Origin of the sequence: Streptomyces amakusaensis (assembly GCF_039532665.1) — a bacterium.
Taxonomy (GTDB): domain Bacteria; phylum Actinomycetota; class Actinomycetes; order Streptomycetales; family Streptomycetaceae; genus Streptomyces; species Streptomyces amakusaensis.
Genome location: NZ_BAAASB010000003.1, coordinates 227,057 through 284,087, shown reverse-complemented (window position 1 = coordinate 284,087; position 57,031 = coordinate 227,057). Strand labels below are relative to the sequence as shown.

Here is a 57,031-nt window from a genome sequence, read left to right as displayed (position 1 = left end):
GTGACACGGGATGGACCGGTACGCCCGACTTGGCGAGAAAGCGGGCGAACATCATGGAGTGCCGGCACTCGTCGCCGATCTCGGTCAGTGCGTAGCGCACATGGCTGCTGGTGACCGGCTTGTCGTAGATATGCCGGAGCAATAGTTGCATGACAACGATCTCGAACCAGATGCCGATGGAAGCGAGTGAAGCGCTTTCGGTGCGGGCGATGAGGTGGCGCTGCTCCTCGGGCATCTTCCGCCAGAGGGGAGTGTCATAGAGCGAAATCAGCTCCGGTGGCCAGAACCATTTGCCCTCTTCGAAGGGTGCGTCCCAGTCGAGTTCCCGGTTCGGGTCGAAGGAATGCTTCTGGCTCGCCCTCAGAAGGCGCTCGGCGACCTCCTCGCGGTCCTGGAGGGTGGGCCGTCCGGTCACGGCGTCCGGTGTCTTCGGAGTCACGGCGGTTCCTTGAATAAGTCATACGATCAGACCTGATGGCGAACTGGTGGAGTACGTACTGCCATCCGGCAAAGATCTTTATATCGCCGAGGGAAGACCGTTTCACCCGCTCACGCCATCGGCCCGGAGTTCTCTCGATCTCAAAGCCGTATGATCACTCAAACGAGGGACAGTTGTAACGGTGACCAGGACAACCCATGATCGTTGAGAGGGCCGTGTTCACCCATGCCGACACCCCAGCCTATGCCCGTGCCGACATCTCGGCCGACGCCGCCGAGCCGGTGCCGCCAGCCTGCCGTGAACTGACCGCCGTACTTTTTGACGACGGACCCGCCGAAGCTCATTCTCGCTGGCGCAAAATCATCTCGACAGAGCCCTTTCGATTCCGCTCCGACCTGAGGAAGGAAGAGCGGTGGGAGCTGTCATATGCCCGACTGCGCGCTTTCAACGAGGAAATCCAAGACCCCGAAGAGCTGGCCCGCGATCCGCGCGGTCTCGCCGCGATGCACGAATGGGCCGCGGTCGTCGACGGAGCCCTCGCCACCGTGGCCGGAATTCACTACAACCTCTTTCTCGGCAGCCTGGTCGACGACAAAACGACGGAGCGCGATCTCGGCCCTTTCCTGCGCCTTGCGCGAACAGGAACGTTCCTCTGCACCGAACGCGCCCACGGAAATGACGCGGCGGCCCTGGAGACGACCGCCGTCTACGACCGCCGCGCCGACGGCTTCGTACTCCACACCCCCAACGAGGGCGCGCGGAAGTACATGCCCAACACCAGCCCGGCGGGCGGCCCCAAGTCCGCCGTCGTCGCGGCCCGGCTCCTCGTGGACGGACGGGATCTGGGGGTCTTCCTCTTCCTCACCCCGCTGACCGACGAGAACGGCCCGCTGCCCGGGATCACCGTCGAGAGCCTCCCCGAGCGCACCGGCAGCCCGGTCGACCACTGCGTCACCTCCTTCGACCGGGTAAGGCTGCCGCGTACCGCCCTGATCCAGGGGCCGCACGGCCGGCTGCTGACCGACGGCGCCCTCCGCAGCGCCGTCGGCAGCCCCCGCAAGCGATTCCTCCTGGCCATCGGCCGGGTCACCGCGGGCAAGCTGAGCATGAGCGCCAGCACCCTCGGAGGCTGTCGGGCCGCACTGGCCATCGCCGTCCGCTACTCCGGCACACGCCACATCTCCGGCCCCACCGCGGGCGTCCGGGTGCCGCTCTCCGCCCACCGCAGCCACCACTCACGGCTGCTCAAGTCCCTCGCCGGCGCCTACGCGATGACCTTTCTGCACCGGGCGGTCACCGAGGCCTGGGTCAGCCACGAGCCCGCCGAACGCGACCGGGTCGAAAGGCTGGTGGCCGTCGCCAAGGGCTGGATCACCTGGCGGGCCCGCGCCATCACCATCGAGGCCAGGGAGCGCTGCGGCGCGCGCGCCCTGTTCCCCGTCAACGGACTGGCCGAGTTCCCCGCCAACGCCGACGGGGCCATCACCGCCGAGGGCGACAACCTCGCCATCTGGTGCAAGGCCGGGGCGGAAATGATCTTCGGCTACACGCCCGACGAACCCTCAGCCGACCGCACCGAGGCCTCCAGGACGCCCAACGCCCTGCGGGACCCCTCCTTCCTGCGGGACCTGCTCGCCGAGGCCGAGCGCCGCTGGCACCACCGCGCCCGTCTCAACCTCAGATCGGGCCCCTCGGGCGACTCCCTCGGCCGCTGGAACAACGCCTCCGGAGCCGCCCTCGAACTGGTCGAGACCCATGCCACCCTCCAGGCCGCCGACGCCTTCATCACGGCGCTCGAATCCGTCCCCCACACCGCGACCCGTGCCCTGCTCCGGGACCTGTGCGCGCTCTTCCTGCTGGACTCCGTCGCCCCCCGCGCCGCCGAACTGCTGGCCGACGGCCATCTCACCGCCGCGCAGGTCCGCGCGCTGCCGGACATCACCGAGCTGCTGACCTCCCGTCTCGCCCCGCACATGGCGCTGCTCGCCGAGGCCTTCGCCGTACCGGAGGAGCACCTGGCGGACCTGCCGATGCTGACCACCACCTAGGCCTGCCGTTCCTCCGGGCCCCGCCGGGCTCGCCCGGCCGTCAGGCGGTGCCCGGGGTGATCAGGCCCAGTTCGTAGGCGACGATGACCGCCTGGGCGCGGTCCCGCAGGCCCAGCTTGGCGAAGAGCCGGTTGACATGGGTCTTGACCGTGTGGTCGGTGACCGTCAGCCCGCGCGCTATATCGGTGTTGGAGAGCCCCTGGGCGATCAGCAGCAGCACCTCCCGCTCCCGGGCGGTGAGAGCGGCCAGCGCGCCGGTCCCGTGCGCCGGCAGCCGCGAGGGCCGCCGCCGCGCGGTGAACTCCTCGATCAGCCGCTTGGTCACCTCCGGTGCCAGCATCGCCTTCCCGGCCGCCACCACCCGTACCGCGTGCAGGAGTTCGGGGAAGGTCGCGTCCTTGAGCAGAAAGCCGCCCGCGCCCGCCGCGAGCGCGTCGAAGACGTACTCGTCCAGATCGAACGTCGTCAGCATGAGGACCCGGGTGGCCCCCGCGCCGTCCGCCATGATCGAGCGCGCCGCCTCGATGCCGTCCGTGCCCGGCATCCGGATGTCGAGCAGCGCGATGTCGGGCCGGTGCCGTGCGACGAGCCGCACGGCCTCCGCGCCGTCCGCCGCCTCGCCCACCACCTCGATGTCCTCCTGGGTGGACAGCAGATTCACGAAACCGGTCCGCACCACCGCCTGGTCGTCGGCCACGACCGCCCGGATCACCCCCGGGGACCCCGCCCCGGCCCCTTTTTCACCCTCGTACCCGCTCATGCCGTACCCCGCCTCGGCAGCTCCGCCTCGATCAGAAAGCCCCCCGTGCCGCCGTCCCGGCCGTGCCGCAGCCGGCCGCCGAGCAGGGCCGCCCGCTCCCGCATGCCGATCAGCCCGTGCCCGGCGCGCTCCGCCCGCCGAGGGGGCCCGGGACCGTCGTCCGTGATCCGCAGCGCGACCCGCTCCTCGCCGTAGTCGACGTCCACCCGGACGGAGCAGCCCGGCGCGTGACGGCGCGCGTTGGTCAGCGCCTCCTGGACCGTGCGGTACACCGCGAGTTCCAGCGAGGACGAGAGCGCGGGCCGCACCCCGGCGGTGCGCAGCTCGACCCTCCCGCCGGCCGAGCGGTGCGTCTCCAGCAGCTCGCCGAGAGCGTCCAGACCGGGCTGCGGGGCCCGCCGCCCGGCGGTGGCCCCGCTCCGCCCGCTCTCCGCGCCCTCCGTCCGCTCGCCCTCCTCGCGGAGTACGAGCAGCAGTCCGCGCAGCTCGGTCATGGTCGACCGGGCCGTCTCGGCGATCTGCCGGAAGCCGTCGCGGGCCTCGGGGGAGAGGCCGGGGGTGGTGTAGGTGGCGCTCTCCGCCCGCACGGCGATCACGGAGACCGAGTGGGCCACGATGTCGTGCAGCTCACGGGCGATCGCGGCCCGCTCGGCCACCACCGCCCCGCGCCGCTCCAGCTCCGTGAACCGCAGCCGCGCCGCCTCCCGTTCGCGCCGCGCGTCCTCCCTGCCCCGGACCGCGTCGGCCGCGCTCACCGTCGCCACGATCACCGCCGACAGGACGACCGGCTCGGCGAAGGACGACAGCACCGCCCCGGCCCGGAGCGCCGAACCGCCCGGCCCCGTGTCGTACACGCCCGTCACCAGATGGCCCCCGTGGACCAGCAGCGCCCCGGCGACCGCGCCTCCCGCGACCACGACGGGGTGCGCGGCCCGCCGGCGGGCCAGCGCGTACAGACCGGCGATCCCCGCGAGGGACACGGTGAGGAGCAGCTCCGGGCGGAGCAGGAAGTTCAGCAGCGCCGCCGCCACCGCGAGACCGGCCGGTCCCGGGTGCGTACGCCGCCACGGCAGCGGGAGGACCGCCGCGCCGAGGGTGATCAGCACGGGTACGGAGGAGATCTCGCCGAGTGCGACCTCCAGGACGCCCAGACAGAGCAGCGGGAGCACGACGATCCCCTCGCGCACGGGCGGGAGGGCGGCGGCCGACGGCCGTGGCCGCTTCGGCGAAGTCGCGGGCGGGGGACTCGGACTCATGGCGTCCATTCTCGGCTCCCCGCCCCGGGCGCGCGTCACCGCGTGGTGTGACGCCAACGCCGCGCCTCATACCAGGGGTTGATCCCCGTGGTCACCTCCTCGTGTGACGACCCGGGCCCCGCCCCGCTCGCAGACTTCCTCCGCGACCACGAGGGAGGGAAACGGATGCGCGGACAGCGACCGCGGGACGTTCGGACACCGGCCGCCCGCCGCCGGGACAACTGCTCGCCGCCCATGTCCCGTACGGCTCCGCACCGGCCGTCGGCGCGCCGGTGCACGCCGCCGCCGTCGGGACCGGCCTGCTGCGCCGCCCGCCCCGGACCCTCCTCGCCGCCGCCGACCGGCTCGCCCCGGGGCCCTGCTCGTGCCGAGGCCCCGCGTCCTGAGCGCTCCGTCCGCCCTGTCCCCGCTTGTCCCGTCCCCGCTTCCGTACGACCTCTGGCAGGCTCACCGTGTCCCGCACCCTGATCGTCACCAATGACTTCCCGCCCCGCCAGGGCGGCATAGAGACCTTTGTCCACGAGATGGCCGTCCGCTTCCCCCGCGACGGGGTGGTCGTCTACACCTCCGCCACCCCGGGCGGCGAGGCCTTCGACGCACGGCTCCCCTTCCCCGTGGTCCGCGACCGCGCCCGGACGCTCCTCCCCACCGGCCGCCCCACCCGGCGGGCGGCGGAGCTGATCCGGCGCCACCGCTGCGACAGCGTGTGGTTCGGCGCGGCGGCCCCGCTCGGCCTGATGGCCCCGGCCCTGCGCCGGACCACCGACGCGGAGCGGTTCGTCGCCACGACCCACGGCCACGAGGTGTGGTGGGCCCGCACCCCGGGCGCGCGGTCGCTGCTGCGGCGCGTCGGCGCACAGGTGGACTGCCTGACCCATCTGGGCGGTTACACCCGGGAGCGGATCGCCCGCGCGGTCGGCACCGAGGCCGCCGCCCGAATGCGCCGGCTCACCCCCGGCGTGGACGCGGCCCTCTTCCACCGCCGGGGGCAGGGGGCCGAAGTGCGCTCCCGGTACGGCCTGGGGGAGCGGCCGGTGGTGCTCTGCGCCGCCCGGCTGGTGCCCCGCAAGGGACAGGACACCCTCGTCCGGGCGCTGCGCCGGGTGCACCGCGTACGCCCCGACACGGCACTCCTGCTCGTCGGCGGCGGCCCGTACGAACGCGAGCTGCGCGAACTCGCCGTCCGGGAAGGGGTGTCGGACTCCGTCGTCCTCGCGGGCGGCCACCCCCACGAGGCGATGCCGTCCTTCTACGCGGCGGCCGACGTCTTCGCCATGCCGTGCCGCACTCGCAGGGCCGGTCTGGAGGTGGAGGGGCTCGGGATCGTCTTCCTGGAGGCCGCCGCCGCGGGCCTGCCCGTCGTCGTCGGCGCGTCGGGCGGCGCGCCCGACGCCGTACGGGACGGCGAGACGGGCTTCGTGGTGGACGGCCGGAGCGTCCCCGAGCTCGCCGGGCGGCTGCTGGAACTGCTCGGCGATCGCGAACTGGCCCGGAGGATGGGGGCCGATGGCCGGTCCTGGGTCCGCTCGGAGTGGGGCTGGGAGCAGCGGTACCAGCAGCTGGCCGGTCTGCTGCGCGGCGAGGCCTGACGCCGCCCGCCCCGGGCCGCGTCAGGCCTCGCCGTCCTGCCGTCCTGCCGTCCTGCTGTCCCGCCGGCCTGCCGGGTCTCAGCGCGGCCGGGCCTCGATGATGTACAGCCCCGGCCCGTCCAGCGCCAGGGTGCTGGTGTGCTCGTACCCGGCCTGGTCGAGGAGGGCCGCGTACTCGGCCTCGGTGCGCTCCCGGCCGCCGAGGCCGAAGAGCATCACCATGTCCAGCGAGGCGGCGAGGCCGGGCTCCGGCTGCTCCGGAAGCACCGCCTCCACGAGCAGCAGCCGTCCGTCGGGGTCACTCTGCGCCCGACGGCACTCCCGCAGGATCGCCAGCGCCTGTTCGTCGTCCCAGTCGTGCAGGATCCACGAGAGGAGATGGGTGCCCGCCGAGGGCACGGCGGAGAAGAAGTCGCCCGACTTCACCGTCGCCCGCTCCTCCAGCCCGGCCGCGTCCAGCGCCTTCCGCGCGTCCTCGGCCAGCTGCGGCAGGTCGAAGACGGTGCCGGTCGCCCCGGGGTGCTGGGTCAGGATCTCCGCGAGCAGATGCCCCAGACCGCCGCCGATGTCCACGATCTCGCCCGCGTCGCTGAAGTCGTAGGCGGCGGCCACCGCCCGCGCGGTCCGCTGGGTGAAGCTGACCATCGCGCCGTTGAAGATCGCCCCGTCCTCGGGGTTCTCGGCGAAGTGGCCGAAGTAGGTGTTCCCGAACCGGCTCTCGAACGAAGGCCGCCCGGTCCGCAGCGTGACCATCGGATCGTCCAGCATCCGGTACGTGATCCGGTACATCAGCCGGTACCACGAGCGGAGCGACTCGGGGTGCCCCGATTCGAGCACGGCGCTTTTCTCCGTACGCGCGTACGCCCCCTCGTCCGTGAGCCCCAGCACACCGCCCGAGACCAGCGGGCGGAGCATCCTCTTCAGCGCGTCCGGCTGCGAGCCGGTCGCCTCGGCGAGCACGGCGAGCGGTACGGGCGCGTCGGCCACCAGGTCGGGTATGCCGAGTTCGACGGCGGTCTGAAGGGCCCGTTCGTTGAGGTATTCCCAGGACTGGGCGAAGAGTGTGTCGATCGTCGTGGACGACGAAGACGATGAAGTCGTCATGTGCCGAGCTCCTTGGAGAGAGCGGACCGGTCTGGTCGGGAAGCGTCCCCGGACCCCGCCGCCCGGGGACCGGCCGCATCGGCCGCTCCCCTCGGGCGCGGGGCATGCGCAGGAATATGCCCGAACGTGGTCAAAGATCGGTCAACGCCTCTGCCGACGAGGTGACTTGGGCGCTTGGAGCCCCCACGCGGCCCAACGGGGGCGGCCCGGGAGACAGAATCCGTTCCCGCCGCCGTACGGCATAATTCCCGACCGTGACCATTCGCTTGCTGATCGCCGACGACCAGGAGATGGTCCGCCGAGGATTGCGCCGCATCGTGGAGAGCCAGCCCGACATGGAAGTCGTCGGCGAGGCGGCGGACGGCGTGAACGCGGTGGAGATGGGACGCGCCCTCAGACCGGATGTGGCCCTGGTGGACATCAGAATGCCGCGGATGGACGGCCTGGAAGTCACGCGGCTGCTGGCCGGCCCCGCCGCGGCCGATCCGGTCCGGGTCGTCGTGGTGACGACCTTCGACCTCGACGAGTACGTCTATCCCGCCCTGCGTTTCGGCGCCTCGGGGTTCCTGCTGAAGCGCTCGGGGCCGACGCTGCTGGTCGAGGCGGTCCGGGCGGCGATGGCCGGCGACAGTCTGATCAGCCCGTCGATCACCGTACGGCTGCTGGAGCATGTCACCGGCCCCACGGCGGGCCGCCGCCCACGGCACCGTGATCCGGTGCTGACCGGGCGGGAGGTGGAGATCGCCGGGAAGGTCGCCGAGGGCAAGACCAATGCGGATATCGCCGGTGAGCTTTTCATCTCCGCCGGTACGGTCAAAACCCATGTCGCGAGCATTCAGCGGAAACTCCAGGTCCGCAATCGGGTCGGTATCGCGGTGCGCGCATGGGAGCTGGGGTATGCCACCGGGCGGACCCCCGGCTGAAATCGCGTTCGCCGTCCGCGCACCCCGGGGGAATGTGCGTAGCCTCGCCCTCATGGATGACGAGGCCCCTCCCCGGCGAAAGCGGCGCTGGTGGTGCGGTGTCGCCGCGGCGATGACGATCGCCCCCGCCGTCGTGGCACCGCCGAGCGCCTACCCGCTGGCGGTCATGGCCGCGCTGACGCTGACCGCGGCGATGCTCGCCCGTCCGTCCGGCCGGATCCCGCTGGACCGGGCGGCGGGCGCCGCCGCGGCGCTCTCCCTCGCCGTGGACATCGGCCACTTCGGGCCGCCCGGCCCGGTGCTGTTCTGGTACCCGTTCGAGACGGCCGCGCTGATCGTCCTCCTGGCGCGGGCGGTACGCCATGTGCCCGTCCCCCGGGTGGGCTTCGTCGGCCCGCTGACCGGTGCGGCCGTGATCCTGCTGCCGCTGCGCTTCACCCTGCACGCCCCCGGCGCCGGGCTGAAGGAATCGCTCTTCCTGTGCTCGCTCGCACTGATCCCGGCCGGCTGCGCGACGGGCGTCGGGCTCTATCTGCGGTCGCTGGACAACCGCCGCGCCCACGCCGTGGCGCTGGCCCGACGCGAGCAGCGACTCGAAGTCGCGCGCGATCTGCACGACTTCGTGGCCCACGAGGTGACCGGAATCGTCCTGGAGGCCCAGGCCGCGCAGCTCGGCGAGGACACCGGCGGCACTGGTGGCACTGGTGGCACCGGCGGCACCGCCGGCGAGGAACACCGCGCCCTGCTGCAACGGATAGAGAAGGCCGGACTGCGGGCGCTGGACTCCATGGACCGGACCGTGACGGCGCTGCGCGAGGCGGAGGGCCGCAGAGAGGACGAGCCGCCGCCCACCCGGCTCCACGGCCTGGCGGATCTGCCCGAACTCGTGGACCGCTTCTCGTCCATGGGCACCGCCGAGGTCACGCTCTCCCTGGAGACGGAGACGGCCGGCATCCTCTCCCGGGAGGCCGAGGACACCGCGTACCGCGTGGTGCTGGAGTCGCTGACCAACATCCGCCGGCACGCGCCGCGGGCCGACCGGGTCCAGGTGCTGGCCGGCCGTACCGCCGACCGGTCCGTGGAGATCTCGGTCACCGACCGCTCCGATCAGCGGGTCTCCACCGGGCCGGGGAGACGCGCACACGGCGGTACGGGCCTGGCGGGCCTCGCCGAACGGGTCGGCACCCTGGGCGGCACGCTGGAAGCGGGCCCGTCCGGGAACGGATGGCGGGTCAGTTGCCTGCTGCCCGCGCCCGCTGTCCGCTGACCGGATACCCGTGACCGGATATCTGCCGATCGGCAGATGTGCCGACCGCTCCGCCCCGCGATCCTCTGACGAGTGCACCACCCGGCGACTCTGGAGGAACCGATGCTGTTCTCAGACACCGTCCCGAAGGACGGCGAGAAGACCGAGAAGACCGAGAAGGCAGCGAAGACCGACCTGAGCGGGAAGAGCTGACCATGCTCGACCTCGTGAACCTCACCAAGGTCTACAAAGGCGGCAAACAGGCCGTCACCGATCTGACGTTGCGTCTGGAACCGGGCATGATCGGCCTGCTGGGCCCGAACGGAGCCGGCAAATCGTCCCTGATGCGCATCGCCTCCACGGTCACCCGGCCCACCGCCGGACAGCTCCTCTTCCACGGCGAGGACGCGGTCGCCAGGCCCGACGCGCTGCGCCGGTCCCTCGGCTATCTCCCGCAGGACTTCGGCGTCTATCCGAACCTGACCTCCCGCGAGTTCCTCCGCTACCTGGCGGCGGCCAAGGGCCTCTCGGCCAAGTCCGCCAAGGCCCGTATCGATGAACTCCTGGAACTCGTCAATCTCACCGAAGCGGTCAAACGCCCCCTGGGCAAGTACTCCGGCGGCATGCTGCGCCGGGTCGGCATCGCCCAGGTGCTGCTCGCCGACCCACAGGTGATCATCGTGGACGAGCCGACCGCGGGCCTCGACCCCGAGGAGCGGGTCAGATTCCGCAATCTGCTGAGCGATCTGGCGGCCGACAAGGTCGTGATGCTCTCCACCCACATCGTCTCCGACGTCGAATCGGTCGCCTCCGACATCGCGGTGATGTCCGGCGGCCGGCTGCGCCACCGGGGCACCCCGGAGGGCCTGCTGCGCTCGGTGACCGGCCAGGTGTGGGAGATCCTGGTCGACCCCGCCTCCGTACCGGCCGTGCAGGCGCGGTACACCGTCAGCCGTCTGGTCCGCACGACCGAGGGCGTCCGCGTCCGGCTGCTGTCGCGGCAGTCGCCGCGGCCGGACGCCGTACAGCTGACGCCGGACCTGGAGGACGCCTACCTGGCCATCGTCCGGGGGTCCGCGGAGGAACTCGCCGCTCCGGGTGCCGCTCCGGGCGCAGCTCCTGGCGTCCTTCCGGGCGCGGGCGGTGCGGGGCGATGACGCGCACACTCACCGCGCTCGCGGTCGCCGACTTCCGCGACCGGGCGCGCCGCCCCGCGTACGCCGTCATCCTGGCCTCGGCCGTCGCTCTCGGGTACGTGGCCGTGCCCGACTCGGACGCCCAATGGGTGATCATGCAGATCGGCGATCACCGGGGCAGCTACAACAGCGCCTACGTCGGCATGGTGACGGCCCTGGCCGGCGGCCTGTGGATCACCCTCGGCGGCTTCTACGTCGTCCGCAACTCCATCGAACGCGACCGAGGCACCCGCGTCGGCCAACTCCTCGCCGCGACCCCGCTGCGCACCTGGGCGTACCTGGCCGGCAAGTTCCTCAGCAACCTCATGCTGCTGTCCTCCATGCTCGCGGTGCTCGCGGCCACCGCCCTGATCATGCAACTCGCCCGCGGCGAGTCGCACCACATCGACCCGATCGCGCTCTGGCAGCCGTTCGTCCTCATCGCGCTCCCCCTCGTCGCGCTGACCGCCGCCTTCGCCCTCCTCTTCGAATCGCTGCCGCTGCTGCGCACCGGCCTCGGCAACATCGTGTGGTTCTGCGCCTGGACGGCCGTCGCCACGGGCGGCCAGGGCCCCGGGCTGCCGTTCGACGGCATCGGCGTCAACAGCGTCGTGCGGTCGATGTACGCGGACCTGACCGCCCAGGGCATCGACGTCGGCGGGGAGTTCAGCCTCGGTCTGACCTACCTCGACCAGCCCCTCGCGCTGTTCACCTGGAACGGCTTCACCCCGACCGCCGACTACGCCCTCGGCCGGGCGGCACTCCTGCTGATCGCCGTCCTCGTCGCCGTCCTCCCCGCGCTCTGGTTCCACCGCTTCGACCCGGCACGGGGCCACCTCTCCACGGCCCCCGCCCCCGAGCGGAACCAGACCGACGCCCTCGTCCGGCCCGCCCTCATCGACGAGACGGTCCCCTCCCGGCCCACCCTCGCGCCCCACCCGCTCACCCCGCCCCGGCCGGGCGCGGTGACCCTCCGCCTCTGGGCCGGCGAGGTCCGCGTCCTGCTGCAAGGCGTCCGCCGCCGGTGGTGGGCCGGCACCGCCTGCCTCACCCTCGGCGCGCTCGCCTCCCCGGACCTCCACGGCGTCGTCCGCGTCCTGCTGCCGCTCTCCTGGCTCTGGCCCATCCTGATCTGGTCCCGCCTGGGCACCCAGCGCCACGAACACCACCTCGACGCCCTCCTCGCCGCCTACCCCTCCCCCCGCCGCCGCATCCTCGCCGAATGGTCCGCCGGCCTCACCGTCACCGTCGCCGCCGGCCTCGGCCCCCTCGTCCGACTGCTCACCGCCGCCGACTGGCTCGGCCTCGCCGGCTGGGCGACCGGCGCCCTGTTCATCCCCTCCCTGGCCCTCGCCCTCGGCACCCTCAGCCGCACCCACCGCCTCTTCCAGGCCGTCTACCTGCCCCTCTGGTACAGCATCGCCAACGGCCTCCCCGTCTTCGACTTCATGGGAGCCCTGCGCGACAGCAACGCCCTGGCCGCCGCACAGCCACCGATGACCCTCGCCGTCTCCGCGGCCCTCCTGGCCGTCGTCCTCACGACCGGCGCACTCCGCCGCCTCGGCCGGGACTGAAACCCTCACCGGCCCGCCCGGCCAGCAAAAAGACCCTCCGCGAGGAAGGGTCTGGGAAGAGTGCCCCCGGCAGGACTCGAACCTGCGGCCAAGCGCTTAGAAGGCGCCTGCTCTATCCACTGAGCTACGGGGGCCGGTGGTGGCCGCGGCTACCGGAGTCCGCGGGTCTGTGACCTGCCGGGACAAGGATAGGGCTCCGATGGCCTTGACCTCGTTGCTTCACCTGCGTGACACGATGTGGAGGTTCGGTGAAGCGAACCGATAATCGCAGGCGAGTGCGATTTCTGCATCGCTTTTGGCGTCCCGCGTCGCGGGTGTTGTGCACTCGTTATGCCTGCGCCCCACTCATCACGTCTGCCCCTTGTGTCCGACCGGCGCGCAGACAAGCTCATACGCTTCAAAAAGCCGCCAAAGTTAGGCATTCTTCGCATGTGGTGACCTTGGATGCACGGCCTCAGCTCATCGACGCACTAACCGCCCTGCGCGACCGTGTCGCCGCCGTGCGTCTCCCACTGCCTCTCCCCGGCGCGCCCCGGGCCCGCCAGACGCGGGTCGAGCTGCTCGCGCAGCTCGACGACTACCTCGTACCCCGGCTCACGGACCCCGCGGCCCCGCTTCTCGCCGTCGTCGGCGGATCGACCGGGGCGGGGAAGTCCACGCTGGTGAATTCGCTGGTGGGGAGGCGGGTGAGCGAGGCGGGGGTGCTGCGGCCGACCACGCGTACCCCGGTGCTCGTCTGTCATCCCGACGATCACCACTGGTTCGCCGAGATGAGGGTGCTGCCGCATCTCACCCGGGTGTGGCTGCCGCGCCAGGACGATACGGAGGACGCGGACGAAGGCGAGGAAAACACCCCCGAAGGAGCGAACCGGCTACGGATCGAGAGGGCGTCATCCCTGCCCCGGGGGCTCGCGCTGCTCGACGCGCCCGACATCGACTCGCTCATCGTGGAGAACCGCCTGCTGGCCGCCGAGTTGATCTGCGCGGCGGATGTGTGGGTGATGGTGACGACGGCCTCGCGGTACGCCGACGCCGTGCCGTGGCATCTGCTGCGTACCGCCAAGCAGTACGACGCGACGCTGGTCACCGTCCTCGACCGGGTGCCCCACCAGGTGGTCTCCGATGTGTCGCGGCAGTACGCGGCCCTCCTCACCAAGGCCGGTCTCGGCGAGGTGCCCCGCTTCACCATTCCGGAGCTGCCCGAGTCCGCGGGCGGCGGCAGCGGGCTGCTCCCCACCACGGCGGTCGCTCCCCTCTTCGCCTGGCTCGCCCACCGGGTGCAGGACCCCGCCGCACGGCAGCAGGCGCTGGGGCGCACGGCCACCGGGGTGATCAATTCGCTCAATGCGCGGATGCCGGAGCTGGCCGCCGCCGTCGCCGGGCAGTACGCCGCCGCCGTACGGCTGATGGGGGTGGTGGAAGAGGCGTACGAGGACGAGCGGGAACGGGTGAACCGGCAGCTCGGGGCCGGTGCGGTGCTGGCCGGGGACGCGCGTACGCGCTGGCGCGGCTTTCCGCGCGACAGTTCGGCGGGTGAGTTGCTGGACTCGCTGGTCGGCAGCCTGTGCGCGCTGGTGCAGTGCGCCGTGGCCGCAGCCGACGAGCATGTCCACGACGCATGGCGGCGGGAGCCGGGGGCGGGCGCGATCGTGTTCCGGGGGCGGCTGGACCTGGAGGCCGCCGAACGGATCGGGATCGCGGTCCGCCGCTGGCGGCGTGAGCTGGAGGAACTGGCCGACGACGAGATCCGCGCGCTGGAGCTGCACGCCGCGCCCGACCCCGAGACCGTCGCGGCGCTGGTCGCCGCGGCCCTGCTCGGCGGCCGGCGGGCCCGGGGCGCGGGGGAGCAGCTCGCCGAGCGGATCGGGGCGCAGGGGGCGCTGAGGCTGCGCGACCGGGGCGGCGAGGTGCTGACCGCGTACATCGACGGCCTACTGAACAGCGAACGCGACCGCCGCCTCGCCCCCCTCGACGCGCTCGACGTCTCCCCGGAACCCCAGGCCGAGCTGATCGCCGCCCTGTCCGTACTGCAGAAGGTGAGGTGACGTCGGTGACCGCCATCACGGGCGACGAGAACCGGGCCGACGACCGGCCGGGGGACGAGACCGGACCCGCCGCCGGGACCGGACCTGCCGCCGGGACCGATACCGGCACGGAGGGAGGGGCGGTGGACGGGAACAGCCCGGAACCCCCCTGCGAGCAGGCCCCGGGCCGGCCCCGGGAGTCCGGCGAGGGCCGCTCCGGCGGCTGCTGGGACGACGGGCTCATCGCCCGCCGCTCGGGTGGCCGCCGACGCGAGGACGGCCTCGCGGAACCCGCCGGGGCCGAGGAGCACGTACCCATCGGCGGCGCTTACGGCGGACCGCTGCGCACCCGGCTCGACGCCCTGAGGGAACTCGTCGGCCTCTCCAGCACCCGGGTCGAGAGCGAGACCCTCGCCGAGGCCGGACGGGTGCTCGACGAGGCGTCCGCCCGGCAGCGGCTCTCCGCCCGGCACACCGTCGTCGCCATCGCGGGCGCGACCGGAAGCGGGAAGTCCACCCTCTTCAACGCCCTCGCGCAGGTCCCCCTCTCCGAGACGGGCCTGCGCCGGCCCACTACCTCGGCACCGATCGCGTGCAGCTGGTCGGAGGGGTCCGCCGGGCTGCTCGACCGGCTCGCCATCCCCCCTCGGCTGCGCCGCAGACCCCTCGCGGGCGGGGCCGACGAACTCTCCGGGCTGGTGCTCGTCGATCTGCCCGACCACGACTCCGCGATGGTCAGACACCGCGAACAGGTGGACCGGGTGCTCGCGCTGGTGGACGCGGTGATCTGGGTGGTCGATCCGGAGAAGTACGCGGACGCCGCCCTGCACGAGCGGTATCTGCGGCCCCTCGCGGGCCATGCCGAGATCACCTTCGTGGTGCTCAACCAGGTCGACCGGCTGCCGGGCGAGGCCGCCGACCAGGTACTGGACGATCTGCGCAGACTCCTGGACGAAGACGGCATGGCACTCGGCGAGCACGGCGAACCGGGCGCGACCGTGCTGGCGCTCTCCGCGCTCAGCGGGGACGGCGTCGACGAGCTGCGCGACGTACTCGGCACCTTCGTCCAGGAGCGGACCGCCCCGGCGCGCCGGCTCGCCGCCGATGTCGACGCGGCGGCGGCCGGGCTGCGCGCGGCGTACGTCGCCGAGGGCCTCACCGGCCTCGACGAGCGGGCGCGCGAGGACTTCGCCGACCGGCTCGCGGAGGCCGTCGGGGCGAAGGCGGCGGGCGAGGCGGCCGAGCGCGAGTGGCGCAGACACGCCATCCGGGCGTGCGGTACGCCCTGGCTGCGGCTGTGGCGCTGGTACGAGCGCAAGCGGCTGCCCGGGAACGGGAGCGGGGTGTCGCCGGCCACCGCGCCGGTGGAGGAGGAGCTGACCGCCCGGCAGCGGGTCGAGCAGGCGGTGCGCACGGTCGCGGACGCGGCGGCGGCCGGGCTGCCCGCGCCCTGGGCGCAGGCCGTGCGGGAGGCGGCGGTCAGGGGGGCCGACGGGCTGCCGGAGGCGCTGGACGACCTGGCCGCGCGCGAGGCGGCGGCGACGGGCAAACGGCCGCTGCGGCCCGCCTGGTGGCCCGCCGCCGTGCTCGCGCAGATGTCGATGACGCTGCTTCAGGTGTACGGGGGGCTCTGGCTGGTGGGACAGATCGCCGATCTGCTGGAACCGGGTTTGGTGGTGCCGGCGCTGCTGATGGCGGCGGGGATCGTGGGCGGTCCGCTGGTGGAGTGGGCGTGCACGGCGGCGGTACGCGGTCCGGCGCGGCGGTACGGGCAGGACGCCCGGCGGCGGCTCCGGGAGGCGGCGGCGGGGTGCGGAAGGGCGAGGGTGCTCGACCCGATCGCCGGGGAGCTGATGCGGTACCGGGAGGTGCGGGAGCAGTACGCGACGGTGGCGGGGCGGGGCGGGGCGCGGGCGGCGGGGAGGTGAGACGGCCGGGGAGGTCGGGGCGGGGCCGGGGGTGACGGGGTTTTCCACAGGGGGGTGGCCGTCCACAGGCCCGGGCGGGATCGCGCGGTCCGTTCCAGCATGGAGACCGGCCGGCAGGGCGCCGGCGGGAGCGGAGCGGACGGGAGATGGCCGCGATGAACGACACCCTGGTCACGGTGGTGGGCAATGTCGCCACACAGGTGGAGTACCGGGACACGGCGACCGGCGGTATGGCGCGATTCCGTATCGCGGTGACGCCGAGGCGCTGGGACCGGCAGCGGGAGGTCTGGGCGGACGGCCGGACCAGTTTCTACACGGTCCTCGCCTGGCGGACTCTCGCCGCGAATATGGCCGGATCCGTTTCGGTCGGGGATCCGCTCCTCGTTCACGGGCGGTTGAGAGTGCGGGAGGAAGAGCGTGACGCGTCCCGAGACTTCGCGGGTGATCCGTCCGCCGACGCACGCGAAGCAGCTGTTCGGCGAAGGACCTTTGTGGACATCGAGGCCGTGGCGGTGGGCCACGATCTGGCGCGGGGTACCTCGGCATTCCGGCGAGTGGTCAGGTCCGCACCGAATGTGACGGAGCGGCAGTCGCAAGAGCCGCCGGGGGCGGGAAATCCTTTGGCGGCGGGGGAGTGGCCGGGTAATCCCGTGATGGATGCCGAGGGCTCTCCCGTGCCCCCGGCGGTGGCCGAGCGGATGGCCGTCCCACCCTTCTGAGCAGGACGTCTTCGCTCGTCGCGCTGTGGAGATTTGTCGAATCAGGAATGGCGGAACGGGGTTGTCGGCACCGTCGGCGATAACGATTACGAGTCGGAATGGTTGTGCGGCGGTATGACGGGGGACTGGGCCGCGCCGCCTCTCTAGGATTTCCCCTATTCACGGGGCACTTGAGTCTGCTGGCGAGGCACTCCCCCCAATGCGTCACACGTGAACGCGCACCGCACATGAGCAGCACGGGCCGCATGGACCGCGCATGAGCATCCGCGTACATGAGCACGCGGCTCACGCGAATGAGCCTCGCCCGGAGGGGAATTCTGTGTTTTCCAAGTTCGCCGCGCCGACTGGACGCGGACGGGGGATCGCGCGCCGTATCGCGGCCGCGGCCCTCACATCGGGGCTCGTCGCGACGTGCACCGCGGCCGGCGCGGGTGCGGCCGCCGCCGACGACGGCACGCACCGCCAGACCGGCGCGGTCGCCACCCTCGACGGGCTCAAGACCTTCGACCGCGCGACGCTCCGTGCGAACGGCAAGAGCCACCCCATCCCCGCGGGGCTCTTCGAGATGACCGTCGACGGCGGCGGCCGGCTGAAGACCTACTGCGTGGACCTCCACAACCCGACCCAGGTCCAGGCGAAGTATCTGGAGGCCCCCGCCGCGCAGACCTCGCTCGCCGCCAACCGGGACGCGGGAAGGATCCGCTGGATCCTGCGGAACTCCTTCCCCCAGGTCGACGATCTCGCCGCGCTGGCCAAGGCGGCCGGCAGCGGGCCGCTCACCCAGCGGACGGCTGCCGCCGGCACCCAGGTCGCCATCTGGCGCTACTCGGACGGGGCGGACGTCGACGCGCTCGACCCCGCCGCCGAGAAGCTCGCGGACTGGCTCCACAGGAGGGCCCGCGACATCCCCGAGCCGAGGGCCTCGCTCAGCCTGGAGCCGAGCACGGTCTCCGGCCGGCCCGGCGGCCGGCTCGGCCCGGTGACCGTCCGGACGGACGCGGACCGCGTCTCCCTGGCCCCGCCGGCCGACGCGGCGGCCAGCGGCGTCAGGGTCACCGACGCCGCGGGCAAGTCCGTCACCTCGGCGGTGAACGGCACCAAGGTGTACCTCGACGTCCCGGCCGGCGCCCCGGACGGCTCGGCGACGCTCACCGCCCAGGCGATGACCCCCGTGCCGGTGGGCCGGGCGTTCATCTCCACCACCCGGAGCCAGGCCCAGATACTCGCGGGCTCCAGCGAGTCCACGGTCTCCGCGACCGCCGGGGTCACCTGGGCCGCCAAGGGGGCGATACCCGCCTTCTCCGCGAAGCGGAACTGCGCCGAGGGCGGTCTCGACGTCACGGCGGCCAACAGCGGCGACGCGCCGTTCACCTTCGAGCTGGGCGGCATCGAGCACACGATCCCCGCCGGCCGGTCGCGGACGGTGACCGTCCCGGTCGCCGAGGACCAGTCGTACGACGTCACCGTCTCCGCGCCGGGAGGCTTCAGCGCGAGCTTCAAGGGCGTCCTGGACTGCGCCACCACCGGCCTCGCGGCTCCCGTCGCCTCCTCCGCCTCGCCCGCCGCGGAGACCCCCGTCTCCCAGCTCGCCCCCGCCTCGGCGGGCGGCTCCTCCGCCGGGCCGGAGGGGGACCTCGCGGCGACCGGCAGCTCCGACGCCACACCGATGATCACGGGAATCGCGATCACCCTCGTCGTCATCGGCGGCGGCGCGATCTTCTTCCTGCGCAAGAAGCCCGCCCCCAAGGAGTGACCCGGCCGGGGCCCCCGCCCCACGACGCCACCCTGGAGTGATCTTGAGGACGGTCCACCGCCTCACGGCCGCGCCCCCGGACCCCCGGCACCGCCCCGAGCGGGTCTGGTACGCCGCCTACGGGTCCAACACGGACCTGAGCAGGCTCCGCCGCTACCTCGCCGGGGGCACGGCCCCGGGCGGGCGCGGGGTCCACCCCGGCTGCCGGGACCAGAGCGACCCGGTCCGCTCGGTCCCGGTCGAGCTGCCCGGGATCCTCTACTTCGCCACCGAGTCGCCCGTCTGGACCGGCGGCCGGGCCTTCTGCGACCCCGCCGCCGACGGCCGGGTAAGAGCCCGCGCCCACCTCGTCACCGCACAGCAGTTCTCCGACATCGCCGCCCAGGAGATGCACCGCCCCCCGGGGCACGACCTCGACCTGGCCAGGGCCGTCGCCGAAGGCAGGGACACCCTGGGGCCCGGCCACTACGAAACCCTCGTCCGCCCGGGCTTTCTGGACGGCCTGCCCGTCCTGACCTTCACCGCGCCCTGGCGGGCGGACCGGGTGGCGTGCACCGCCCCGTCCGGCCCGTATCTGCGGTGCATCGCCTCCGGCCTGCTCGCCGCCGGAGCCTGGGACGCCCCCACCGTCGCCCGCTACCTCTCCGAGGCCCCCGGCGCGTCCGGCGCCTGGACCCCGGAGGAGATCATCCGGCTCACCGAGCCCGCCCCGGAGCCCTGAGCGGCCTACTCGTTTCCGTCCAGGGGTGGCGGTACGGCAAGATGGGGTGTATCTGCCCACTCACTCATCTGCCGGACGGTTTCTCTTGGCTGAGTACATCTACACGATGCGCAAGACGCGCAAGGCGCACGGCGACAAGGTCATCCTCGATGACGTGACGCTGAGCTTCCTGCCCGGTGCGAAGATCGGTGTGGTCGGCCCCAACGGCGCCGGTAAGTCCACCGTGCTGAAGATCATGGCCGGACTGGAGCAGCCCTCCAACGGCGACGCGTTCCTGTCGCCCGGCTACACGGTCGGCATCCTGCTCCAGGAGCCGCCGCTGGACGAGGCCAAGACCGTTCTCCAGAACGTCGAGGACGGCGTCGCCGAGATCAAGGGCAAGCTCAACCGGTTCAACGAGATCGCCGAGCAGATGGCGACCGAGTACACCGACGAGCTGATGACGGAGATGGGCAAGCTCCAGGAAGACCTCGACCACGCCAACGCCTGGGACCTCGACGCCCAGCTGGAGCAGGCGATGGACGCGCTCGGCTGCCCCCCCGGGGACTGGCCGGTCACCAACCTCTCCGGTGGTGAGAAGCGCCGCGTCGCCCTGTGCAAGCTGCTGCTGGAGGCCCCCGACCTGCTCCTCCTCGACGAGCCCACCAACCACCTGGACGCCGAGTCCGTGCAGTGGCTGGAGGCGCACCTCGCCAAGTACGCCGGCACCGTCGTCGCCATCACCCACGACCGGTACTTCCTCGACAATGTCGCGGGCTGGATCCTGGAGCTCGACCGCGGCCGCGCCATCGGCTACGAGGGCAACTACTCCACCTACCTGGAGTCCAAGCAGGCCCGTCTCAAGGTCGAGGGCCAGAAGGACGTCAAGCGCGCCAAGCGGCTCAAGGAAGAGCTGGAGTGGGTCCGCTCCAACGCGAAGGGACGGCAGGCCAAGTCCAAGGCCCGTCTCGCGCGTTACGAGGAGATGGCCGCCGAGGCCGACAAGATGCGGAAGCTGGACTTCGAGGAGATCCAGATTCCCCCGGGCCCGCGCCTGGGCAGCATCGTGGTCGACGTGGAGAACCTCTCCAAGGGCTTCGGCGAGAAGCTTCTGATCGACAACCTCAGCTTCACCCTGCCGCGCAACGGCATCGTGGGCGTCATCGGCCCCAACGGCGCCGGCAAGACCACGCTGTTCAAGATGATCCAGGGCCTGGAGGAGCCGGACTCCGGCTCGATCAAGGTCGGCGAGACCGTCAAGATCTCCTACGTCGACCAGAGCCGCGCCAACATCGACCCCAAGAAGTCCCTGTGGGCCGTGGTCTCCGACGAGCTGGACTACATCAACGTCGGCCAGGTCGAGATGCCGTCCCGCGCCTATGTCTCGGCGTTCGGCTTCAAGGGCCCGGACCAGCAGAAGCCCGCGGGCGTGCTCTCCGGCGGCGAGCGCAACCGGCTGAACCTGGCGCTCACCCTCAAGCAGGGCGGAAACCTCCTCCTCCTCGACGAGCCCACCAACGACCTCGACGTCGAGACGCTCTCCTCCCTGGAGAACGCCCTGCTCGAGTTCCCCGGCGCGGCGGTGGTCGTCTCCCACGACCGCTGGTTCCTGGACCGGGTCGCCACCCACATCCTCGCCTACGAGGGCGACTCCAAGTGGTTCTGGTTCGAGGGCAACTTCGAGTCGTACGAGAAGAACAAGATCGAGCGCCTCGGAGCGGACGCGGCCCGTCCGCACCGCGCCACCTACAAGAAGCTCACCCGAGGCTGAGGGGCTGACGAGACCCATGGCCCGGCACATCTACCGCTGCCCCCTCCGCTGGTCCGACATGGACGCCTTCGGCCATGTCAACAACGTGGTCTTCCTGCGTTACCTGGAAGAGGCGCGGATCGACTTCATGTTCCGGCTCCAGCCGGGGGACGGCTCACCGTCGTTCTCCGGCGGGTCCGTCGTCGCCCGGCACGAGATCGACTACGTCCGCCCGCTGGTCCACCGGCACGAGCCGGTGACCGTCGAATCATGGGTGACCAGGATCGGCGCGGCCTCTCTGACCATCGCCTACGAGATCAAGGACGACACCGAGGACTCCGCGCAGATCTATGTGCGGGCCTCGACCGTCGTGGTCCCCTACGACCTGGAGGCGGGCCGCCCGCGCCGGATCAGCGCCGAGGAGAAGTCCTACCTCCAGCGCTATCTGCCCGCCCTGGAAGAGGACGCCCTCGTCGCATGAGCGTGCCCGTGCGCAGCCTGCACTTCGCCGACGCGAGGGAGGCGGAGGATCTCACCGCCTTCCTCGCCCGGCTGCTCCACTACGACCGCGCCGCCGCCGTACGCCTCCAGGCCGGCTCCCCGGACGGCGCGCAGGCGGGCCTCGCCGTCTTCGGCCGTCCGCCCTCCTTCGAGGTGCTCGCGATCCGCACGGCCCGACTCGGCGCGCCCGCCCGGCTCGACATCACCGTCTCCGCCGGAGAGCTGCTCGAAAACCTCGCCGGTGAGGAGTTCGTCCTGCCCGCCCCCGTCACCGGACCGCCCTGGACCGGTGTGCTGCCGCCCCGCGGCGGCTGGCGCGAGCTGCCCGGACTGCCGGGCGTCGCCGAGATGCGCGAGGCCGTCGCCGCCGCCGTCGCCGAGTTCCGCAACCGCGACGAACAGCTCCCCGCCGAACGCCGCACCCGCGCCGAGCGGGACGCCATCGGCCGCGAGATCTGGTCCCGCACCCTCGCCGCCACCCCCCTGCCGCTGCGCGCGGTGCACGCCGCCCACTCCCTCGGCTTCCTGCGCCCCGAAGTCCCCGTCGCGCTGCTCTCCACCGGCTCCTGGCTCAGACTGCGCACCCCCTTCGGCTCCACAGCCCTCCGGGGCAACGGACTGGGCGGGCTGAACGTCATCCCCACCCGGACCCGCTGACAGCACCCCCGAACTCCCCCGCCGCACCCCTCGATGAGAAGGTGGCCGCCAGCGGTCGGGACGCCGGCGCTCGGCACGGTGAAGGGAAACCCCATGGCACCCGCGTACGACGTGATCGTCCTCGGACTCGGCGGCATGGGCAGCGCCGCGGCGGCCCATCTCGCCGCCCGGGGCGTCAAGGTCCTCGGCCTGGAGAAGTTCGGCCCGGTGCACAACAGGGGCTCCAGCCACGGCGGCTCCCGCATCACCCGCCAGTCCTACTTCGAGGACCCCGCCTACGTCCCCCTCCTGCTCCGCGCCTACGAGCTGTACGAGGAGCTGGAGCGCGAGACCGGGCGCGACATCGCCACCCTCTGCGGCGGACTGATGATCGGCCGCCCCGACAGCCGTACCGTCGCCGGAGCACGGCGCTCCGCCGAACAGTGGGACCTGCCCCACGAGATGCTCGACGCGGAGCAGCTCCGCCGCCGCTTCCCGACGCTGACCCCCGCCGACGACGAAGTAGCCCTCTACGAGGCACGGGCCGGGCTGCTGCGCCCCGAGAACACCGTCGCCGCCCACCTCCAGCTCGCCACCCGCCACGGCGCGAGCCTCCACTATGAGGAGCCGGTCACCCGCTGGGAGCCGTACCGCGAAGGCGTCCGTGTCCACACCCACGAGGACGTCTACACCGCGAGCCGCCTGATCATCTGCCCGGGGGCCTGGGCCCCCGGGCTGCTCGCCGACGTGGGGGTGCCGATCACCGTCGAGCGGAAGATCATGTACTGGTTCCAGCCCCGGGGCGGCACCGGCCCGTACCGCCCCGAGCGGCACCCCGTCTATGTGTGGGAGGACCGTGAGGGAATCCAGGTCTACGGCTTTCCCGCGATCGACGGGCCGGACCGGGGCGCGAAGGTCGCCTTCTTCCGCGACGGCGGGGTCTGCACCCCGGAGACCATCGACCGGACCGTCCACGACCACGAGGTACGGGCGATCGCCGACTATCTCGGCCCCCGGCTGCCCACCCTGCCCGGGACCTTCATCAAGGGGGTGACCTGCATGTACTCCACCACCCCCGACGAACACTTCGTGATCGCCCGGCACCCGGGGCACCCCGACGCCGTCACCGTGGCCTGCGGATTCTCCGGACACGGCTTCAAATTCGTCCCCGTGGTCGGCGAGATCCTGGCCGATCTCGCGCTGGAGGGCGGCACCCCCCACCCCATCTCGCTCTTCGACCCGGCCCGCTTCGCCGGGAAGCTCAACGGCAGGTCCTAGCCAGGGAGTGTCTTCAAGACGTGAGCCTCGGCGTCGCGCAGCAGTCCCGGGGTCAGCCGCCGGTGGACGGCGGACAGCGGGGTCCATATCGTGCGGCCGAAGCCGCTGCGGTAGTGCAGAAAGGTGCTCAGCGACACCTGGCCCCGGGGTGACCGCACGATCAGCTCGCCGGCCAGCAGCGGGGAGACGGCCGCGAGCCGGATCCAGTCCTCGCCGCGCGCGGCGATGCGCCAGCCCGCGACGGTGTCCGGCGACCGGCCCCGGCTGAGCCGGAGACCCAGCAGACCGCGCCAGATGAACCGCTCGGCAGGGCTGGGGAGGTCGCCGAACATGGCCCGGGCCCATCGCTCCGGCGTGGCGGCGGTCTCCGTGTTCAGGGTGAAGTGATCGGCGTAGTGGAGTGCGGGCAGCGAGCTGAGGGCACGGAAGGCCTCAGGAATCCGGTGCGCGCCCACCACGGCCTCCACGCCGGTGCCCGCCCGCGAACCGTCGCGTCCGGGCACCCGGCGCGCGGTTTCCGGCTTCCGGTGGAAAAGAGGCATGGACATCCCCCCGGTCGTTCCTACGGTGAAGTGCAGAACGACATCAGCCTAGCCACCGCGGCCGACAGGCCTAGCCCGCCGTGTTCACCATGGACGCGGCGGCGTAGACCAGGTAGTCCCACAGCTGCCGCTCGTGCTCCGGGGCCAGCTCCAGCTCGTCCACGGCGTCCCGCATGTGCTTCAGCCAGGCGTCGTGCGCCGCCCGGTCGACCGCGAACGGCGCGTGCCGCATCCGCAGCCGGGGGTGGCCCCGGGCCTCGCTGTAGATGCGCGGGCCGCCCCAGTACTGCATCAGGAAGGTGGCGAATCGGTCCTCGGCGGGGCCGAGATCCTCCTCCGGGTACATCGGCCGCAGCAGCGGGTCCCCGGCGACGCCCTGGTAGAAGCGGTGAACCAGACGGCGGAAGGTCTCCTCGCCGCCGACCTGCTCGTAGAAGGTCTGCTCCTGGACGGTGCCGCGCGGAATCTCAGTCACTCCTCCATCGTCTCAGACGCCCCGGCGGAGGACCGATGGCCTAGGACCACCGGCCCCCGCCCCTCGCGGGCCCCTGCGGGGTGCCACAGTGGAGGCATGGGCACGTACCTGGAGCGGTACGCCGAGCCCGCGGCCGAGGCCCGCCGGGCGATGGTGCGCCTGATCGCGGCCGGGGGCGCGCTGACCGATCCGGCCTGGCGGGCGGCGTTCGAGGAGGTGCCCCGGCATCTGTTCGTCCCGTACTACTTCACCGGCGGGCCCGGCGGCCATGAGCGGCTCTGGTGCGAGGACCCCGATCCGGTGCGGCGGGAGCGCTGGCTGCGCGGGGCCTACTACGACGGGCCGCTGGCGACCAGGATCCGCGACGGGGAGCTGATCTCCTCCAGCAGCCAGCCCTCGCTGATGGCCCGGATGCTTCAGGCGCTCCAGGTGCGGTACGGGGACGCCGTGCTGGAGATCGGCGCGGGCACCGGGTACAACGCGGCGCTGCTCTGCCACCGGCTCGGCGAGGAGCGGATCACCACCGTCGACATGGAGCCGGAGATCACCGAGTCGGCGCGGGCGCATCTGGCCGCCGCCGGCTACCGGCCGGCCGTGGTCACCGGCGACGGGGCGCGCGGCTGCCCGGAGCGGGCCCCCTTCGACCGGATCATCGCGACCTGCACGCTGCCGTTCATCCCGTACGACTGGGCGGCGCAGTGCCGCCCGGACGCCCGGATCCTCGCTCCGCTGTCGACCGGGCTGATCGCGCTCCGGGTCCGGGACGACGGCCGCCACGGGCGGATCGCCGAGGGGCGCTTCCTGCGGACCTCGGCGTACTTCGTGCCGCTGCGGGGCAGTGGCCCCGCGCCGGAGCGCCGGCCGGGCGCGCTGCCTCGCCGAGTACTAGAGAACGATCTCTTCCGGTTCATGCTGTCGCTGACCGGGCGGAGCCTCGACCCGCGCGAGGCGCTCTCGCTCTGGGAGCGCGAGCGCCGTCCGCTCCGGGACCGCTTCGGGGTCACCGTCGTCGGCGGACGCCAGTGGGCCTGGCTGGACGATCCCGAGGGGCCGTACGTCTGGCCCCTCGGCGCGCGGGACGGGTGACCCCGCCCGCGCGGTCAGCCCCGGCGGACGGTGATGGTCGTCCAGGCTCCGACATGGACCCGGTCGCCGTCGCTCAGCGGCACCGGGACATAGGGCTGTATCGGCTCCTCCGCGCCGTTGAGCGTGGTGCCGTTGGTGGAGTTCTGGTCGACGACCGCCCAGGATCCGTCGGGCTGCCGCACCAGCACGGCGTGCTTGTGCGAGACGCCCGGGTCCTCCGGGGGCACGGACAGATCGATGTCGGGCGACTCGCCGGTCGACTGGCGGCGGCGGCCGATGGTGATCTGGGTGCCGTCGAGCTGGAGGTGCTGCTCGGGGGAGTACGCGGGCAGGTTGAGGCCGCTGGCGTCGGGGCCGCTGCGCTGCATCATCGCCAGGAAGTACTCGCGGTCGGGCGCGATGACGGCCGACCAGCCCTCGGGCGACTGGTAGGACGGCGGCGACTGGTGCTGTCCGGGCGCGGAGACGGATTGGTGCTGTCCGGGGCCCTGGGGGAAGGGGGAGTCCTGCCCGGCCTGCGGGAAGGAGGGCCGGTCCTGGGACGGCGGGGAGAGCATCCAGTCGTCCGCCGCGGCCGGCTGCTGCGGCTGGTGCTGGTGCTGCTGCTGCGGTGGCGGTGCGGGGTGCTGGTGGAAGCCCTGCGGGGGACCCGGCGGCCGGCCGGTGCCGGGACCGGGGCCGGGACCAGGACCGGGACCAGGACCGGGACCGGGGCCGGGACCGGGGCCGCCTGCCTGGCCGGGGCCCTGCGGGAACGGCGAGGGCGGTCCCTGCGGGAACGGCCGCCGCTGCCCCGGGCCGTCGCCGAGCGACTCGGCGGGCCGGTTCAGCTGCGAGGGCCGGGAGCCCTGGTAGTCGAACGGATCGTGGCCCTGCCGGCCGGGCCCGGGGTGTCCCGGGTGCCCGTGCGGGCCGGCCGGCGGCGGGGGCGGCTGGTTGGTGAAGCCCGAGGGCAGATTCAGCCCGGGGGACGGGGCCTGCGGCGCGGGGGCGATCGGGGTGTACGAGGTCGCCGTGTGCGTCAGGAAGTTGTACCGGCACTCCTCGCAGAACGGGGCCATGGCCTCGCGCGGGGTGCGGCACTGCGGGCAGAGCTCCGCGTGCGCGGTGGCGTGCGGATCGCCCGCCGGGCCCGGGTAGCCGTACGAGGGCGCGGGCGGCGGCGGGGCGGCTCCGGTGGGAGCGCCGGGACCGGCCATGCGGTGGCCACAGACCTCGCACCAGTCGTCGGAACCCGACTGGTGTCCGTTGGGGCAGGTCGGCATGTCGGCGCTTCCCCCTCTCCTCGTCCGGCCCGGGGGCCGTCACCTCTGTCGTACGTCTCTCGTACGACGATGCTCGAACGGCCTCGGTCGCGGCGGAGAACGACTACTTCTTCACCCGGACCGTTCTCACGGACCGGGTTTCGAGCGTCATCTCATCGGCCTCCGCGACCTTGGCCTTCAGTCGCACAGTACCTGTCGCCGCGTCGACCACGTCCACCACCTTCGAAAGCAGTTTCGCGGTGCCCTCGTTCCCGGAGACCTGCGCCAGCTGCACGGCGCGGCCCAGTTTCGCCGTCGCTCCATCGTAATCACCCATTTTGCGGGCATCCAGCCCCTGTTGGATGACTTGTGCGAGTTCTGCCTGGCCCGTGTAGTGCGCCACCTGCGGGTTGATCGAGGTGGAGGCGGCCATGTCATCCGTCCACACCGCCCGGATGAGCCCCTGGGAGAGCACCTCGGGGGCCCCGCCGCCGGGGGCCGGAATGATCAGCGAGGCGCGGGCCGCCAGCATCTCCTGGCCGATGTTCGCCAGGGGCACCCGCACGCACACGTGATAGTCGCGGGACTCGTCGCCCCAGGAGCCGGTCGGATAGTCCCCGGCCCGGGGGCCCGCCTCGGTCCGCCGCCCGGTCAGCTCGGCGACGGTGGGGGCCACCTGCTTGACGAACATGATCTCCACCCCGACGGGCGTCCACAGCCGCAGCGCGACATCGGCGACCTCCTTGCCCATCGCGTTCTCCATCATGGCCGTGAAGTCGGCGGCCAGATGCGCGGGATCGGCGACGATGTCGGCGGTCCCCAGCAGCGCGGCGGCGATCCCGGTGACCTCCTTCACCTCCCAGTCGGTGCCCACGCCCCGGGCGTCGCAGGTGAACCGGCCCGCCACGGCGGTCAGCGCGGAGCGCAGCGCCTCGGGGGACTCGTGCTCATTGCGCCCGTCGGTCAGCAGGATGCCGTGCCGGATGTCCCCGGCCGAGGAGGCGAGCAGCCGGTCCGCGAGCCCGAGCCAGGTGCCGATCGCGGTGCCGCCGCCCGCGGTGAGTTTCCGCAGGGCCTCCTTCGCCTGGGCGCGGGTGTGCCGGTCGGCGATCGCCAGCCGCTCGCCGCCGGGATAGATGTCGGAGGCCTTGTGCGTACCGGCGACCACGGCGAACTCCACGCCGTCGCGCAGGGTGTCGATCGCGGCGGCCGTGGCGTCCCGGGCGTTGCGCATCTTGGTCGGCGGGTAGTCCATGGAACCGGAGCAGTCCACCATGATCACCACGGCCGCGCCGGGGGAGGACGAGGGGATCCCGGCGGGAGACGCCGACACCCCCCGCAGCGGAGCGCCACCGGTGGTGCCGCCGCCCGTGGAGGTCACGGTCACGATCGCGTTCACCTCGCGACCGCCCTCGGGCAGATACTCGTTCTGGTACACGTCGACCGAGAACGCGGGCACCTGGGACTTGGAGAAATTGGCCATCTGCTGGACTCCTTGAGGGCTCCACCCGGGAGATCTCACGACCCGTCGCGGACGCCTCCCCCGTCACGGGCGCCCGGTCGCTTTCATCAGGCCCGGCGGTCGTGGCCCGATCCTGCCCCCGGCCGCGCCACCGCGAACGGCAGCACCGCCACGGTTACGTTGTCGTGGCCCCCGCCGTCGAGTGCGTGGCCGACCAGCACCTGGGCGCTGTGCAGGGGCCGTTCGGCGGCGTCCGCCGGGATCGCGCGGGCCATCTCGTCGGGGCCCTCCGCGTAGTTCCACAGACCGTCGGTGCAGACCACCACCACCCCGGAGCGGTCCGGTTTGAAGGCGGCGGTGTGCGGTTCCAGTTCGTACGCGTCGGCCCCCAGCCAGCCGGTGATGGCGTGGGCGCGCTCGTCCGCGTACGCCTCGCGTTCGCTCATCAGGCCGGCGGCCACCATCTGCGCGGCCCAGGAGTCGTCCTCGGTGAGCCGGGCGGCGGGGCCCTCGCGGTCGTCGGGCACCCAGTAGACACGGCTGTCGCCGACCCAGCCGACGATCAGCAGACCGCCGGCGGAGATCGCCGCGACGATCGTGCAGGCGGGCGCGTTCAGCTGGTGGTGCGAGCCGTGGCCGTGCTCCGACGGCTCGCCGGCGGGCGGCTGTCCGGCCAGGGCGTTGACGGCGGTCGCGGCGGCCACGATCGCCTCCCGCATGGCCTGCTCCGGGTGGACCCCGTGCGGCAGCGCCGTCAGCAGCAGCTCATTGGCGGCCCCCGCGGCGGCGAGTGACGCCTCGTCGGGCCGGGTGGCCGAGGAGACCCCGTCGCAGACGACCGCGACCACGGCCGGGGAGCCGTCGGGCAGCGCGGTGGTGGAGATCGCGAACGCGTCCTCGTTGCGATGGTGGCGCAGGCCCCGGTCGCTGACGGCGGCGACCGGGCCCAGCTCCCGCTCCATGTGGTCGCGCTCCCGGGGCTGGGCGTGGCCGCAGTTCTCGCAGTAGCCGTCGGGGTCGACATGGCCCGAGCGGCAGGCCACGCACACCTTGGCGGCGGCCGGGGGTACGGCCGGCGGCACGGCCGGCGGTACGGCTGCCGGCGGCGCGGCGGGCGGCGCGATCCGCGGGTCGGGGACGGGCAGCGGCGTCTGCGGCGGGGGCAGTTCGAAGTCCCCCGAAGCCGAAGGCGCGGGCGCGGGCGCGGGAGCGTGAACGGGCGCGGGCGGCTCGGCCGGTGCGGAGGAGGCCTCCGCACCCGGCCCGGTCCGCCACTCGGGCGGCACGGAGACGGCGAGCGTCGGCCGGTCACCGCCGGACGGCGGCGAGAGCGCCGACAACTCCTGTCCGCACGCGCCGCAGAAGCGGTCGTCCTCCTCCAGCGGCTCCGTGCAAGCGGGGCACAACGAGCCGGCGGCCGGCCGGTGCATCTGCGGCGACATCAATCACACCCACGTCCGGGGGCGGAAGCGGTTGGCACGCTCCACCAGTTCCATCCGCTCCTCGCCCCGCTGGGCGAGCCGGGCGAGCACCCGGTAGGAGCGTTCCAGTCCGAAGCGCAGACCGCGTTCGTCCAACTCACTGCCGAGCAGCGCGACGGGGGCGGCGGCGACGGTGCCGCCGGGCCGGGGCGCGCCCGACGGAGCCGGTACGGACGGCTGAACTCCGGGACTACCGGAGAGTACCCAGTCCAGGGCCGTGCCGAGTACCTCGGTGGACAGCCTCTCCCGGCGCACCGCGTCCAGGCCGAACTCCTCCAGCGCCTCCACCTGCGCCGCCGCGGCGAGCAGATCGTTCAACAGCGGTTCCTGGGCGGCCCGTCGGCGCAGCCGGGCCCGCACGGCGGCGACCCGCGCGGCCGTGTAGTGGATCGAGGCCTCCGGCACCGACTCCAGGGTGCGTACGGCTCCGGCCCGGTCCCCGGCCGCGAGTTGCACCCGGGCCAGTCCGAACGCGGCGCTGACATAGCTGGGGTCGGTCGTCCACACCAGCCGGTAGTACTCCGCCGCGTTGTCCAGCTGGCCGAGCACCTCGGCGCACACCCCCAGCGCCAGCTTGGGCGCGGGCTCGCCGGGGAACGCGTCGTAGATCGCGTCGAAGGAGAGCGCCGCCGCCTCGTCGTCCCCGGTGACCAGGGCCGCCAGGCCCCGGTACCAGACCACCCGCCAGTCGTCCGAGCGCCCGTTCTCCAGCGCCTCCAGCACGGCGTCCGCGGCGGCGCTCTCGCCCAGCTCCAGCCGGGCGCGCAGCTCGCGCAGCCGGGTCTCGGTGGACGGTGGGGGGCCGGCGGCGAGGGCCGCGATCAGCTCGGCGGGGGCGGGGGCGGGCAGCCCGGCGAGGAAACCGGCGTTGGCGTCGCCCGGGTCGACCCGGGGGACGGGCAGGGCGAGCGAGACGGCGCGGCTGTCGAGGGCGGCGAGGTGCGGGGCGAGCCGGGCCGCCCCGGCGGCGGGCGCTCCGGGGCCGAGGGCCTTCCGGCCGCCCCGCCGCGCGCCGACGGGACGCGCGCCGAGCACCGAGGCCTCGGCGGCCGGTTCGGCGAACAACTCCGCGTCGGTGACCCGCAGCTCGGGGCCGAAGAGCGTGGACAGCGAGGGGCGGGGACGGCCCGTCTGGAGGGAGACCACCTCCCTGAGCACCCCCGTCAGCTGCTCCGCCATCTCCTGCGCGGAGGAGAACCGCCGGGCCGGGTCGGGGTCCGTGGCGCGCACCAGCAGCCGGTAGAAGGACTCGTAGGTGCGGAAGACCGGCACATGCTCCGGATCGGGCAGCGAGTCGACGAAGACATTGGTGTAGCCCTGGAAGTCGAAGGTCAGCACGGCCAGCGTGCGGGCCACGGTGTAGAGGTCGGAGGCGACCGAGGGGCCGGTGTCGCCGACCTCCGGGGCCTGGTAGCCGACCGTCCCGTAGATGGCGGACTCCTCGTCGTCCATCCGCCGGACCGCGCCCATGTCTATCAGCTTGAGCTGGTCCTGCTGCTGGATGGCGTTGTCGACCTTGAAGTCGCAGTAGAGCAGATTGCGGCTGTGCAGATGCCCCAGCGCCTCCAGCGCCTCGATGCCGTACGCGCAGGCCTGCTCCACCGGCAGCGGATCCCGCCGCCCGGAGGCGTCCCGGCGGTCGTTCGCCAGCTCCTTGAGCGATTTGCCGCCCACGTACTCCATGACGATGTAGCCGTCGAGCGAGCCGGTGCGCTGGTCGAGGTGTTCGACGAAGTTGTAGATGCGCACGATGTTGGAGTGCTCGATCTCGGCGAGGAAGCGGCGCTCGGATATCGCCGCCGCCATCGCGTCCTGGTCGCCCGTGTCCAGCAGACCCTTGAGCACCACCCAGCGGTCGGAGACGGCGCGGTCCACCGCCAGATAGACCCAGCCCAGCCCGCCGTGGGCCAGACAGCCCGCCACCTCGTACTGGCCGTGCACGACGTCGCCGCCGGTGAGCTTGGGCACGAAGGAGTACGGATGGCCGCACGAGGTGCAGAAGCCCTCCGTGCGCCCGGTGCTCTCCCCGCGCGAACGCCCCACCGGAGCACCGCACTCGGAGCGCGAGCAGAACCGCTTCCGCTCGGGCACCTCCGGGTTCTCCATCACCGCCGAGCGCGGGTCGGGGCGCGGGACCTCGGGCACGGTGACCAGGCCCGCGCCCAGCCGGTTGCGGCCCGAGACGCCGGTGGACGAGCCGGAGCTGCGCACCGAGACCGACCGGCCGGAGGAGGCCGATCCGGCGGTGGCGCGCGAGAGCCGCCCCGACACCGACCGGCGCGAGGTGGAGGAGCGCGAGGAGGCCCGGGAGGAGGCGAGCGAGGTACGGGCGCTGCCGAGCGCGCCGGATCCGCCACTGCCGCCGATCCGGCCGGAGCCGGCCGCTCCGTTCGCGGCGACCGGGGCGAGGCCGCAGGTGTCGCAGTACAGCTCGCCGCCGCCCATGTCCTCGTAGCCGCCCTCGCAGCCGGGCCGCCGGCAGCTCTGGTCCTCGCTCACGCGTCCCCCCTGCGGTCTTCGGTCCGGGCCTGCCCCGGCTCCCTCGGGGCCAGCGCCTCGGCGGCGGCCCGCTGATAGCGCAGCACCGCCTGCTCGGCCACCCGCAGATCGCACGGGGCGCTCCACAGGGTGCGGCGGGCCAGGTCGTAACGCTCGATCAGCAGCGGGTCCTCCGCATGGCCGAGCCGGGCCATCTTCGCCTTGTACGCGTCCAGTCTGCCGCGCAGCTCGGCCCGTACGGCGAGCGGGGCGGTCACCGCGGTCAGCGACTCCCTGGCCCGCAGCAGCTCGTCCTCGGCCTCCCGCTCCAGGGACTCCAGCAGCGGGGAGAGCCGGTGCCACCGCGAGTGCCTGCGGTACTCGGCGGCGATGGAGAGCCGCTCCTGAAGGGCGGTGGGCGGACCGCTGACGGCGGGCACCTCGGTGGCGGCGATCTTCGCCAGCACCTCGCCGCGCGCCACCCGGGCCTCGGCCAGGGTGCGGTCGGCGCGGGAGAGGACGTCGCGCAGCCGCATCAGCCGCTCCTCGGAGTCCTGGCGGACCCCGAGGACGGCCTCGATCTCCCGGCGTACGTCCTCCAGGGCCCGGGCGGCCCGGTCGTAGCGGTCGGTGTCGGGCCGTCCGCCGCCGGGGGCCGAACTGCCCGGCGCGGGACGCCAGAAGGCGAGCGGGTCGGAGATCACCTGGACACGCAGCGTGGACAGCTCGTGGGTGATCTCCTCCAGCTCGTCCCCGGAGGGGTGTTCGCCCGGGCGCACGCCCACCGAGTGGGCGAGCGAGCGGGTGCGCTGGAGTTCGGCGGAGAGCAGATCGATCCGGGCGGGCAGCGCGGACCACACCGCGTCCGCCGTGACCACCATGTCGAGGGAGCTCGCGTACAGCTCGTTCATCCGCTCGACCAGGCCCTCCAGGGTGAACCGCTCGGCGAGCCGGGCGGGCGCGCCGGCCGGGGGCGCGGCGGGGTTCGCCAGGGTCACCCCGGGGCCGCGCAGCCGCTCGGTCAGCTCGGCGAGGTCCTCGCGGCCCGGCCAGCGGCGGCGCGATCGCAGCTCACGGATGCCGGTGAGGGCGGCGGTGTAGGCGTCGAAGCAGCTCCAGAGCAGGGTTATCGCCTGCTCGGCGGTGGCCCAGCGGTCCTTGGTGACACCGGTCAGCTCGGCCCCTTCGAGGAGCCTTCGGCCGGCGTGGTCCTGGAGGGCGAGCAGCGAGGACTCGATGGCCTCGTGCTCGGCGTCGAGGCGCGTCAGCGCCCGGTCCACCTCGTCCCGGTCCATGGTCGGCCCGGGGGCCTGCCCGCCGGAGCCGGAGGCCGCTCCCGCGACGCCCATCGATCACCTCTTTCGTTGGTCAGGGCTGGCGGTACTTGGGGGCCGGCGGCCCCGATATGCCCGGCAGATCGTCGGCGAGCCAGTGCCGGTACGCCTTCTTCCAGGCGACCTCGCGGTACTCCTCCAGCACATGGTTGACCCGGCGCACCAGGTCGTCCTTGCCGAGTTTGGCGGCCACGCCGTAGTACTCGCTGGTGAAGCGCCTGCCCTTGAGCTCGACCGCCGGGTCCTGGGCCGCCTGTCCGGCGGCGAGCGCGTTGTCCGTGACGACCGCGTCGGCGAGGCCCTCCTGGAGCCGCACCAGGCAGTCGAGCTGGTTGGGCACGGTGAGGATGTCCTCGTCGGCGGGGCCGCCGTCGTGCGCGTCCTTGAAGACCGCGCCGAAGGCGTTCTTCTCCAGGGCCTCGTAGGCGGTGGAGCCCTCGGCCGAGCAGACCCGCTTGCCCTTCAGCGAGGTGTCGTACCCGGTGATGTCCGAGCCCTTGGAGGCGAGCACCTGCTGTCCGACCTCGAAGTACGCGGTGGAGAAGGCGACCTGCTCGGCCCGGGCGCAGTTGATCGTCATGGTGCGGACGACCAGGTCCACGGTGTCGCTGTTGAGCGCGGGGATGCGCTGGTTGGTGGGGATCGCGCGGAAGATGACGGCGTCCCGGCTGCCGAGGATGTTCTCGGCGATGGCGCGGGCGAGATCGATGTCGAAGCCCTTGAGGTCGTCGGAGACCGGGTCGCGGTAGCCCCAGCGGTAGCTGTTCTGGTCCACGCCGACGATGAGCTTGCCGCGCTTCTCGATCTCCGCGATGTTCGGTCCGCCGGCGGTGGAGGGGGGCAGCGAGGTCTCCGGCGCGGTGCAGGCCTCCCCGGCCGCCGCGGGGGCGGCGACCGTGGCGCTCTGGACGGAGCCGGTTCCGCCGCCGGTGACGGCGTTGCCCGCGCCCCGGGAGAGCGGCAGCAGGGTGACGGCGGTCAGCGCGCAGACGGCGGCCATGCCCCCGACCCCGCCCCAGCCCCGGAGGCTGACCCGGCGGCCGAGCCGGTCCCGGAGCCGGTCCGGGAAACGCTCCCGCGCGCCGGGCCCGGCCGCGGAGCCGCCCGTGGCGGTGGTGGTGCCCGTGGCGGTGGTGGTGTCCGTCATCTCTCCCCCTCTCACCGGTACTCCGACAGTCTGCGGTTGATCCCGAGGACCGCTCCCACCGCGCCGAGCAGCCCGAGCACCGCCGCCCCGGCGGGCAGACCGCCCAGCGCGTCGCGCCCCTCCCGCGCGGCCCGGGTGAACTCGCCCTGCTCGTGGGCGAGGGCCTTCTCCAGCGCCCTGTCCACGGTGTCGAACGACTCCCCGGTGGAGCCCTTTGCGCCGATCACCTTCCGCACCGCGCCCTCGTAGTTCCCGGCCCGGTCGGTGGTGCTGACCTCTTGGTGGCGGTCCCGCCACTCGCGGACGCCCGCCCCGGCGGCGGCCACGAGCGCGCGGGCCCCGTCGTCGTCGGCGAGCCGCCCGGCCCGGTCGAGCCCCTTGCCCAGCTCGGCCATTCCCGCGCCGTACTCCTTCTCGTACTTGTCGCTCCTGCCGTCGTCGGTGAGGACCGCGCCCCGCGCGACGAGGACGAGGTTCTCATTGGCGCGGGCCTTGAGCGAGCTGATGCGGGAGTCGTTGAGGACCTCCAGGGAGCGCTGTCCGTGCTCCCTGGCCTCGGTGAGACCGTCTCTGGCCAGGGTGTGTCCGACCGTCAGCCAGAGCAGTGCGGCGGTGGTGGCGGCGGTGGTCGCGAGCAGTCCGTGGTTGAACACCCGGTTGGTCCGCAGATAGGTGCGGCGCTGGGCCCAGAGCAGCGCGCCGAGTGCCGCCAGGCCCACGGCGACCGAGAGGACCGGCCAGCGGCTCGCCTCCTCGTCGTCCTGGTGGAGCCGGGCGGTCTCGGCGTCGTAGAGCTTCTGCGCGGCGGGCAGCAGCACCTTGGTCATCTGCTCGTTGGCGAAGCGCAGATACGCGCCGCCGAGCGGGAGCCCCTGGCGGTTGAGGGAGCGGGCCGCCTCGATCCGGCCGGTGTAGACCGGCAACTCCTGGTTGAGCGTGGCGATCTGACGCCCGGACTCGCTGGAGCCCTCCGTGTTCGTCGCGGCCTTGATCAGCAGATCGGAGGCGAGGGCGATGTCCTTCTCGTACCGCTCGCGGACACTGGCGGGCTCCTTGACGGCCCCGGCGAGGAAGCCGCTGGAGGCGGCGGTGTCCGCGTCGGCCAGCGAGCGGTAGACCGAAGCGGCGTCGGCGCTCAGCGGCTGGCTGCCGCTCACCACGTCCTCGGCGGCGGCGGCCCGGTCGGAGACCTCCAGGGCGGTGACCGCGCCGAACGCGACCACCAGCGCCGCCAGCACCGCGCCGATGAGCCGGAGCCTGCCGGGCTCGGTCGTCGCGGCGGCGCGCAGCCGCGAGCCGGCCTCGGCGACGGGGCCGCCGGAAGGCCGTGCGGGCGCGGGGGCGGGCCCCGGGGCCGGATGCGGTGCGGAGCGCACCTGCGGCGGGTGTGTCATATGACCTCCCCCTCGGTCGCTGACGGCGGCCCGCCGCCCGGCGGGTCAGAGGGAAGCCCCCTTGGCCAGTCAGTATGGCCGCGATGACCGACAAGCACAGCGGGATTGACTGGATCTTGTGGCTGGAACGGTCAAGTCGGCTGTCGTCTCCCCCCGCTGAATACGCTTCGGACGCCTGATCGGTTCCCTCCGCCGCCCGGCCGTCCAGCGGGCGCGGCAGAGGGAGGGAAGGGGGGAACTGTCCCGTCCGGGGCGGAGGGGGAAGGGCACCCGGACGGGACAGTGGCATCAGCCCGCGTAGTGGGCCCGCAGCCGGGCGCGGGCCCCGGGCGGGGCCCCGGTGTGGTCGAGGCCGAGAAGCGCGGCTCCCAGCACGGGCGGGGCCGTCAACACGGAGAGCGCGGCCTTGGGGGCCTTCTCCGCCATCATCGCGGCCATGTGGGCGTCCAGTTCGGGATGGCGGGCCGCCAGAACCCCGCCGCCCAGCACGACCGTGGCCTCCTGGCCGATGAGACCGAGCCGCTCCAGCACCACGGTGGACATCACGACCACCTCCCGTGCGAGCCGGCGCACCAGATGACGGGCCACCGGGTCGCCCGCCGCGCTGGTCGTGAAGAGGACCGGGGTCAGCTCATGGGTGCGCCCGTACGGGATGACCCCCCGGTGCAGCGCCTCGATCAGCGCGTACATGGAGTCCAGACCGAAGTGCTCGGGGAGCGTACGGGCCAGGGCCGTCGGCTCGCCCCGGCCGTCCTCGGCGCGCGCCGCGAACCAGAGGGCCTCCTCGGCGAGGCCCTGTCCGCCGCCCCAGTCCCCGGAGATCTTGCCGATCGCCGGATAGCGCGCGGTCCGGCCGTCCGGCAGCATCCCCACGCAGTTGATGCCGGCGCCGCACACCACCGCCACCCCCCGGGGCTCGTCGACCCCGGCCCGCAGGATGGCGAAGGTGTCGTTGCGCACCTGGGTCGTACGCCCCCATCCCCGCGCGTGCAGGGCGGCGCTCAGCTCCACCTCCTCCACCGGCAGATCGGCGTTGGCGAGACAGGCCGACACATGCTCGATCGCGTCGGTGGACGCGCCCCGGGCCCGGGCCCGCTCCAGCGCCTCGCCGACGGTGCCGGCGAGCAGGTCGACGGCGCGCTCGATGCCGGCCTTCGGCGGCGAGAAGCCGTGGTGCCCCCGCGCGGACGCGAGGACCGATCCGTCGGGGCCGACAACGGCCACGTCGGTCTTGCTGTTGCCCGCGTCGATCGCGAGAACGGAAGCGGTCACGCCCACGCGAGGTGCTCCCGGTTGTGAGCGACGAGCCGGTCGGTGAGCGCCTCGGCGTACTCGTACTGCCCGATCAGCGGGTGCGAGAGCAGCGCCCGGAAGACCCGGTCGCGCCCGCCCCGCAGCGCCGCGTCGAGCGCCAGGTCCTCGTACGCCGTGACATGGGCGATCAGCCCCGCGTACAGCGGATCGACCGGGGCCACGGCCAGCGGCGCGGCGCCCCGGGCGTCCACCGAGGCCTGGGTCTCGATGACGGCGTCGTCGGGGAGGAAGGGGAGCGTGCCGTTGTTGAGGGTGTTGACGACCTGGTACGGGCTGCCCCCGCCGCCCAGCAGCGAGGCGGCGAGATCCACCGCGGCCTCCGAGTAGAAGGCCCCGCCCCGCTTCGCCAGCAGCTCCGGCTTGGAGTCCAGGGCGGGGTCCCCGTACATCTCCAGCAGCTGCCGCTCCATCGCCGCCACCTCGGAGGCCCGCGAGGGCTTGGTGCGCAGCTCGCGCACGACCTCGTCGTGCGCGTAGAAGTAGCGCAGATAGTACGAGGGGACCACACCGAGCCGCTCGATCAGCGGGAGCGGCAGGGAGAGGCTCTCCGCGATCGGCGAGCCGTGCTCGGCGAGCAGGGCGGGCAGCCGGTCCTCGCCCTCGGGGCCGCCGACGCGCACCCCGGTCTCCCAGGTCAGATGGTTGAGCCCGACATGGTCGAGATGGACCTCGGAGGGGGCCACATCGAGGAGCGCGGCGAATCTGCGCTGGAAGCCGATGGCCACATTGCACAGCCCGACGGCCTTGTGGCCGGCCTGGAGCAGCGCCCGGGTCACGATGCCCACCGGGTTGGTGAAGTCGATGATCCAGGCGTTGGGGTTGGTGCGCCGGACCCGTTCGGCGATGTCGAGGACGACCGGCACGGTGCGCAGGGCCTTGGCGAGGCCGCCCGCGCCCGTCGTCTCCTGGCCGACGCAGCCGCACTCCAGCGGCCAGGTCTCGTCCTGGAGCCTGGCGGCCTGGCCGCCGACCCGCAGCTGGAGCAGGACGGCGTCGGCGTCGGCGACGCCCGCGTCCACGTCGGACGTGGTGGTGATGGTTCCGTTGTGGCCCTGCTTGGCGAAGATCCGCCGGGCCAGGCCGCCGATCAGCTCCAGCCGGTCGGCGGCCGGGTCGATGAGCACCAGCTCGCTGATCGGGAGCGTGTCCCTCAGCCTGGCGAAGCCGTCGATCAGCTCAGGGGTATAGGTGGACCCGCCACCCACGACTGAGAGCTTCATTTCGTTTATCAGCCCTTCACTCCGGTCAGTGTGATTCCCTCGACGAACGCCTTCTGGGCGAAGAAGAAGACGAGGATCACGGGGGCCATGACCAGAACGGTCGCGGCCATGGTCAGATTCCAGTCGGTGTGGTGCGCGCCCTTGAAGGACTCCAGGCCGTAACTGAGCGTCCACGCCGCCGGGTTCTCGGAGGCGTAGATCTGTGGGCCGAAGTAGTCGTTCCAGGCGTAGAAGAACTGGAACAGCGCCACGGCCGCGATGCCCGGCTTGGCCATCGGGAGGACGACCTTGAGCAGGGTGCGCACTTCGCCGCAGCCGTCCACCTTCGCCGCGTCGATGTATTCGTTGGGGATGGTGAGCAGGAACTGCCGCAGCAGGAAGATGGCGAAGGCGTCGCCGAACGCCATCGGAATGATCAGGGGCCAGAGCGTGCCGGTGAGGTCGAGCTGCTTCGCCCAGAACAGATACATCGGGACGATGATCACCTGGGGAGGCAGCATCATCATCGAGATCACCAGCATCATCGTCAACCGCCGGCCGCGGAATCGGAATTTGGCGAGCGCGTAGGCCACCGGGATCGAGGAGAGGACGGTCAGCGTGGTCCCCAGGACCGCGTAGAGCAGGGTGTTGCGCCACCAGGTGAGAAAGCCCGGGGTGTCGAGCACCTTGCCGTAGTTGCCCCACTCCCAGGTCGTCGGGATGAGATCGCGGGTGAGCGTCTGCTGATTGCTCATCAGCGAGGTCAGCACCACGAAGACGAAGGGCAGGACGAAGAAGAGCGCGGCGGCCACTCCCAGCGAGTGCACCGCTATCCAGTGCAGCACCGCCTTGCGGCGGGCGGTGCGCGCGGCCGGGGTGAGGGGGGCGGATTCCTGGACGGCGGGAGTCCGGTCGAGGATCTGGGTCATGGCTCAGTCACCCATCTGAATGAGGCCGCCGCGCCGCCGCATCAGAAGTGCGGTGAAGGCCATGGCGAGCGCGAACAGAACCAGGGCGACGACGGCCGCCGTGCCGTAGTCGAAACGCTGGAATCCGGCGCTGTAGACGATCTGCGGAAGGGTCAGCGTGGACTTCTCCGGATAGCCCGGCTCGAACAGCTGCCCGCTGCCGCCCATATTGCCGGACGCGACCTTCGCCGCGACCAGGGGCTGGGTGTAGTACTGCATGGTCGCGATCACTCCGGTGACCACGGCGAAGAGCACGATGGGGGAGATGTTCGGCAGGGTGACGAAACGGAATTTCTGCCAGGCGGAGGCCCCGTCGAGCTCGGCGGCCTCGTACTGCTCCTTCGGCACGTCGAGCAGCGCCGCCATGAAGATCACCATCAGATCGCCGACGCCCCAGAGCGCCAGCAGGGTGAGGGCGGGCTTGGACCAGTCGGGGTCGGTGAACCAGCTGGGCGGTGCGAGGCCGAGCGCCTCCAGGCCCGAGTTCACCGGTCCGGTACCGGGGTTGAGAAGGAAGACGAAGGCCAGCGTCGCGGCCACCGGCGGGGCGAGATAGGGCAGGTAGAAGAGGGTGCGGAAGACTCCGGCACCCGTCTTGATCTTGGTGATCAGCAGTCCGACGCCGAGGCCGAAGACCACCCGGAGGGTGACCATGACCAGCACCAGCCACAGCGTGTTGCGCAGCGCGGGCCAGAACATCGGATAGTCGCTGAAGACATAGGTCCAGTTGTCCAGACCGTTGAAGACCGGCGGACGGAAACCGTCGTACTTCATGAAGGAGAAGTAGACGGTCGACAGCAGCGGATAGGCGAAGAAGAAACCGAAGCCGATCAGCCAGGGCGAGAGGAAGGCCGCGGTCCGAAGCGCCGACCGGCGGCGCTTCGAACGCAGGGTGTTGGCGGTCATCGAGTTCGGTTTCGCTACTTCAGCTTGGCGATGTCGGTGTCGATCTGCCGCGCGGCCTTGTCCAGACCGGCCTGCAGATCCTTCAGCTGTCCCGACTCGTAGCGCAGACCCACGTCCTGAAGGGTCAGATGGTAGGCCCCGCCGTCGACATTGGCCGGGCTGGTGTTGGACTTGGGGTGCTGCGCGATGTCGATGAAGGTCTTGAACTCCGGCGCGTGCTTGAGGTCGGGCGACTTCAGCGCCTCGATGGTGGAGGGCACATTGCGGATTCCGTTGGAGAAGGCCACCACCGCGTCGGTGTCGGTGGTCATGTACTTCACCAGCTCCCACGCGGCGTTCTGCTTCTTGCTGGTGGAGGCGATACCCATGATCGTGCCGGAGAGATAGCCCTTGCCGTAGTCGGCGACCTGGTCGTCGGGCACGGGCAGGGGGGCGGTGCCGATCTCGAACTTCACCCCGGAGTCCTTCGCCATGCCGAGCCGCCATTCGCCGTCGAGCTGCATGGCGACCTGGCCGGTGTGGAAGGGGTGCTTCGCGCCCCACTCGTCGCCGAAGGTGTTCCGGTACTTCTTCAGCTTGGCGAATCCGCCCAGCTTGTCGACGAGCTTCTTCTGATAGGTGATCATGTCGCGGAACGCGGGGTCCTTGGCGACATTGGACTTGCCCTCGGCGTCGAAGTAGGTCGGGGACCACTGCGGGACATAGTGCGAGATGGTCGTCTCGTAGCCGTGGTAGTTCGGCATGAAGCCGAGCTGCTCGTAGCTGTCGCCCTTGGTCTTCGTCAGCTTCTCGGCGACCTTGTCGAACTCGCTCCAGGTCTTCGGCGGGGCGTCGATCCCGGCCTTCTTGAAAGCGTCCTTGTTGTAGTAGAGGCCGTAGGCGTCGCTCAGCAGCGGCAGCGCGCACTGGTTGCCCTCGAACTGCGTGTAGTCGAGGAGCGGCTTGTGGAAGATCGCCTTCGGGTCGAGGTCCGACTTCTTCAGAAACGGGTTGAGATCGGTGAACGCGCCCGTGGCGCAGAATTTGCCGACGCTGGTGGTGGAGAAGGAGGAGACGACGTCCGGGGCCTTGGACCCGCCGGCCCGCAGCGCCTGGTTGATCTTGTCGTCGGTCATATTGCCGACGATCTCGACCTTGATGTTCTGGTGGCGGGCCATGAAGCGGTCGACATTGTCCTTCATGGCCTTCACCTCGCTCGGGGCCGACCAGCCGTGCCAGAGGGTGAGCGTGGTCTTCGCCTTGGGGTCGTCCGTGGCCGCGCTCTCCGACGACCCGGTACAGGCCGAGGCGAAGAGGGAGACTGCGGCGGTGGCGGCGAGTGCGGCGGCGGATTTCCTGGTGCGTATGGACATGGCGGTGTCTCCCTGTGGCGGGGTCGAGAGGACGGGAAGGAAGTGCCTGTCGTGCTTGAGGAAAAAAGCTCTGGGGGAGGCGGGGAGGGGTGGGGACGGGGGCTGGGGGGAGGGGGAGTGGTCAGCGGTAGGTGTCGAAGACTTCGTTCCGGGTGGCGGCGAGAGCGCTCTCCAGCGCCCCCCGCAGCACCGGGTGTTCGCGTACGGAGCCGAGGACCAGCCTCGGCCGGGGAGCGGCCAGCTCGCCCAGCTCGGCCTGGACCCGGGCGCGCAGCGGCTCGCCGCCCGCGACGATGGCCTCGCCGGAGAGGACCACCAGCTCCGGGTCGAGCACGGCGACCATGGAGGCCAGACCGGTGGCCAGGACGGTGGCGTACCGGTCGAGGAATTCCCGGTACGGCCCCGAGTCCGCCTCGGCCGCGGTGGCCACCAGCGCGGGCGCGACCTCCGTGTAGCGGCCCTCGCCGATGTCCGTCACCCCCAGCCCGCGGGCGAGCCTGGGCAGCACCTGTGCGCCGGCCAGCTCCTGGAAGCCGCCGCTGTTGGCCTGGGTGACCTGCCGTACGAGAGGGGTGCCGGGGACCGGCAGGAAGCCGACCTCGCCCGCGCCGCCGGTGAAGCCGCGGTGGAGACGGCCCCCTATCACCAGGGCCGCGCCGAGGCCCTCCTCGTTCCACAGCAGGACGAAGTTCTCCAGGCCGCGCGCCGCGCCCAGGCGCTGCTCGGCGACGGCCACGAGGTTGACGTCGTTCTCGTACTCCACCGGCATCGGCAGCGCCGCGGCCAGCTCGTCCAGCAGGGTGGCGGAGTGCCAGCCCGGCAGGTGCGAGGCGTACCGCAGCCGTCCGGTGGAGGGGTCGAACGCGCCGGGGGTGCCGATGACCAGCCGGTTGATCTCGTCGCGGGTGATTCCGGCGGCCTTGACCGCTCCGTCGAGGGCCTCGGTGACCTGCCGTACGGCGCTCTCGGCGCGCGGGCCGGAGGTCGGCAGCTCGAACTCCCCGATGGTGGCCCCGGTGAGGTCGGCGACGGCGGCGCGGACGGAGAGGGTGGTGACATCGAGGCCCGCGGCGAAGCCGGCGCGCTCGTTCACCGCGTACAGCTGGGCGCTGGGGCCCGGCCGTCCCTCGGTGGTCCCGGTGGCGACCACCAGCCCGGCGGATTCCAGCCGGGTCAGCAGCTGGGAGGCGGTGGGCTTGGAGAGGCCGGTCAGCTTCCCCAGAGTGGTGCGGGACAGCGGGCCGTGCGTCAGCAGCAGATCGAGCGCGGTGCGGTCGTTCATGGCGCGCAGCACCCGGGGGGTGCCGGGAGTGGTACCCGGGGTGGGGGTGGTTCCGGCCACGATGGATGCACCTGCCTTCCGGCTGCGACGTTTCTACCTGCACTGTTAGGAAAGTTTCCTGTCCCGTCCAGAGGAAACTAAGCCGCCTGCCGGGTGGGCGTCAATGGTCCATGCCTACGGGGCTATCAATCCGTTATCTGCCACGGTTCGGCGCGGCGTACTCCCGCGCGGGTTCTCCGGGTACGACGACGGCGGACGCCCCGGGCCGGGTGGGCCGGGGCGTCCGCCGTGGTTCCGCTCGCGCTGTTCGCGCTGTTCGCCGCTCCGTCTGCCGCGGCTACTTCGTCAGATTCACCGGGGGCGGTATCGGGGAGGCCGCGAGCGACTGCGGGGAGGTCGGGCTCGCCAGCGCGGACGGGGGCGCGACGGAGGCGGCCGGGTCGGCGGCGGGGGCGTCGTCGAGGACGAGCGGCAGCCCGCCGACGATACGGATGCCCGCCGCGTCGAAGGCGTGCTTGATCCGCCAGCGCAGCTCCCGCTCGACGCCCAGGGCCTTGCCCGGCATCGTCTTGGCCGAGATCCGGACGGTCATCGAGTCGAGCAGCACCTCGGTCAGCCCCAGGATCTCCACCGGGCCCCACAGCTGCTCGTTCCACGGCTCCGCCTTGGCCAGATCGTCCGCGACCCCGGCGATCACCTCGCGCACCCGCTCCAGATCCTCCGAGGGCCGGACCGTCACATCGACGGCGGCGGTCGCCCACCCCTGGCTGAGGTTGCCGATCCGCTTGATCTCGCCGTTCCGCACGTACCAGATCTCGCCGGAGTCGCCGCGCAGCTTGGTCACCCGCAGCCCGACCTCGACGACCTCGCCGGACGCGACGCCCGCGTCGACCGAGTCGCCCACCCCGTACTGGTCCTCCATGATCATGAAGACGCCGGAGAGGAAGTCGGTCACCAGATTCCGTGCGCCGAAGCCGATCGCGACGCCCGCCACACCGGCCGATGCCAGCAGCGGGGCCAGATCGATGCTGAACGCGCCGAGGATCATCAGCCCCGCGGTGCCCAGGATCAGGAAGGACGCCACCGACCGCAGCACCGAGCCGATGGCCTCCGAGCGCTGCCGCCGCCGCTCGGCGTTGACCAGCAGACCGCCGAGGGCCGTGCCCTCCACCGCCTGGGCGGAGCGGTTCATCCGCTCTATCAACTTGGTCAGCGCCCGGCGCACCAGCATGCGCAGCACCAGCGCGACCACCAGGATCAGCACGATCCGCAGGCTGGTGTTCAGCCAGGTGGACCAGTTCTGCTCCACCCAGCCGGCGGCGTCCTCCGCGTGCTGGGCCGCCTCGTCGAAGGAGACGGTCCCCGGCTCGGGGGAGGCGGGGGCCGAGGGCTCGTCGGCGGCGAGCAGGACGGACAGGGGACTCGCGGTCACGAGGGATGACCTCCAGGCAGGGCTTGGGGGGCTGGCCAACCACACTAACGGGGCATCCCGGCCCACCCCGTTGCCGCGTTCGGGGGAGAGAGAAGTGTCACCCGGGGACGAATTCACCCGGTCGCGCGTTGTCACAGTCGATGTGGTTGAAAACACTTCGAGCCCGTTACGGCCACGTGGTGGCGCTCGGAGCGGGCCTGAGGAGAGACTGAGAGCAGATCGTCCCGGCGCGAGCCACGCGCCGCCGGCGTACAAGGAGGCATCCACCGTGCCGCACGTCCTGGTCCTCAACGCGTCGTACGAGCCCCTCGGCGTCGTACCGCTCCGCCGCGCGCTCGTCCTCGTCCTGGAGAACAAGGCCCTCTGCCTTGAGGAGTCCGGCGCCTTCATGCACAGTGCCACCCGGATCGTCGCCGCGCCCAGCGTCGTCCGGCTGAAGCGGTTCGTCCGAGTGCCCTACCGGGGGCCCGTGCCGCTGACGCGCAAAGCGCTCTTCGCCCGGGACGGCGGGCGCTGTATGTACTGCGGGGGCGTCGCGACCAGCGTCGACCATGTGGTGCCGCGCAGCCGCGGCGGACAGCATGCCTGGGACAACGTGGTGGCGGCCTGCCGCCGCTGCAATCACGTCAAGGCGGACCGGCATCTGCTGGAGCTGGGCTGGCGGCTGCGCCATCAGCCCGCGCCGCCCAGCGGTCTGGCCTGGCGGATCATCGGGACCGGGCACCGCGACCCGCGCTGGATGCCCTATCTCCAGCCGTACGGCGCGGAGGACGCGATGGCCCGGATCGACGGCGTCTCGGCCTGAGGCCGGGGCCTCCGGCGGGCCCGGGGCCTCCGCCCGGGCCCGGCCCCGGCGGGGCTACCGGCCCGCCACCGCGTACGCCTCCACCGACCACAGCGAGTAGCTGAACCGGGTCGCCCGGCGGTCGCCCTGGACACGGATGAAGCGGACGTCGCGGCTGTCCATCCGGACCGCCTCCCGGCCGCCCGCGCCGCCGGTCACCGTCGCCGCCGTGCGCCAGACGCGGCCGTCCGCCGAGACCTGGACGCGGTAGTCCGCCGCGTACGCCTCCTGCCAGTGCAGCACCACCTGCCCCAGCCGGACCGGCTCGGGCAGCTCCGCCTGCCACCAGGCGGTGTCCTCGACCGGGGAGGACCAGCGGGTGGCCGGGTCGCCGTCGAGGACGGCGGACGCGGGGAAGTCGGGCGTCTCGTCACCGGAGGAGGACGCCCCGACCCCCGGACCGCGCAGCAGATCGGGGCCCCCGGTGCGCGGATACGCGTGCACCGTCAGGGTCCGCTCCTGGCCGGCGAAGGAGAGCGGGACCCGGTACTCCCCGGCGGGGGTGTCCTTCGGGACGGAGACCTCCACCGGCACGGTCGTCCGCACCCCGCGCGGCACCGTCGTCTTCTTGGGGGTCTTGACCTTGATCCCGGCAGGGGCCTTCGCGGTGAGCGCGCCGCGCACCTCGCCGGGCCGCTGCGGCGTCAGCCGCACCTCCGTGCGCTGCGGGCCGCCGCCGATCGCCGCGTCCGCCCGCTCCCGCGCCAGGGAGAGCCGGGCGGCGGGCTCGTCGGCGAACCACGGCACCACCGACCGCACGCCGACCGCCGTGCCGTCCTCGGCCGTGACCCGGACCGCGTCCGCGCGCACCCCGCGCGCGTCGGCCTGGGTCCAGCCGCTGGGCGAGAGCGGGCCGAGCCGCCGCCAGCCCTCGCCCGGCACATGGGCCTCCAGCCGGGCGGCCGTGCCGGGCTCGGTCATCGCGACCACCGTGCCCAGCGGCCGGGCCCGGTCCAGCCGTACGGTCGGCTCGCCCGCGCTCTTTCCGAACCGGTCCGCGCCCGTCCAGGCGGCCGACTCCTTCACCGCGCGCTCCAGGAACGGATCCAGTACGCCCTTGCCGACCGTGGCCCGGCTCGACGCCAGCTCCTCGCGCACCCGCTCCAGCTCCAGGGCGGCCGACCAGGCCCGCTCCCCGTCGCCGTCGAGCTGGGCCGCCAGCATGTCCACGGCGATCTCACCGGCCCGCCCGTACCGGGAGAGCTGGTCCAGCCAGGGGCGCACCTCGTCGTCCAGCCGGCCGCCGGCGGGCCGGGTCAGCAGGTCCGGGGCCTCGCGCATCACGGTGAACTCGGCGCGCAGGGCCTTGGCCGCCCGCTCGCCGGCCGCCGTGTCCGAGGTGCCGCGCAGCCGCCAGAAATCGTCGAGGAGGGGCTGGAGGTAGGCGGACTCGGCGGTGGGGTCGAGTATGGAGGAGGCGTGGTTGCCCGCGAGCGCGCCCAGCGCCCGGCGGGCCCCGGCGTCGCCGTCCGCGAGATCGGACAGGGCCGCCTCCCAGGACTCCCGGGGACGGTAGCCGCGCGGATTCCAGGCGAAGTCGGCGGCGGTGAACAGCGGGATGCGGGAGGCCGAGGCCTGCTCCATCGCGTTCGCCAGCAGGGCGACCGAACCGGTGGCGACCGCCGGCTCGCGTCCCGTGTAGGGGCCGAGGAAGATCCGGTCCTGCGCGTAGTCGTTGACCGGGTAGTTGTCCATGGTGACCAGCGGATGCCGGAACGCGTCCCGGACGCCCGCCAGCTCCCGGCCGGTGATGGTGCGCGGCACCACCCCGATCCCGGTCCAGGCCACCTGCACCCGGGGATCGAGCGTCTCGGCGACCGCGCGCCGGTACTCGGTCGCGCCCTCCTGGTAGAACTCCGTCGGCATCAGCGACAGCGGCTCCGCCTCCGGATGGCGCTCGGCCAGATGCCGGGCCACCGCGTCCGCCACCCGGGCCTGGGCGCGCGCCGCCGCCTGCGGGCCCGAGCCGTGGGCGCGGGCGTCGGCGCGGCAGTGCCACTCGCTGTAGCTGACGTCCTGGAACTGGAGCTGGAAGGCGCGCACGCCCAGTGCCCACATGGCGTCGATCTTGCGGATGAGCGCCCGCACCTCGCCGTCGTCGGAGAGGCACATCTCCTGCGCGGGAGCGACCGCCCAGCCGAGGGTGACATGGTTGCGCCGCGCGTGCTCGGCGAGTTCGCGGAACTCCGCGCGCTGGGCGGCGGGGTAGGGATCGCGCCAGCGCGCCTGCCGGTAGGGGTCGTCGCCCGGGGCGTACAGATAGCGGTTCTGCTTGGTCCGGCCCATGAAGTCGATCTGCGCGAGCCGCTCCTGATGGCTCCACGGCTCCCCGTAGAAGCCCTCGGTGACGCCCCGGACGACGGTGCCCGGCCAGTCCCGCACGACGGCCCCGGCGACGGCTCTTCTGCCGCCGGGCGCTCCGGTGATCAGCTGCCGCAGCGTCTGGACGCCGTGGAACAGCCCGCTCTCGCCGACGCCGTCGACCGCGACCGCGCCCCGGCCCCCGATCTCGCCGACCGCGATCCGGTAGCCGCCCGACGGCAGATCGGCGCGGTGCGGCGCGCGCAGGGCGTTCAGAGCGTCCCGCGCGCCCTCGCCGCCGATGTGGAAGACCGGGCCGCGCCCGGGCAGCGCGGTGTGGACCGTCCCCACGCCCGCCGCGCGCAGCTGCCGCTCCGTCAGCTCGACGGCGCGCGGATCGGCCCCGGACCCGGCGATCAGAGTGGCCTCCCCGCCCAGGGGTACGGCCTTCCCCGCCGCCCGGAGGGACTGCGGCCGGGGCCAGACCGGGGGCAGCGGGCCGTCCTCGGCGGGGTCGGCGGCGGCGCGGGCGGGGGAGGCGGGGTCGGTGGGGGAGGCGGCCGCGCCCGGGGCGCCGGAGAGGAGGCCGCCGATCACCGCGACGGTGACGGCGGTGGCCGTGTGCCTCCTGTGCGTACGTCGCACGCATGTCCCCTTTCGGTCACCTGAATGTCTCGCCCATGTCTCTGTTTGATTGCGAGCCCACCACCCTTGCCCGGAAAGTGTCAACGCGCGTGGCCGTTGTGTTCCTTTTGCCTGCCGAGGTGAGTGCCGAAGCGTCCGGCCGGGGGCGCGCGGAAGCCCGGAAGGGGTGTGTCCGCTCTCCGGGCAACCGGCATCCGGGGGGCGCTCGGCACGTCGGGAACGAAATGTGACGCGGGCCACGTTCACTGATCAAAGATGTCTGCGGCGGGGCCCGCCGGGTAGGGGCCGAAGGGACCGTCCGTACCGCCGTACCGTCCGTTGGGAGCGTCCGCCATGACCGCATCCGCCCATCTGCTGTGCTCCGCCCTCGCCGCGCAGGCCCAGGCCGAGGCCCGGCAGACCGAGGCCCAGTCCCGGAATCAGCCCCCGCCCCAGCCCCGGGACCGGGCCCGCGCCCGCTCGGGGAAACCCGGCGCGCGGGCCGGCGAACGCGCCCCGCGCGGCGGCAAGTCCGCCCTCCTCGGCCCGTCCGGCCCCTTCATAGCCGAGCCCTCCGCGACCGGGCCCCTGACCAGCGAGCCTCCGCTGCCCGACGCCGCCCCCCTGACCAGCGAGCCCCCGCTCGCCGACGCGGCCCCGCTCACCAGCGAGCCCACCGCCGCCGGAACCGCCGGCGCCCCCCGATCCCCAGGAGTCTGAGGAGGACCCCGCATGGGCCTGGCCCGGCTCGCCGCGCTGCACGGAGTCGAAGCCGCCCACACCCCGCCGGAAGGCGTCCCCGTCCCCGTCCCCGAGGCGACCCTCGTCGCGGTCCTCGCCGCGCTCGGGGTGGACGCGAGCACTCCGGCGGCCGTTCAGGAGGCCCTGGGCCGGGCCGAGTCCGCCGCCCGCGGCCCGCTGCCCCCGACCGTGGTCGTCTGGAGCGGGGAGCCCGATCCCCCCGCCCTCGCCGCGCTCCCCGCCGGGACGGCCCTGAGCGTCGCCCTGGAAGGCGGCGGCGAGAGCGAGGACTGGCGGACCGCGCCGTACGGGGTGCACCGGCTCACCGCCCGGACGGCCGACGGCCGCACCGCGACCGCCCTGCTCGTCGTCGCCCCCGCCCGCGCCCCCGGACCGCCCGCCCGCTCCCACGGCCTGCTCGTCCAGCTCTACTCCCTGCTCTCCAGCCGCTCCTGGGGCATGGGCGACCTCGGCGACCTCGCCGAACTGGCCGCCTGGTCCGGCCGCTCCCTCGGCTCCGGCTTCGTCCAGGTCAACCCGCTGCACGCGGCCGTCCCCGCCGGACCCGGCGGCATCAGCGACCCGTCCCCCTACCGCCCCTCCTCCCGCCGCTTCCCCGACCCCGTGCATCTGCGGATCGAGTCCGTCCCCGAATACGCCTACGCCGAGGGGCCCGAGCGCGAGCGGCTCGACGAGATCCGCGCCAGGGCCGCCCGGCTGCGCGCCTCGGTCCTCGACAAGGGAGCGCTGATCGACCGGGACGCCGTCCGGACGCTGAAGCACGAGGCGCTGGAGGTGCTGCACCGCCTCCCCCTCGGCCCCGGCCGGCGCGCCGCCCACCACGACTACCTCGCCACGGCCGGCCGGGCGCTGGAGGACCACGCCACCTGGTGCGCCCTCGCCGAGGTCCACGGCCCCCACTGGCGGAGCTGGCCGCCGGGGCTCAGGGACCCGCGCTCGCCCGACACCGCCCGCGCCCGCCACGAGCTGATGGACCGCGTCGACTTCCACTGCCGGGCGGTCTGGCTCACCGACTGCCAGCTCGCCGAAGCCGCCGGAGCGGCCCGGGACGCGGGCATGGGCGTCGGCATCGTCCACGACCTCGCCGTCGGCGTACACCCCGAGGGCGCGGACACCTGGGCACACGGCGAGATCTTCGCCCCCGGGATGTCCGTCGGAGCGCCCCCCGACGCCTTCAACGCCCACGGCCAGGACTGGGGGCTGCCGCCCTGGCGTCCCGACGCGCTCGCCGCCTCGGGGTACGCGCCCTTCCGCGAGCTGCTGCGCGGGGCCCTCCGCCACGCGGGCGCGCTGCGGATCGACCATGTCATGGGCCTCTTCCGGCTCTGGTGGGTCCCCGAGGGCGGCCCGCCGGGCGCCGGGACCTATGTCCGCCACGACGCCGAGGCGATGCTCGCCGTCCTCGTCCTGGAGGCCCACCGGGCCGGCGCGCTCGTCCTGGGCGAGGATCTCGGCACGGTCGAACCGGGCGTACGCGAGAGCCTGGCGCGGCGCGGGGTGCTGGGCACCTCCGTCCTCTGGTTCGAGCGCGACTGGGCGGGCGGCGGTCGCCCGCTGCCCGCCCGGGCCTGGCGCGAGGGCTGCGTCGCCACCGCGACCACCCACGATCTGCCCCCGACCGCCGCCCGGCTCGCCGGGGACCATGTGGAGCTGCGCGACCGCCTCGGCCTGCTCACCCGGCCCGCCCGGCAGGAGCGGCTGAGCGAGCGGGCCGATGTCGAGGAGTGGCTGCGGCTGCTCCGGAGCCTCGGGCTGCTGCCGGAGGACGAGCCCGGCGAGGAGGGCCTGATCCGCGCCGTCCACCGCTTTCTGCTGAGCACCCCCGCCCGGCTGGTCGGCGTCTGGCTGCCGGACACGGTGGGCGACCGCCGCCCGCAGAACCTCCCCGGCACCTGGGACCAGTACCCCAACTGGCGGCTGCCCCTCGCCGACGCCGACGCCCGGCCGCTCACCCTGGAGGAGCTGGCGGACTCCCCCCGGCTGCGCGGCCTCATGGAGGTCTTCGCCGCACCCGCCGCCCGTTAGCGTCAGCCGGTGCGCCCCCGCCCGTACGGCACCCCGGGCGCGCGGTCCGATCAGCCGTTCGCTACGTTGGCACCGTGGACAAGAAGAACGCTTTGCGCGCCGGCGCCGTCACGGCCGGTACGACGCTGATGATGATGCTCATGTCGTCCCCCGCGCTCGCTCTGACGCCTGACGACGGCGACGACCCGGGCCCGGGTCTGACCGTGGCCGAGACGCTCGGCCTCTTCGTGGCCGCGCCGCTGGCGATCTTCCTGGTCATCGCGGGCCTGGTGATGGTCCTCGACAAGTCCGGGAAGCAGGAGCCGGAGCAGAGCTGACCGGCCGGGCTGACGCCCACCGGTCCGCCGCGACCTTCGGCGAGGGCGCTCCGGGGTGTGCACACCGCACCCCCGAGCGCCTTTGCCATGCCCTTTTCCCGCCGCCAGCCGCCCGCCGCCAAGCCGCCCGCCGGGCGCTTCTCTATGACGGCCGCGCGGCCATCAGCAGCCGCAGCAGCTCCCCGAGCAGCTCCCCCTGCTCCTCGGTGAGCGCCGAGTCGAACAGCCGGTGCTGGAGCGCCAGTCCGGCCCCCACCGCCTCCTCGATCACCTCAAGGCCGCGTGCGGTGAGGGTGACCCGCAGCCCCCGCCGGTCGCTCGGGTCGGGGCTGCGCGTGAGCAGCCCCGACCTCTCCAGCTTGTCCAGCCGCCCGGTCATCCCCCCGGTGGTCAGCATCAGCGTCGCCGACAGCTCCCGGGGCGAGAGCGTGTAGGGCTCCCCGGACCGCCGCAGCGCCGAGAGCACGTCGAACTCGCCGCGCGTGACGCCGTACCGCCGGTACTCCCGCTCCATCAGATCGCCCACCTCGCGGGCGATCCGGTAGACACGCCCGTAGACCGCCATCGGGCCGGTGTCGAGATCGGGCCGCACCGCCGCCCACTGGTCCACGATCGCGTCGACGGCGTCCCGGGCGGGCCCGGACCCGGGCCCGGGGATGGCTGTTGAGTTCATGGGGCAAGTATCCAAAGGCCATGGGTTGAACGCAAGTAAGCTGCTTGACGTTAAGTAGCTTAGGGCTAAGCTACTTAACATCGAGCTTTTCGGCCCGCCTCGGAGGATCGCCATGAACCGCGCTGCCGTCATCGCCCTCACCGCGCTCGCCCCGGTCTCCTGGGGCTCCACCTACGCGGTCACCACGGAGTTCCTGCCACCCGACCGCCCCCTGTTCACCGGTCTGATGCGGGCCCTGCCCGCCGGGCTGCTGATACTGGCCGCCACCCGGGTGGTGCCGCGCGGCCCGTGGTGGTGGAAGACGGGTGTGCTGGGCGTGCTCAACATAGGCGCGTTCTTCCCGCTGCTCTTCCTCGCCGCCTATCGGCTGCCCGGCGGGGTGGCCGCCGTCGTCGGCTCGGTGGGGCCGCTGTTCGTCGTCGGCCTCTCCGCACTGCTGCTGAGCGAGCGGGCGACGGTCCGCACCCTGCTCGCCGCGATCGCGGCGGCCCTCGGGGTGAGCCTGGTGGTGCTGCGCGCCGGGGCCGGGTTCGATCTCGTCGGACTGCTGGCCGGGCTCGCCTCCTCCGCCTCGATGTCCGCCGGAACCGTCCTGACCAAGCGCTGGGGCCGCCCCGAGGGCGTGGGACCGCTGGTGATGACCGGCTGGCAGCTCACCGCCGGCGGACTGCTCATCGCCCCGGTCGCCCTGCTGGCCGAGGGCGCGCCGCCCGCGCTGAGCGGCACGAACATCGCCGGATATCTCTATCTCGCGCTCGCCAACACGGCCGTCGCCTACTGGCTCTGGTTCCGCGGCATCGAGCGGCTGACGGCCACCTCGGCCACCCTGCTGGGCCCGCTCACGCCCATCACCGCCGCCGTCATCGGCTGGGCGGCGCTGGGGCAGGCGCTCACCCCTGTACAACTGCTGGGAATGACCGTCGCGTTCGGCGCGACCCTGGCCGGGCAGCTGCGACCGCGCGGGCGGGCGGCGGACGCTCCGGCGGTACCGGAGCCCGGCCCGGCCCGGACGACACTTCTCAAGTAGTGGACGGCACTCCTCAGGTGACGGCGTCCGCCGTCACCGCCAGGGACTGGAGATACCGCATCAGCGTCATCAGCACATCCCTGCTGGAGCCCCTCAGCCGCGCGTCGCAGTCCACGATCGGCACCGACAGCGGCAGATCGAGCGCCGTCCGGATCTCCTCGATGGGATACATCGGGGCTTCCGGGAAGGTGTTGATCGCGACGACGAACGGCACCCGCCGCTCCTCCAGCCGCCCGATGACATCGAAGCTGACCTCCAGCCGCCGGGTGTCCACCAGGACGACCGCGCCCAGCGCGCCCTCGAAGAGCCCGCGCCACAGAAACCAGAAGCGCTGCTGCCCCGGGGTGCCGAACAGATACAGCACCAGCTCCTCGTTGATGCTGATGCGGCCGAAGTCCATGGCCACGGTGGTGGAGGTCTTGCGCTCCACCCCCTGGAGGTCGTCGACGCCGACTCCGGCCTGGGTCATCGTCTCCTCGGTGGTGAGCGGCTTGATCTCGCTCACCGAGCCGACGAGGGTCGTCTTGCCCACTCCGAAACCGCCCACGATGACCACCTTGACGGCGGCGGTGGCCGTCTCCGGCAGCACATCCTCGCTGCGCGGGCCCACGGCCTGCTCAGAGCTTCTGAAGTCCATCGATCACTGCCTCAATCAAAGCGCGGTCGGGGAGTAGCGCGGGCTGGACCGGAGCGCGGGCCATCACCTGGCTGTCGAGCAGCAGATCGCTCAGCAGGACGGTGACGACGCTCACCGGAAGACTCAGGTACGCCGATATCTCGGCCACCGAGAGCGGGGACTGGCACAGACGGATGATCGCGTTGTGCTCGGGCTGCATACCGTGCCGGGGGCCCGACTTGGCCACGATCAGCGTGACCAGGTCGAGCGTGGCCGGCCCGGAGGCTCCGCTGCGGCCCCCCGTGATGACGTACAACCGCTCGGGACTGCTCTCCTCCCAGTCCCCAGCGTTGCTCACGCGGTCTGCCTGTCCTGCCGCGGCGGGCTGGACAGGTGCTCTCCGATCCGGAGTACGAGGTCGCGCATCCGCTGACCCATGAGGCCCGCGTCGACCCCCTCATCGGCGAGCACGGCGAGGAAGGCACCCGAGCCCGCCGCCATCAGGTAGAAGAAGCCGCCGGTCATCTCGATGACCACGAGATGCATCCGGCCGTCGCTGCCCGGGAGTTCGGAGGCGACCGCGCCGGCCAGGGACTGGAGTCCGGCGCAGGCCGCCGCCAGCCGGTCCGCCGTGTCGTGGTCCGCGCCGTACTGCGCCATCCGCAGTCCGTCCGCCGACAGCACGATCACGTGTCTGGTCTGCGGTACGCCTTCCGCCAAGTCCTTGAGCATCCAGTCCATGTTGGTCTGGTTGGACTGCTGCTGAATCATGGCTGCGTACTCCCCTTGTTCGTCTGGGTTGTCTCACCGGCCAGGCCGTTCTGGAACGCCGCGAGCCACATACCGGGCTGCACCGCGGGCGCGGCCTCCGGCTGGGGCTGGGCGACGGCCGCGGGCGCTGCGGTGACGGGGCTCTTACGGCGCCGCTGAGGCAGTCCGGTCGCCGTCCGTTCGGTGATGACCGGGAGCTCGTCGTCCGTCATGAGATCCGCGATCGCGGGGCCGGCGGCCTGTCCGACCGGCTCCTCGTGGGTGATCGGCACACCGCTGGAGCGTGGCCCGGAGGCCGCGCCGATGCCGTGTGCGAGCCCTGTCGCCGAGGCGACGGTGGTGATCAGTTCCTTCGGTACGACGAGAATGGCGCGCACCCCGCCGTACGCCGAGGAACGGAGCGAGACCCGGAAGCCGTAGGCCTGGGCCAGGCGGCCCACCACCGCGAGGCCGAGGCGGGGCGTCTCGCCCAGATCGTTGACGTCGATGCCCTGCTGGGCCTGGCGGAGCATGCGCTCGGCCCGCAGCCGGGCCTCCTCGCTCATGCTCACGCCGCCGTCCTCGATCTCCACGGCGATGCCGGAGTTCACGTCGACGGCCGTGAGATGGACCTTGGTCTGCGGCGGCGAGTAGCGGGTGGCGTTGTCGAGCAGCTCGGCGAGCGCGTGGATCAGCGGCTCGACGGCGGTGCCGACGACGGCGACCTCGGAGACCGAGTGCAGCTCGACCCGCTGGTAGTCGATGATCCGGGACATCGCGCCGCGCATCACGCTGTAGAGGGGGACGGCCCGGCTCCACTGGCGGCCGGGGCGCGCGCCGCCGAGGACCGCGATGGAGTCGGCGAGCCGGCCGATCAGCGCGGTGCCGTGGTCGATGCGGAGCAGATCGCCGAAGACCTCGTTGTTCTTGCCGTGCCGGTCCTCCATCTCCCGCAGCTGCTGGGCCTGCTGGTGCACGATGGCCTGGACGCGGCGGGCGATGTTCACGAAGGCGCGCTGGGCGGACTCGCGGAGGTCTTCCTCGCGGGAGACCGCGTCGAGCACGGAGCTGAGCACGACCTGGTGCTCGGTGGAGGTCCGGAGGGAGTCGAGGATGTCCTCGGGGAACTCGCCCTCGCGCAGCCGCCGCACCACCTCGGGGAGCAGCTCGCGCACCAGCCGGGTGGTCTCGGCCTGCTCCCGGGCGAGGGCCGCCTCGCGCTCGGCGAGGCGGGCGCTGAGCAGGGTCGCCCGGCGGCCTCTGCGCACGGTCTCGGCGCAGGAGATCGCGATGGCGGTGACGGCGATGACATCGACCCAGATGACCGCGGTGCGCGCGGATCCGGACACCACGGCCGCCGCGATGGCGGCGGCGACGGCGGTCACGACGACGGGCACGAGCCACACAAGGGAAGCCGCGGGCCGCGGAGACTCGGTCGACGCTTGCTGTCGGACCATCAGCACCCTCAAACCATCGGAACGGGAATGATCATATGACGTCAGTCGGGGAGCATATCCGGGTCTGGTAACGGCAGATGACGAAGCGTCCTTAATTTGGCCTGATATTGACGCTTGGGGCAGCGCGAAGACGCCCAGCTCTGATGAGCTGGGCGTCACATGCGCTATTTTCAGCCAAGCTGGAAACGATGTCAGCCGCGGCCCGGAGGGCCCCCGGGCCGCGGCCCGGGAACGGTCTAGGAGGCCGAGGCCTCGTCCGCCGCCCGCGCCTTCAGCGCGCGCTCGACACCCGACCGGGACTCCGAGATCAGCCGCCGCAGCGCCGCGCTCGGCTGCTCCGACTCCAGCCAGGCGTCCGTCGCCGCCAGCGTCTCCCGCGAGACCTGGAGCGCCGGGTACAGACCGACCGCGATCTGCTGCGCCATCTCCGTGCTGCGGCTCTCCCACACGCCCTTGACGGCCGCGAAGTACCGCTCGGAGTACGGCGCGAGCAGCTCACGCTGGTCGCTCTGCACAAAGCCCGAGATCACGGCCTCCTGCTTGGAGTTGGTCAGGCTGTCGCCCTCCACCACCAGGGCCCAGGCCTCCGCCTTGGCCTCCTCGGTCGGCCGCGCGGCGCGCGCGGTGGCCGCGTGCTGCTCGCCCGCCGCCGTCCGGTCCCGCTCGTACTCCGCCGCGATGCCGTCCTCGTCGAGCACCCCGGTCGCCGCCAGCCGCTCCACGAACGCCCAGCGCAGCTCGGTGTCGACGGCCAGGCCCTCGATCGACTGGGCCCCGTCCAGCAGCGCCTGGAGCAGATCCAGCTGCTGCGGGGTGCGCGCGGTCGCCGCGAAGGCGCGCGCCCACGCCAGCTGGTGGTCGCTGCCCGGCTCGGCGCCGCGCAGATGCGCCAGCGTGGCGTCCGTCCACCGGGTCAGCCCCGCCTCGCGCCACTGCGGGGCCGCGTACAGGTCGATCGCCGACTTCACCTGGCGGTGCAGCGACTGCACCACGCCGATGTCCGACTCCTTGCCGATGCCCGACAGCACCAGCGAGAGGTAGTCCCGCGCCGCCAGCTCGCCGTCGCGCGTCATGTCCCACGCGGCCGACCAGCACAGCGCGCGCGGCAGCGACTCGGCGAAGTCGCCCAGGTGCTC

The 57,031-nt window shown here is 72.8% G+C and carries 48 protein-coding genes and 1 tRNA gene (2 of these 49 cut by a window edge); 21 read left to right on the top strand and 28 right to left on the bottom strand.

Features of this window, described 5'->3' with window-relative positions:
• Positions 1 to 439 carry the beginning of an AurF N-oxygenase family protein gene (locus tag ABD371_RS06380; protein ID WP_344473659.1) on the bottom strand. The gene continues 482 nt to the left of window position 1, outside the view, so the window shows 439 of its 921 coding nt (coding positions 1-439); the start codon lies at positions 437 to 439; its stop codon lies beyond the left edge, outside the window.
• 197 nt (positions 440 to 636) lie between these two features.
• On the opposite strand from ABD371_RS06380, the gene ABD371_RS06375 reads away from it, so the two are divergent.
• On the top strand, positions 637 to 2,487 hold the full coding sequence (locus ABD371_RS06375) for an acyl-CoA dehydrogenase family protein (protein WP_344473656.1): 1,851 nt from the start codon (positions 637 to 639) through the stop codon (positions 2,485 to 2,487).
• A 40-nt stretch (positions 2,488 to 2,527) separates the two neighbouring features.
• Here ABD371_RS06375 and ABD371_RS06370 read toward each other — a convergent pair whose 3' ends face one another.
• Together ABD371_RS06370 and ABD371_RS06365 are read right to left on the bottom strand one after the other, a co-directional pair.
• The gene (locus ABD371_RS06370; RefSeq protein WP_344473654.1) at positions 2,528 to 3,247 is read right to left on the bottom strand and encodes a response regulator; all 720 of its coding nucleotides are present in this window, start codon (positions 3,245 to 3,247) and stop codon (positions 2,528 to 2,530) included.
• Complete coding sequence (locus ABD371_RS06365) at positions 3,244 to 4,503, bottom strand: sensor histidine kinase (protein WP_344473652.1); 1,260 nt, start codon at positions 4,501 to 4,503, stop codon at positions 3,244 to 3,246. Before ABD371_RS06365 ends, ABD371_RS06370 begins: the two co-directional genes overlap by 4 nt.
• A gap of 452 nt (positions 4,504 to 4,955) precedes the next feature.
• Between ABD371_RS06365 and ABD371_RS06360 the strand changes: the two genes are divergently transcribed.
• Positions 4,956 to 6,092, top strand: a complete 1,137-nt coding sequence (locus ABD371_RS06360) for a glycosyltransferase family 4 protein (protein ID WP_344473650.1) — start codon at positions 4,956 to 4,958, stop codon at positions 6,090 to 6,092.
• Between the two features lie 78 nt (positions 6,093 to 6,170).
• On the opposite strand, the gene ABD371_RS06355 is transcribed toward ABD371_RS06360, so the two are convergent.
• Positions 6,171 to 7,196 (bottom strand): methyltransferase, encoded by a 1,026-nt coding sequence (locus ABD371_RS06355; RefSeq protein WP_344473648.1) that lies wholly within the window; start codon positions 7,194 to 7,196, stop codon positions 6,171 to 6,173.
• A gap of 254 nt (positions 7,197 to 7,450) precedes the next feature.
• Between ABD371_RS06355 and ABD371_RS06350 the strand changes: the two genes are divergently transcribed.
• The 4 genes from ABD371_RS06350 to ABD371_RS06335 all read left to right on the top strand — a co-directional run bounded on the left by ABD371_RS06350 (position 7,451) and on the right by ABD371_RS06335 (position 12,114).
• Positions 7,451 to 8,119 (top strand): response regulator, encoded by a 669-nt coding sequence (locus ABD371_RS06350; RefSeq protein ID WP_344473646.1) that lies wholly within the window; start codon positions 7,451 to 7,453, stop codon positions 8,117 to 8,119.
• Positions 8,120 to 8,171: 52 nt separating this feature from the next.
• Entirely contained in the window at positions 8,172 to 9,386 is a 1,215-nt protein-coding gene (locus tag ABD371_RS06345) for a sensor histidine kinase (RefSeq protein ID WP_344473644.1), read from the top strand.
• A gap of 194 nt (positions 9,387 to 9,580) precedes the next feature.
• Entirely contained in the window at positions 9,581 to 10,522 is a 942-nt protein-coding gene (locus ABD371_RS06340; protein WP_344473642.1) for an ABC transporter ATP-binding protein, read from the top strand.
• Positions 10,519 to 12,114 carry an ABC transporter permease gene (locus tag ABD371_RS06335; protein ID WP_344473640.1) on the top strand — a complete coding sequence of 532 codons (1,596 nt, stop codon included), beginning with the start codon at positions 10,519 to 10,521 and terminating at the stop codon, positions 12,112 to 12,114. Before ABD371_RS06340 ends, ABD371_RS06335 begins: the two co-directional genes overlap by 4 nt.
• 61 nt (positions 12,115 to 12,175) lie before the next feature.
• Here ABD371_RS06335 and ABD371_RS06330 read toward each other — a convergent pair.
• Positions 12,176 to 12,248 (bottom strand) — tRNA-Arg (locus ABD371_RS06330).
• 306 nt (positions 12,249 to 12,554) lie between these two features.
• On the opposite strand from ABD371_RS06330, the gene ABD371_RS06325 reads away from it, so the two are divergent.
• The 9 genes from ABD371_RS06325 (at position 12,555) to solA (ending at position 23,403) form a co-directional block, all read left to right on the top strand.
• Entirely contained in the window at positions 12,555 to 14,159 is a 1,605-nt protein-coding gene (locus ABD371_RS06325; RefSeq protein WP_344474099.1) for a dynamin family protein, read from the top strand.
• A 5-nt stretch (positions 14,160 to 14,164) separates the two neighbouring features.
• Positions 14,165 to 16,066, top strand: a complete 1,902-nt coding sequence (locus ABD371_RS06320; RefSeq protein WP_417801408.1) for a GTPase — start codon at positions 14,165 to 14,167, stop codon at positions 16,064 to 16,066.
• Between the two features lie 155 nt (positions 16,067 to 16,221).
• Complete coding sequence (locus tag ABD371_RS06315) at positions 16,222 to 16,785, top strand: single-stranded DNA-binding protein (protein ID WP_344473638.1); 564 nt, start codon at positions 16,222 to 16,224, stop codon at positions 16,783 to 16,785.
• A gap of 256 nt (positions 16,786 to 17,041) precedes the next feature.
• Positions 17,042 to 18,538 carry an LAETG motif-containing sortase-dependent surface protein gene (locus tag ABD371_RS06310; RefSeq protein ID WP_381733245.1) on the top strand — a complete coding sequence of 499 codons (1,497 nt, stop codon included), beginning with the start codon at positions 17,042 to 17,044 and terminating at the stop codon, positions 18,536 to 18,538.
• Between the two features lie 43 nt (positions 18,539 to 18,581).
• Positions 18,582 to 19,259 carry a histone deacetylase gene (locus ABD371_RS06305; RefSeq protein ID WP_344473632.1) on the top strand — a complete coding sequence of 226 codons (678 nt, stop codon included), beginning with the start codon at positions 18,582 to 18,584 and terminating at the stop codon, positions 19,257 to 19,259.
• A gap of 85 nt (positions 19,260 to 19,344) precedes the next feature.
• Positions 19,345 to 21,009: an energy-dependent translational throttle protein EttA gene (ettA, locus tag ABD371_RS06300; RefSeq protein ID WP_190122608.1), complete on the top strand. Its 1,665-nt coding sequence runs from the start codon at positions 19,345 to 19,347 to the stop codon at positions 21,007 to 21,009.
• A gap of 16 nt (positions 21,010 to 21,025) precedes the next feature.
• The gene (locus ABD371_RS06295; protein WP_344473630.1) at positions 21,026 to 21,469 is read left to right on the top strand and encodes an acyl-CoA thioesterase; all 444 of its coding nucleotides are present in this window, start codon (positions 21,026 to 21,028) and stop codon (positions 21,467 to 21,469) included.
• Positions 21,466 to 22,146 (top strand): DUF8010 domain-containing protein, encoded by a 681-nt coding sequence (locus tag ABD371_RS06290; protein WP_344473627.1) that lies wholly within the window; start codon positions 21,466 to 21,468, stop codon positions 22,144 to 22,146. The genes ABD371_RS06295 and ABD371_RS06290 overlap by 4 nt, the downstream gene beginning before the upstream one ends.
• A 93-nt stretch (positions 22,147 to 22,239) precedes the next feature.
• Entirely contained in the window at positions 22,240 to 23,403 is a 1,164-nt protein-coding gene (gene solA / locus ABD371_RS06285; RefSeq protein ID WP_344473623.1) for an N-methyl-L-tryptophan oxidase, read from the top strand.
• Here solA and ABD371_RS06280 read toward each other — a convergent pair.
• Both ABD371_RS06280 and ABD371_RS06275 read right to left on the bottom strand, forming a co-directional pair.
• Positions 23,400 to 23,951 (bottom strand): hypothetical protein, encoded by a 552-nt coding sequence (locus ABD371_RS06280; RefSeq protein ID WP_344473622.1) that lies wholly within the window; start codon positions 23,949 to 23,951, stop codon positions 23,400 to 23,402. The two genes, solA and ABD371_RS06280, sit on opposite strands and share 4 nt — an antisense overlap.
• 64 nt (positions 23,952 to 24,015) lie before the next feature.
• Positions 24,016 to 24,420 carry a globin gene (locus ABD371_RS06275; protein ID WP_190122612.1) on the bottom strand — a complete coding sequence of 135 codons (405 nt, stop codon included), beginning with the start codon at positions 24,418 to 24,420 and terminating at the stop codon, positions 24,016 to 24,018.
• A gap of 96 nt (positions 24,421 to 24,516) precedes the next feature.
• Between ABD371_RS06275 and ABD371_RS06270 the strand changes: the two genes are divergently transcribed.
• Positions 24,517 to 25,506, top strand: coding sequence for a methyltransferase domain-containing protein (locus ABD371_RS06270; protein WP_344473620.1), 990 nt, complete (start codon positions 24,517 to 24,519; stop codon positions 25,504 to 25,506).
• Positions 25,507 to 25,520: 14 nt separating this feature from the next.
• On the opposite strand, the gene ABD371_RS06265 is transcribed toward ABD371_RS06270, so the two are convergent.
• The 14 genes from ABD371_RS06265 to ABD371_RS06200 form a co-directional block, all read right to left on the bottom strand.
• Positions 25,521 to 26,771, bottom strand: coding sequence for an FHA domain-containing protein (locus ABD371_RS06265; protein ID WP_344473618.1), 1,251 nt, complete (start codon positions 26,769 to 26,771; stop codon positions 25,521 to 25,523).
• 103 nt (positions 26,772 to 26,874) lie between these two features.
• Positions 26,875 to 28,233, bottom strand: a complete 1,359-nt coding sequence (locus tag ABD371_RS06260; RefSeq protein WP_344473616.1) for a vWA domain-containing protein — start codon at positions 28,231 to 28,233, stop codon at positions 26,875 to 26,877.
• A gap of 86 nt (positions 28,234 to 28,319) precedes the next feature.
• Positions 28,320 to 29,654, bottom strand: a complete 1,335-nt coding sequence (locus tag ABD371_RS06255; RefSeq protein ID WP_344473613.1) for a protein phosphatase 2C domain-containing protein — start codon at positions 29,652 to 29,654, stop codon at positions 28,320 to 28,322.
• Positions 29,655 to 29,657: 3 nt separating this feature from the next.
• Positions 29,658 to 32,138 carry a serine/threonine-protein kinase gene (locus ABD371_RS06250; RefSeq protein WP_344474095.1) on the bottom strand — a complete coding sequence of 827 codons (2,481 nt, stop codon included), beginning with the start codon at positions 32,136 to 32,138 and terminating at the stop codon, positions 29,658 to 29,660.
• A 50-nt stretch (positions 32,139 to 32,188) separates the two neighbouring features.
• Positions 32,189 to 33,520 carry a hypothetical protein gene (locus ABD371_RS06245; RefSeq protein ID WP_344473610.1) on the bottom strand — a complete coding sequence of 444 codons (1,332 nt, stop codon included), beginning with the start codon at positions 33,518 to 33,520 and terminating at the stop codon, positions 32,189 to 32,191.
• Between the two features lie 19 nt (positions 33,521 to 33,539).
• Entirely contained in the window at positions 33,540 to 34,652 is a 1,113-nt protein-coding gene (locus ABD371_RS06240) for a glutamate ABC transporter substrate-binding protein (protein ID WP_344473607.1), read from the bottom strand.
• A gap of 11 nt (positions 34,653 to 34,663) precedes the next feature.
• The gene (locus ABD371_RS06235) at positions 34,664 to 36,046 is read right to left on the bottom strand and encodes a hypothetical protein (protein ID WP_344473604.1); all 1,383 of its coding nucleotides are present in this window, start codon (positions 36,044 to 36,046) and stop codon (positions 34,664 to 34,666) included.
• A gap of 288 nt (positions 36,047 to 36,334) precedes the next feature.
• Positions 36,335 to 37,324: an N-acetylglucosamine kinase gene (locus ABD371_RS06230; RefSeq protein ID WP_344473601.1), complete on the bottom strand. Its 990-nt coding sequence runs from the start codon at positions 37,322 to 37,324 to the stop codon at positions 36,335 to 36,337.
• Positions 37,315 to 38,580 carry a 6-phospho-beta-glucosidase gene (locus ABD371_RS06225; protein WP_344473598.1) on the bottom strand — a complete coding sequence of 422 codons (1,266 nt, stop codon included), beginning with the start codon at positions 38,578 to 38,580 and terminating at the stop codon, positions 37,315 to 37,317. Before ABD371_RS06225 ends, ABD371_RS06230 begins: the two co-directional genes overlap by 10 nt.
• Positions 38,581 to 38,588: 8 nt before the next feature.
• Positions 38,589 to 39,488: a carbohydrate ABC transporter permease gene (locus ABD371_RS06220; protein ID WP_344473595.1), complete on the bottom strand. Its 900-nt coding sequence runs from the start codon at positions 39,486 to 39,488 to the stop codon at positions 38,589 to 38,591.
• 3 nt (positions 39,489 to 39,491) lie between these two features.
• Positions 39,492 to 40,433 (bottom strand): carbohydrate ABC transporter permease, encoded by a 942-nt coding sequence (locus ABD371_RS06215; protein WP_344473593.1) that lies wholly within the window; start codon positions 40,431 to 40,433, stop codon positions 39,492 to 39,494.
• A gap of 14 nt (positions 40,434 to 40,447) precedes the next feature.
• A complete protein-coding gene (locus tag ABD371_RS06210) occupies positions 40,448 to 41,785 on the bottom strand; it encodes an ABC transporter substrate-binding protein (RefSeq protein WP_344473590.1) in 1,338 nt (445 codons plus the stop codon).
• A gap of 121 nt (positions 41,786 to 41,906) precedes the next feature.
• On the bottom strand, positions 41,907 to 43,067 hold the full coding sequence (locus ABD371_RS06205; protein WP_344474093.1) for an ROK family transcriptional regulator: 1,161 nt from the start codon (positions 43,065 to 43,067) through the stop codon (positions 41,907 to 41,909).
• Between the two features lie 337 nt (positions 43,068 to 43,404).
• A complete protein-coding gene (locus tag ABD371_RS06200; protein WP_381733236.1) occupies positions 43,405 to 44,499 on the bottom strand; it encodes a mechanosensitive ion channel family protein in 1,095 nt (364 codons plus the stop codon).
• 268 nt (positions 44,500 to 44,767) lie between these two features.
• Here ABD371_RS06200 and ABD371_RS06195 point away from each other — a divergent pair, with 268 nt between their 5' ends.
• Positions 44,768 to 45,304, top strand: a complete 537-nt coding sequence (locus ABD371_RS06195; RefSeq protein WP_190122626.1) for an HNH endonuclease — start codon at positions 44,768 to 44,770, stop codon at positions 45,302 to 45,304.
• Between the two features lie 54 nt (positions 45,305 to 45,358).
• On the opposite strand, the gene ABD371_RS06190 is transcribed toward ABD371_RS06195, so the two are convergent.
• A complete protein-coding gene (locus ABD371_RS06190) occupies positions 45,359 to 48,289 on the bottom strand; it encodes a glycoside hydrolase family 84 protein (RefSeq protein ID WP_344473583.1) in 2,931 nt (976 codons plus the stop codon).
• Positions 48,290 to 48,622: 333 nt separating this feature from the next.
• Between ABD371_RS06190 and ABD371_RS06185 the strand changes: the two genes are divergently transcribed.
• The 3 genes from ABD371_RS06185 to ABD371_RS06175 all read left to right on the top strand — a co-directional run bounded on the left by ABD371_RS06185 (position 48,623) and on the right by ABD371_RS06175 (position 51,372).
• Positions 48,623 to 48,988, top strand: coding sequence for a hypothetical protein (locus tag ABD371_RS06185; protein ID WP_344473580.1), 366 nt, complete (start codon positions 48,623 to 48,625; stop codon positions 48,986 to 48,988).
• 12 nt (positions 48,989 to 49,000) lie between these two features.
• On the top strand, positions 49,001 to 51,055 hold the full coding sequence (gene malQ, locus ABD371_RS06180; protein WP_344473577.1) for a 4-alpha-glucanotransferase: 2,055 nt from the start codon (positions 49,001 to 49,003) through the stop codon (positions 51,053 to 51,055).
• Positions 51,056 to 51,129: 74 nt separating this feature from the next.
• Positions 51,130 to 51,372: a hypothetical protein gene (locus tag ABD371_RS06175; RefSeq protein WP_344473574.1), complete on the top strand. Its 243-nt coding sequence runs from the start codon at positions 51,130 to 51,132 to the stop codon at positions 51,370 to 51,372.
• Between the two features lie 142 nt (positions 51,373 to 51,514).
• Here ABD371_RS06175 and ABD371_RS06170 read toward each other — a convergent pair whose 3' ends face one another.
• Complete coding sequence (locus ABD371_RS06170) at positions 51,515 to 52,045, bottom strand: MarR family winged helix-turn-helix transcriptional regulator (RefSeq protein WP_344473571.1); 531 nt, start codon at positions 52,043 to 52,045, stop codon at positions 51,515 to 51,517.
• Between the two features lie 112 nt (positions 52,046 to 52,157).
• Between ABD371_RS06170 and ABD371_RS06165 the strand changes: the two genes are divergently transcribed.
• The gene (locus ABD371_RS06165; RefSeq protein ID WP_344473568.1) at positions 52,158 to 53,072 is read left to right on the top strand and encodes an EamA family transporter; all 915 of its coding nucleotides are present in this window, start codon (positions 52,158 to 52,160) and stop codon (positions 53,070 to 53,072) included.
• 13 nt (positions 53,073 to 53,085) lie between these two features.
• On the opposite strand, the gene ABD371_RS06160 is transcribed toward ABD371_RS06165, so the two are convergent.
• The 5 genes from ABD371_RS06160 to pepN form a co-directional block, all read right to left on the bottom strand.
• Complete coding sequence (locus ABD371_RS06160) at positions 53,086 to 53,709, bottom strand: GTP-binding protein (RefSeq protein ID WP_190122632.1); 624 nt, start codon at positions 53,707 to 53,709, stop codon at positions 53,086 to 53,088.
• Positions 53,690 to 54,046, bottom strand: a complete 357-nt coding sequence (locus ABD371_RS06155) for a DUF742 domain-containing protein (protein WP_190122633.1) — start codon at positions 54,044 to 54,046, stop codon at positions 53,690 to 53,692. The genes ABD371_RS06160 and ABD371_RS06155 overlap by 20 nt, the downstream gene beginning before the upstream one ends.
• Complete coding sequence (locus tag ABD371_RS06150; RefSeq protein WP_344473565.1) at positions 54,043 to 54,459, bottom strand: roadblock/LC7 domain-containing protein; 417 nt, start codon at positions 54,457 to 54,459, stop codon at positions 54,043 to 54,045. The genes ABD371_RS06155 and ABD371_RS06150 overlap by 4 nt, the downstream gene beginning before the upstream one ends.
• Positions 54,456 to 55,895 (bottom strand): sensor histidine kinase, encoded by a 1,440-nt coding sequence (locus tag ABD371_RS06145; RefSeq protein ID WP_344473564.1) that lies wholly within the window; start codon positions 55,893 to 55,895, stop codon positions 54,456 to 54,458. Before ABD371_RS06145 ends, ABD371_RS06150 begins: the two co-directional genes overlap by 4 nt.
• Positions 55,896 to 56,131: 236 nt before the next feature.
• On the bottom strand, positions 56,132 to 57,031 hold the 3' portion of the coding sequence (gene pepN / locus ABD371_RS06140; protein WP_344473562.1) for an aminopeptidase N. It continues 1,674 nt past the right edge of the window; only the last 900 of its 2,574 coding nucleotides appear in the window; the start codon falls outside the window, past its right edge; its stop codon occupies positions 56,132 to 56,134.

Excerpts from the sequence above, each read along its gene's own strand:
- ABD371_RS06375 (WP_344473656.1), top strand. The coding sequence starts at position 637 with ATGATCGTTGAGAGGGCCGTGTTCACCCATGCCGACACCCCAGCCTAT.
- ABD371_RS06370 (WP_344473654.1), bottom strand. The coding sequence starts at position 3,247 with ATGAGCGGGTACGAGGGTGAAAAAGGGGCCGGGGCGGGGTCCCCGGGG.
- ABD371_RS06365 (WP_344473652.1), bottom strand. The coding sequence starts at position 4,503 with ATGAGTCCGAGTCCCCCGCCCGCGACTTCGCCGAAGCGGCCACGGCCG.
- ABD371_RS06355 (WP_344473648.1), bottom strand. The coding sequence starts at position 7,196 with ATGACGACTTCATCGTCTTCGTCGTCCACGACGATCGACACACTCTTC.
- ABD371_RS06345 (WP_344473644.1), top strand. The coding sequence starts at position 8,172 with ATGGATGACGAGGCCCCTCCCCGGCGAAAGCGGCGCTGGTGGTGCGGT.
- ABD371_RS06340 (WP_344473642.1), top strand. The coding sequence starts at position 9,581 with ATGCTCGACCTCGTGAACCTCACCAAGGTCTACAAAGGCGGCAAACAG.
- ABD371_RS06335 (WP_344473640.1), top strand. The coding sequence starts at position 10,519 with ATGACGCGCACACTCACCGCGCTCGCGGTCGCCGACTTCCGCGACCGG.
- ABD371_RS06315 (WP_344473638.1), top strand. The coding sequence starts at position 16,222 with ATGAACGACACCCTGGTCACGGTGGTGGGCAATGTCGCCACACAGGTG.
- ABD371_RS06310 (WP_381733245.1), top strand. The coding sequence starts at position 17,042 with ATGAGCATCCGCGTACATGAGCACGCGGCTCACGCGAATGAGCCTCGC.
- ABD371_RS06295 (WP_344473630.1), top strand. The coding sequence starts at position 21,026 with ATGGCCCGGCACATCTACCGCTGCCCCCTCCGCTGGTCCGACATGGAC.
- ABD371_RS06290 (WP_344473627.1), top strand. The coding sequence starts at position 21,466 with ATGAGCGTGCCCGTGCGCAGCCTGCACTTCGCCGACGCGAGGGAGGCG.
- solA (WP_344473623.1), top strand. The coding sequence starts at position 22,240 with ATGGCACCCGCGTACGACGTGATCGTCCTCGGACTCGGCGGCATGGGC.
- ABD371_RS06280 (WP_344473622.1), bottom strand. The coding sequence starts at position 23,951 with ATGTCCATGCCTCTTTTCCACCGGAAGCCGGAAACCGCGCGCCGGGTG.
- ABD371_RS06270 (WP_344473620.1), top strand. The coding sequence starts at position 24,517 with ATGGGCACGTACCTGGAGCGGTACGCCGAGCCCGCGGCCGAGGCCCGC.
- ABD371_RS06265 (WP_344473618.1), bottom strand. The coding sequence starts at position 26,771 with ATGCCGACCTGCCCCAACGGACACCAGTCGGGTTCCGACGACTGGTGC.
- ABD371_RS06260 (WP_344473616.1), bottom strand. The coding sequence starts at position 28,233 with ATGGCCAATTTCTCCAAGTCCCAGGTGCCCGCGTTCTCGGTCGACGTG.
- ABD371_RS06255 (WP_344473613.1), bottom strand. The coding sequence starts at position 29,654 with ATGTCGCCGCAGATGCACCGGCCGGCCGCCGGCTCGTTGTGCCCCGCT.
- ABD371_RS06250 (WP_344474095.1), bottom strand. The coding sequence starts at position 32,138 with ATGGGCGGCGGCGAGCTGTACTGCGACACCTGCGGCCTCGCCCCGGTC.
- ABD371_RS06245 (WP_344473610.1), bottom strand. The coding sequence starts at position 33,520 with ATGGGCGTCGCGGGAGCGGCCTCCGGCTCCGGCGGGCAGGCCCCCGGG.
- ABD371_RS06240 (WP_344473607.1), bottom strand. The coding sequence starts at position 34,652 with ATGACGGACACCACCACCGCCACGGGCACCACCACCGCCACGGGCGGC.
- ABD371_RS06235 (WP_344473604.1), bottom strand. The coding sequence starts at position 36,046 with ATGACACACCCGCCGCAGGTGCGCTCCGCACCGCATCCGGCCCCGGGG.
- ABD371_RS06225 (WP_344473598.1), bottom strand. The coding sequence starts at position 38,580 with ATGAAGCTCTCAGTCGTGGGTGGCGGGTCCACCTATACCCCTGAGCTG.
- ABD371_RS06220 (WP_344473595.1), bottom strand. The coding sequence starts at position 39,488 with ATGACCCAGATCCTCGACCGGACTCCCGCCGTCCAGGAATCCGCCCCC.
- ABD371_RS06215 (WP_344473593.1), bottom strand. The coding sequence starts at position 40,433 with ATGACCGCCAACACCCTGCGTTCGAAGCGCCGCCGGTCGGCGCTTCGG.
- ABD371_RS06210 (WP_344473590.1), bottom strand. The coding sequence starts at position 41,785 with ATGTCCATACGCACCAGGAAATCCGCCGCCGCACTCGCCGCCACCGCC.
- ABD371_RS06205 (WP_344474093.1), bottom strand. The coding sequence starts at position 43,067 with ATGAACGACCGCACCGCGCTCGATCTGCTGCTGACGCACGGCCCGCTG.
- ABD371_RS06185 (WP_344473580.1), top strand. The coding sequence starts at position 48,623 with ATGACCGCATCCGCCCATCTGCTGTGCTCCGCCCTCGCCGCGCAGGCC.
- malQ (WP_344473577.1), top strand. The coding sequence starts at position 49,001 with ATGGGCCTGGCCCGGCTCGCCGCGCTGCACGGAGTCGAAGCCGCCCAC.
- ABD371_RS06170 (WP_344473571.1), bottom strand. The coding sequence starts at position 52,045 with ATGAACTCAACAGCCATCCCCGGGCCCGGGTCCGGGCCCGCCCGGGAC.
- ABD371_RS06165 (WP_344473568.1), top strand. The coding sequence starts at position 52,158 with ATGAACCGCGCTGCCGTCATCGCCCTCACCGCGCTCGCCCCGGTCTCC.
- ABD371_RS06160 (WP_190122632.1), bottom strand. The coding sequence starts at position 53,709 with ATGGACTTCAGAAGCTCTGAGCAGGCCGTGGGCCCGCGCAGCGAGGAT.
- ABD371_RS06150 (WP_344473565.1), bottom strand. The coding sequence starts at position 54,459 with ATGATTCAGCAGCAGTCCAACCAGACCAACATGGACTGGATGCTCAAG.
- ABD371_RS06145 (WP_344473564.1), bottom strand. The coding sequence starts at position 55,895 with ATGGTCCGACAGCAAGCGTCGACCGAGTCTCCGCGGCCCGCGGCTTCC.